Below are 57671 nucleotides of genomic sequence, written 5' to 3'. Positions count from 1 at the left end.
AACTTTAAATGCAAATAGTTTTTTATTAAGTGATCGTGTATTTTACCTGGCAGATGGTAATACCGCCGGAGCAGGAGAAAAGAATGTTTGGACTAAGCGCGGTATTTCTTTAAGTCAGTATGCCGGACAAAACATTCGTGTGGCATTTAAAAATACCTCTCAAAACATGTATCAGTTATGGTTAGATAATATTAAAGTTGAGAATGTAGCAAACGATTATGATGCTGAAATTTCAGAGGGGTTAGGCGTGTACCGTTATAATACAATAAACACAAATGGGAATATTACATGCAGAATCACGAATAAGGGAAAAGTAAGTATCAATTCAGTTTCATTGAATTATCAAATTCAAGGCCTTTCTAATTATCAGCAAGCTTTTGGTTTAGCACAAATCATCCCGATTTACGGCAGCAATGATTTTACATTTAATGTGCCTTACAACATTTCAACTCCGGGGTATTATCCAATGAAAATATGGGTGAATTACATTAATGGAGTTAACGCTGATCAAAACAATACTAATGATACATTATATACCTCATTAAGCATCATGACGACTGCCCCTACAAAAAACGTATTGGCAGAGCAGTTTTTAAGTGCGTTTGATGGATATAGCCCGGATGGACAAGATAAGCTGGCGGCACTTGCATCAAACAGTGTTATTGCGGTTAATATTCATGACGGCGATTCGTTAAAAAACGCATCGGCTGCAGGTGTCATTTCTGCTTACAGAAGGAAAACAACGACAGCAATCATTGATAGAAATTATTTTAAAGATATTTCTTCTGTTCCTGTTGAAAGGGCTGCCTATGCTACAAGAATTAATCAACGTAAAGCAGCCATTGTTCCTGTTTCAGTTGGAATACTTAATAAATCCTATAATTCAGGTACGCGTGAATTAACTTTTAGTGTGCAGGCTAGTTTTAATGCAGAGGTAAAGGGCGACTATAGAATCAATGCTTACATTACTGAAAACAATGTATTCGGATTAGGAAGTGATACCACCTACAATGGCTGGAATCAGTTAAGTTTTATGTACAATGTTCCTTTCTCGCCTTATTATCAAAAAGGATATTATTTGGCTTCTGCCGGCGGATATGTTCTTAAAGCTTACGAATACAAACATCAAAATGTTTTGGATACAGCTTTAGATGGTTCATTTGGCGCAGCAGGAATTATTCCTGTAAATGGCGGTACACAAAATCAAGCGTTCGGCAAAGCCTATACGTATACAGTTCCTTTAGCGGCAGGTGGCGTATTCCGATATAATCCGGATAACATGTACATTGTTGCTTTTGTTACCGAATACGATGTCAATAAAAATAAACGTACAGTTTTAAATTGTTTCCAGGAAAAGATTACAATCGGTAGTGAAATGGTTTCGGTAAAAGAACTCAAATCTCAAGCTAATTTTCAATTGTATCCAAATCCTTCTTCAGGCTTAACACATGTTTTAATTCCGGAAGGAAGTTTTAGAAATGAGGTTAAAATTAAAATCATCGACATTACGGGTAAGGAGGTTTATACAAGTTCAACCAATATGCGATTTGGCTTACTTCAACTTAATCTTTACGGACTAGAAAACGGCTCCTATTTCATTCAGTTAAGTGACGGAGAAAGTAGCCGCACTCAAAAATTAATTCTGGTAAAATAATGCCCCATACCATCAGCAATTATAAACTTAGTAGTTGTAGCGATGATGATTTTACGAGCGTTGTCAAGTTAATTGAGGAAATGCAATTAGACAATAATGACTTAAATGCTTCTCAATTTATTGTGGCTAAAACGGGGGCTGAACTGATAGGTTTCGGTCGCCTAAGAACCTACGAAACGTGTCAGGAATTATGTTCTTTGGGGGTTGTTCAAGATTACCGTTATAAGGGCGTTGGCACTCAAATTTCACAAGCCTTGAAGGAAAAAAGTTCGAAACCGCTTTATGCTGTAACGATTATTCCGGACTATTTTAAGCGTTTGGGTTTCGAACAGGTGCGTCAATACCCAAAGGAAATTGTAGCTAAAGTGAACTACTGCACAGGATCTTTACCGGTGCCGGAGGCCTATGTGGCCATGTGGCTCAAATAAGCTTTTTTTGCATCCATTTTAAAAAAATTGTTACATTTGCAGTCCTCCTAAGAGTACAAAGATGCGGATGTGGCGTAATTGGTAGCCGCACCAGACTTAGGATCTGGCGCCGCGAGGCGTGGGGGTTCGAGTCCCTTCATCCGCACAGATAAATGAAAACCCGACATCGTCGGGTTTTTTGTTTATGAGACGCGTGAAGTTTACTTCAAAGCGTCGAAGAAACAAAAAAGCTGTTGCGTAGCAATAGGGTTTTCATTTGCAATCTTGCATGAAACAGGGACGGCCTCAGGGCAATCCCTTCATCCGCACAGATAAAAGAAAACCCGACATTGTCGGGTTTTTTTATATTAAGGCACTTGAAGTTTACAGAAAACAGAATGAATTAATTCAGATTGGGGTCAAAGGCAATGTCTGAAAATACTTTATAAGACTCTTTAATTTTTCCTAATTCATCACCCCATAAATTTTTAGGATTATTATTTAAAACGGTATAATTATCCGCTTCTCCAATAAACCATGCTTTTTGAATGAGCTCTTCTTTTAATTGTCCGGGAGTCCAACCAGCATAGCCTACAAAAAAACGAACATTATGGGTTTTTACCTTTCCGTGATCGATCATATGAGCTAATTCAAAAAAATTACCGCCCCAATATAAACCATCATTTATTTTTATGCTTTCGCTTAGGTCGTTGCCTAAATTGTGTATGTAATACAATTGATTTTTTGAAACCGGTCCGCCTTCGTAAATAGGAAAATTGCCATTTTTAATATGAGGAAATACATCACGAAGCATCATGTCTGTTTTAAAATTTAAAACAAATCCAAGTGACCCCTCTTCATTATCTTCAGTAAGATAAATAACGGCACGCTTAAAATAGCCGTCTTGCAACATGGGATGCGCTATTAAAAAATCACCCTGCATACTGCTAAATTAATTAAAATAAATTCGGTTCGAAATGATATTATTCACAAAAAGATTACATCAATAAATGTACCTTTGATAAAACTATTTTTATGAGTTTACGTGACGAAATAAAAAAATTGAGAGAGGACTTTGTAAAGGGTCATCTTTTGGAATCGGAGGTGAATCCCGATCCCTTCAAGCAATTTGAATTATGGCTCGGACAAGCTGTTGAGTCGAAAGTTTCGGAAGTACAGGCTATGACTTTGTGTACGATTTCACCGGAAAATAAACCGGCATCGCGCATTGTGTATTTGCGCGAGTTTGAGAATAATCAATTTTGGTTTTACGGAAACTATAATTCCCGTAAGGCAAAAAATATGGAAACGAATCCAAACGTGAGTTTGAGTTTCTTTTGGCCGGATTTAGAAAGGCAAATCCGAATTGAAGGTAAGGTTGTAAAATGCGATTCTTCTTTCAGTGATAATTATTTTAATAACCGTCCGCGCGAATCTAAAATTGGTTCATGGAGCTCTAATCAAAGCTCAGAGCTAAAATCACGAGAAGAGCTGGAGAATTTAGTAGCAGAATACACCAAGAAATTTGAAGGCAAAGAAGTTCCTCGTCCTGATTTTTGGGGCGGTTGGGTTTTGACTGCAGATTATTATGAATTCTGGCAAGGACGAAAAAGCCGTTTGCACGACCGAATTATTTATACCAAAGAAAATAATCTCTGGAAAATTTCTAGATTAGCACCTTAACATAAACGTCGCTCAGTCTGACTTTTAAATATAATTGTCATTTCGAGCGAAGTCGAGAAATAACCGTTGAATAAAAATATTATGACAAAAGAACAAAAAATAAAATCATTCGATCCGAACAGTATCGGCGATACAACTGCCGGCATGTTTGGCTTACCATTTACGATAGAAGAATGCGAAACAGTATTAATTCCTGTACCTTGGGAGGTAACCGTTAGTTACGGAGGAGGAACGGTAAACGGACCAAAAGCTATTCACGAAGCTTCTTATCAAGTAGACTTGTATGATCCGAATATAAAAGATGCGTGGAAGTTAGGCATAGGAATGGATAAGGAAAATAAAACCATTCGTACAAAAAGCACTACGCTTCGCAAGAAAGCAGAGGCTATGATTGATGCAATGGCATCCGGTAAAGATATCAGTAAGAACAAAACGCATCAAAAATCGGCCAAGGAAATTAAGGAAGGTTGTTTATGGTTGAATAAAACCGTAAAAGAACGCGTGACACATTTTCTCAATCAAAAGAAAATTGTGGGTTTAATTGGTGGCGATCATTCAACACCATTAGGCATGATGCAGGCTTTAGCGGATAAGTTTGGAAAATTTGGCGTATTACAATTAGACGCGCATGCCGATTTGAGAATTGCCTATGAGGGTTTTGAATTCTCGCATGCCTCCATCATGTACAATGCATTAAAAATTAAAGAAGTTAATAAATTAATTCAAGTAGGCATTCGCGACTTTTGTCAGGAAGAATTAGATGTAATAAAGAATGAAAAAGGACGTGTAGTTACATTTTTTGATCGTGATATGAAGCACGCCATGTACCGTGGTGATTCTTGGGACAGAGTGTGTAATCGTATTGTAAAGGAATTGCCGGATAAGATTTATTTGAGTTTTGATATTGATGCTTTGGATCCAAAATTATGTCCGAATACAGGAACTCCGGTTGCAGGAGGAATGGAAGCAGAGCAGGTTCTGTTCTTAATTGAGAAAGTGGTTAAATCCGGAAAGCGAATCATTGCGTTCGATATTAACGAAGTTGCGCCTGCACGCGGAAATGATTGGAATGAAAATGTGGCAGCGCGTTTGTTATACCGTATCGCAAATTTGGTGGCTTTAAGTAACGGAAAAAAGGCTTAGTATAATTTTTTCGCTTCTGACAGTATTTGCTTTAAGTCTTTTAAGGGCACATCTTCAGAAGGATTTATATAAAATACTTTAATTTGTTTACGCCCTTCTTTTTTTAAAGAAGGGTGTTTCATTTTATAACCCTTCACAAATCCCAAATAAAATTGTTTGTCTTTGGCGCGAACACTCATGTAACAAAACATTTTGCCTTTATAGAGATAAAATGTAGTCGAAAATTTGTAAACTTCCTCTAAGCCTTGTGCTTTAAGCCAATCACGCAGATAGAGCATGCACCCTTGTAAGGGTTCAGGTTGCTGTAAAAAATAATTTTCGAGTGGGTTAAGCATCTAACACCGATTGAAATACTTTTAAATATTTTTCTTTATTTGCTTCTACCGAATACTTTTCTAATACAGTTTTTCTACCTTCTTCTCCTAGTTTATTTCTTAGAGCTTTATCTTCAATTAATAAGGATAAGCAGTTTAACCATTCTTCTTCCGAATCGGCAAGAAATCCGTTTTTGCCGTGCTCAATAATTTCTTTGTTCACACCAACCGGACTTATTACTGTAGCTACACCACAAGCCATATAAGTTAACCCTTTCAATCCGCATTTACCGTTGGCCCACTTGTCATTAGGCAATGGCATTATACCGATATCCATTTTGTTTAACTCAATCACTTCTGAATCGACTGTCCATTGTTCACCTTTAATGTCAAGTTCGCCGTTGATGTAATTCGGCTCTCCTAATAATTTGAATCTTATTTTATTTCCGTATTTAGTTTTCAGTTTTTTTAGTGTAGGTACAAAAGCTTCAAAATGCTTTACGGTACTGATACTTCCGCTCCAGCCTATAACAATAGTTTCCTCGCCTCTTAATTCAGGCATCGGTTTATGCAGGTTGCAATCAACAGTAGTTGGAATAATAATTGTATTCGAATTAAATTGTAGACTATAGTTCGCTAAATAAGAATTACCGGCAATTACTAAATGCGCATTTTTAATATTAGTTTTGGTTTTGTCCGGATTTTTGAGGAATTCAAACTTTTTATTTTCAGGAGAAGTGTCCATTAACCAAATACTGTCATCGAAATCAAAAATCACTTTTGCTTTACTGCGAAATGCTTTACGTTCGAAAAATGTTGAACCTACAAATAAAGCTTCACGCTGAATAAATATAATATCAAATTGATTGTATCTCATCCAATCTTTAAATCGGATAAAAAAAGATTTAAGTGTAATGAATGCTTTTGAAACTATTTTACCTTTTCCGTAAAAGGTTTCATCATCATTTTCATTAATTACAGGAGAAAAAGTAAATTCAAATCCCTTTGTTTCCAAATAGGAAATGTATTGCTCATAACGGTAACGCTGACTAGGTGAGCGATACCGTCGGTGATCAGATATGACCAAAACTTTAGGCACTAAACAAATATACTATTTAGCACCTTATTTTAATAATTACAATTCCTGAAATTTACAGGTAAAGTGTCTCAAGAATTGAGGCTCTTCAACTATTTTTAATCCGCGGGCATTATGTTTGTTTTGCAACACTTTTTCAAAAACTTCAATTACAAATTCAATATGACTTTGTGTGTATACGCGGCGCGGAATCGCTAAACGCACTAATTCCATTGGTGAAGGAATCAACTTCCCATTCTCATCGTACTTCCCAAACATGACAGAGCCGATCTCCACACAGCGTATTCCACCTAAGCGGTACAATTCACAAACTAATGCTTGTCCCGGATATTGATTTACCGGAATGTTTGGATACAAAGCTTTTGCATCAATGTATACTGCATGTCCGCCAATTGGCCACATAACCGGCACACCCATATTTTTTAAGCGCTCTCCCAAAAAGGCGGTGCTTCTTATTCTGTAATGCAAATAATCCTCATCAAATACTTCTTCCAAACCAATCGCAATGGCCTCCATATCTCGTCCGGATAAACCTCCATAAGTAGCAAAGCCTTCTGTTATGATTAAAAGATTTTTGCAGGCATTTGCCAATTCTTCATTCTTTAGGGATAAAAATCCACCCATATTTACGAGCGCATCTTTTTTTGCACTCATCACGGATCCATCTGTGAGGGCAAACATTTCCTGTGCAATTTCTTTGTAAGTTTTATTTTGATAACCTTCTTCACGGTGTTTTATGAAGTAGGCGTTTTCGGCAACGCGACAACAATCCAGGAAAAAATATACCTTGTGCTTCTTGCAAATTTCCGCCACCGACTTAGCGTTTTCCATGCTTACGGGTTGCCCCCCACCACTGTTATTGGTAACGGTGAGTATCACTCCTCCAATATTCGCCGCGCCTTTTTCACGAATGAGCTGATCTAGTTTTACAACATCCATGTTTCCTTTGAAAGAATGATATACATCGGGACGTTTTCCTTCTTCAATAACAATATCAATAGCTTCTGCACCCGAAAATTCAATATTGGCGCGCGTTGTGTCAAAGTGCGTATTGCTGATAAATGTTTTTCCTTTTCCGCCAAGGTAGCCATACAAGATACGTTCAGCTGCCCGGCCTTGATGAGTTGGTAACACGTGCTCATGTCCGGTTAAATTTTTTATGGCATCACGCATTTTTATCCAGCTGCGGGCACCTGCGTACGATTCATCACCATTCATCATTCCTGCCCATTGATTTGAACTCATGGCTGAGGTTCCTGAATCTGTAAGAAAATCAATCATCACCTTGTCGGAATGAAGTAAGAATGGATTGAAATGCGCTTCTTTTAAATAAAGTTCGCGTTGTTCTTTGGTAGTTACGTCAATTGGTTCTACCATTTTTATTTTGAATGGTTCAAATATAGTTTTAAAGCCTTCCATAGCTTATAGAATTAAGGTGAGTAAAATAAAAAATTAGTTAATGATGCAGATAAACATCAGAAAGGCGGAATAATGATTTTATTCCTGATAGGCATTACGTATTGATGCGTGTAAATTTTCACAACACTACAAAGTTGTGTTTTTTGAGTAATAAATAAAATGATAATGGTCAGTTATTCTTCTGTGTCGAGATGGAAACGATGTAAAAAGCGGTGTAATACCGGTGCAAAAATAACGGCCACACTGGTTAAAAACGCCACGCCGCTATAGATGGCATAAAACGAAGCGAAAATTTTAGCACCATCTGTTCTAGCTGTATCTACCGGCCCCATTCCTGTTAAGATCATACTTGAATTCAATAAAGCATCAATCCAATTCAAATCAAAATAATACATGTAGCCGGCTATTCCAATCAACAGAGAAGCGATTAAAATTACCATGGCGGCGATTATATTTTTAACTACGCGATTTAAATAATGTGCGCGATGCGGTAAATTTTTATATCTGCTTTTATTCATTAATTAATTTGATAACAAATGTATTTAATGTCTTCTCCTCTTGCCGTAAATAATTTTTCGTAGTGTGTTTTTATTTCAGTAAGTTCTTTTCTATCGGCCGGACAATTCTCATAGAGGTTATTAGTGTGAAACAAAATTTTTAGATTATTTTCTTTAATCACCTCCATGGTATATTCGTACAAACTTGTGCTATCGGTTTTCAAATGAACCAGTCCACCTGGTTTTAAAAATTTCCGATAACGTTCAATAAATCTCATATTAGTTAAGCGTTTACGTTCGCGCGTTTTTTGCGGTTGTGGATCCGGAAATGTAATCCAAATTTCACTTACTTCTCCCGGTTCAAAACAATGTTCAATAAAGTCGATGCGTGTGCGAACAAAAGCAACGTTTGAAAGGTTGTTGTCTAATGCCTCTTTGGCTCCTGTCCAAATGCGGTTACCTTTTATGTCAACGCCAATGTAATTTTTGTCCGGATTATTTTTGGCAAGACCAACCGAGTATTCGCCCTTGCCACAGCCCAGCTCTAGAACAATAGGGTTTTGATTTTTGAAATATTCTGAATGCCATTTGCCTTTTAGAGATAAACCTTCCTTAATATTCTCAAAATACAGAGTAAAGCAGTTCTTAAAGCAGTTAAAATCGGCAAATTTTTCTAGTTTACCAGGCATTGGATATATCAATTAAATAATGCAAAGTTAAATTAATGTTGCAATCTATTTAGTAAATTAGGGCTTTATTATGAGCGCTTTTTTCAATAAAACCAAAATTGTAGCTACCATGGGTCCGGCTACGCAAGACATTGCTGTTTTAGAACAAATGTTTTTAGAAGGACTCGACATTTGTCGCATCAACTTTTCGCATGGTGACTATGAAGCCATTAAAAAGACGGTGCAAAATATACGTGAGTTAAATAAGAAACTTTCTCGTCACGTGGGTATTTTGGGTGACTTGCAAGGCCCTAAGCTTCGTATTGGCGTCATGAAAGATAATAAAGCGACGCTTATCCAAGGCAAAGAGATTGTTATTACAACAAAGGAGTGTGAAGGCGATGAGCATAAAATTTACATCACCTATCCGCAGTTTCCACAGGATGTGAAAGTGGGTGAAACCGTATTGATTGATGACGGTAAAATTCATTTAAAGGTAAACGATACAAATGGAAAAGATGAAGTACGCTGCACGATTTTAGTGGGCGGCGACTTGTCATCAAAGAAAGGTGTTAATCTTCCGAATACAAAAATCTCTTTACCTTGTTTAACCATAAAGGATATTCGTGATTTGGAAGTGGCATTGGAGTTGGATTTTGATTGGATTGGTTTATCCTTCGTTCGTTCGGTTACCGACATAGTTGATTTAAAAGACATCATTCGTAATAAGGGCAAGCGCTCTCGTGTTATTGCGAAGATTGAAAAACCGGAAGCTATACGTGAAATTGATAACATCATTGATGTAACGGATGGAATCATGGTAGCGCGTGGAGATTTAGGTGTTGAATTACCAATGGAGCAAGTGCCACTTTTGCAAAAGATGATCGTACAGAAATGTATACAAGCTTCTAAGCCGGTAATTATTGCAACCCAAATGATGGAAAGTATGATTACCAGTTATACACCAACACGTGCAGAGGTTAACGACGTTGCTAATGCGGTAATGGATGGAGCGGATGCTGTTATGTTGAGCGCAGAAACTTCAGTAGGAAAATATCCTGTGAAAGTGATTGAAATTATGCGCCGTGTTATAACTCAAGTAGAGGCTTTAGATAGTATCTATTATCGCGAACATGCGCCGGAAGGAAAAACAATTACTTTTATTACTGATACCATTTGTTTTAACGCTTGTTCCTTAGCGCATCATGCGGGTGTAAAAGCTATTATTAGTATGACGAATAGTGGTTATACAGCTTTTAAATTAGCGAGTCACCGCCCTAAAGCAAACATTTTAATTTTTACAGATAATCTTTCTTTACTTACAACGTTAAGTTTAGTGTGGGGCGTACGCGGATATTACTATGATAAGTATGAAAGTACTGATCAAACTATTTCAGATTTGAAAGATTATATCAAGCGTGAAGGCTTTGTTAAGAGTGATGATTTAGTAGTAAACATTGCCAGTATGCCAATGAAAGAACGTGGCCGTACGAATATGATGAAGCTAAGTTATATTATTTAATGCATGCTGAAAGAAAAAGCAATTACCAGGGATCTAAAAACTTGCCGAGTAAGTTTGATTGGTGAGGATATTATTGAATTTGCCGTTAAGGAGGGTTGTGAGGTAGACTTAACGGATGTTAAGGAAATGGTTTTAACAGCCGGCAAATTAGGTGGGGGGAAGATGTTCAAGAATCTTATTATTGCCGGAGAATATTCATCCATGACATCTGAAGCTACTCAATATATGAAAACGGATGAGGCACATCGTTATACAATAGCGGACGCTATTGTGATTGATTCCTTGGCTCAAAGAATTTTAGGTAATTTTTATTTGGGAATCGTAAATAAAAAGCGACCGTCCAAACTATTTAACTCAAAGGAAAAAGCGCTTCATTGGCTAAAATCAATTTAATTGATTTTAGCTTTAGGACGAAATGCTTCAATTTTTCCGTTTTTGATTTTATCAAAATCTACAGTCAGTGTATCAACATATCTTTTATTGTTGAAGTTTTGATGAATCATCGTTACTTTGTTTTTGTTTGCAGCATAAACGATGGCGGTGTGTTTTGGAAATGACGCAGAGCCATTCGGAAAAATGAATTTCACGTTTGTAAATTGTAAAACATCACCGGGCTTTAATCCTAGTTTTTTGTAATCTAATTTGTCGCCAAAGTTAAACGGAGATTCCCATTGGGCATTGGCATTATTTAATGCGGCGTTGGCTAAGTCCCAGCATTCGCCTCGATCTATTTTTTTACCCATATTCTTTTTGGCAAAATCCATAACTTTATCAGCAGTCGTTTGACTAACACCAAATAGGCTCATGCAAAAGAGAAGTATGGATAAAAGTTTTCGCATTATAAATTTTCAATAAAATAATTACATATTTTTTCCATTAAATGCGCGCGATCTTTCCCTAACACATTATGTTCATGTCCCGGATAAACATAATAATCCAACTGTACACCTTTATCCACTGCTTTTTTCTGATATAAGATACTGTGTTGCCAAACAACCACATTATCTTGAGCGCCGTGAATCATTAATAATTTTCCTTTCAAATTATCGACATAATTTAACAGATTATTTTTCTCATAGCCATCTTTATTTTCTTCTGGAGTATCCATATAACGTTCTCCGTACATAATTTCATAATAACTCCAATCAATTACGGGTCCGCCGGCAGCACCAACTTTAAACACACCTGGTTTTCGTGTCATCAAGCTCGTTGTCATAAAACCGCCATAGCTCCAGCCATGTACACCTAAACGATTTGCATCAACATAAGGCAGAGATTTTAAATAGTCTACGCCTTTTAGTTGGTCTTCCATTTCTTTGGTTCCCAACTGACGGAATATGGCCTGTTCAAAATCTTTTCCACGATAAGAAGTACCTCGTCCGTCTAAGGTAAATACGATATATCCTTTTTGCGCCATGTATTGATACCATACTTCACCTCCCGCCATCCAGGAATTAGTAACCAACTGTGAGTGCGGACCGTTATAAAGATAAACCAGCACCGGATATTTTTTCGTGCTGTCAAAATCAACCGGTTTGAAGATGCGGCAATATAAATCAGTGCCTTCCTTGTTTTTGATCGTAAATAAATTCCATTTACCGGTTTTGTAATCTTTCAATGGATTATCTGCTTTGAATATGTTAACTGCTTTTTTTGATTTTGTATTTACAACATAATACTCACGTGGTGTATAGCAAGAAGTAAAATTATCAATAATGTAATTTCCTTTTTTGTCTATCATCGCGCCATGGAAACCGTCGCCACTGGTTAATCGGTTTAATTTTCCACTGGCAATTTCTACACTATAGAAATCCTGATTGATTGGCCCTTGCTCGTTAGCGTGGAAAAAGAAGCGTGTAAATTTTTCGTCAAATCCGGAAACATCTTTTATTTCCCACTTACCTTTTGTTAATTGTTTAATTAATTTTCCATCGATACTATAAAGATAAGCATGACGGTAACCATCCCTGCGGCTCATCCAGATGAATTGCTTGCCATCTCCAATAAAAAACATGGGGTGTAATGGTTCTGTATATTTTTCATCCTTCTCATTAAAAAGGGATTTTATAAAATCACCACTTGTAACATCGTACTCATTAAGCCACATGTCATTTTGTTCGCGGTTCAATAGCGCTACATAAATATTTTTCTCATTCGGACTCCATGCAATATTGGTATAATATTGATCACGCGGACCGCCATTTTTAATGTACCAGGTTTTGCCGGTAGAAATTTCATAAATACCAACCGTTACATAATGACTTTTGTTGCCCGCCATTGGGTATTTCATGTTTTTATTCTCAGCAGGATATGTTGTCCAGTCAATGATAGGGTAATCCGTAACATCTGTTTGGTCCATACGGTAAAAGGCGAGGTAATTTCCTTTTGGACTCCAATAAGTTCCTTTATGAATTCCAAACTCATCACGGTGTACAGACTTTCCATAAACAATGTTGTAAGAGCCGTCGTTTGTTATCTGAACTTCTTTCCCTTTTACATTAATAAACAGATTATTTTCTTTGGTAAAAGCAAAAGTTTCCTCATTAAATGCGTCATAGGATTCTAAACTTTTATTTTCATTTTTACGAGTTGATTCACTGATAGATTTAGAGGAAGTGTTGTAAATAAACTCCGACTTACCGTTATTAATAAAAAGTTCATTCGCGTTTTTCCATTCAATAAAGCCAAGTCCTTTTAAGGTGTCTTTACCGGCCGCTTTAAAAAGTTTATTTAATTCACCAGCACTCACTAAATCTGAAATTTTAGCGGAAGCATTATCTCCAATTTTGAGTACATTATTATCGATATAACTGAATTTATCGGCACCGGTTACAAATTGTAAATTTTGTAAACGCTTAGGCGCAAGTACAGAGCGGCCTTTTAAAACTGCGTCCTGAATGGTAAGCAACTTGTTTTGCGCAACTGTAAAATTGAAACTGAGGATTGCGAAAAGCAGAGTAAATGCCTTTTTTATCATAATTTTTAAGTTTAAATTAGAGCATTAAAGGTAAGTATAAAATAGTTATCTCATCCTTGCTAATCGGCTATTTATTTTTGCATTTTATAGCGGTTTTAGCCTATGCGTTTCCGGGCAAGGAGGAACATAGGTTGAAGTTTTATGTCTTTCCCTACATCTATCCCTATTTTCATCAAAACTGGAGTATGTTTGTCCCGGTTCCAACGCAAAATTTTAATGTGTATGTTAAGATTAAAGGTGAAGACTGGAAAGATATTATTTACGTTATAAACTCAAAACATCAAGCGAATCGATTTGGGGGAAATGAAGCCACTTTACTGGCTTTGTCTAGCGCACTACGATTTTATTCTTCAGCAATAAAGGAAGAGAAATCAGGAATAATGCCAAATGATAGATCAAATATAAATTTTGAGGTGGTAAAGAAAATTATAAATGGTTATTTAATATCACAAAATAAAAAATGGCCGGAAGGCATGGATATCATTATTCAAATTAAATATGCAAACAGCGAAGTAAATTTTGCACATTATTATAAAGGAGTAATTGAATAAAGTAATCACATATTTATTCGGGGATTACAGAGCAATCAACGAAGCTAAGTGGACGCAACGTCTTTTAGCTCTGTATATATTGTATAAATCTGTGTATTGGCTATTTAACTTCACACTTCTTTTTAGCGAAAACTCTCTGGTGTATTATCGACAAGTGGATTTGTCGCTGTGGCGCAGACCGGCATTCTTACTCTATAATTCTTTGTCGGATAATTTGTCTCTGGCATTTATAATTATTAGTTGCGCGTGTGCGATCTTGATTTTATTCGGAAGTAAATTCAAAAGAATCTTATTTTTCATTCTATGGTTTAGTATAACTAACATCCATAATAAGGTGTTTTCCACGCTCACCGGTGGGGATATTTTGTTTCAGCATTTTTTATTTTTTGCAGCTTTCCTGAGTTCAGAACGTGTTAACGCCGATTGGGATAAAGCCTTGCATAATACGGGTGTACTCGCATTGCGAATCCAGTTGTGCATCGTTTATTTTTATGCGGGCTTTGCCAAAATACTGGATGCAGATTGGATGAGCGGCGATGCAATTAACGATTCATTAATGATTCATGATTACAGTTTGCCTATTTATTATAGTGGTTTAGGTGGTTTAGGTGTATTTCTGAATTATACGGTTCTTGCTTATCAGCTTCTATTCTCAATTTTGGTGTGGAATCAAAAAATCAAAAAGTGGTTTTTATTATTGGGAATCATTCAACACGCTTTTATTGGAATAGCAATGGGTTTACCGACTTTTGGGTTGGTAATGATAATTGCGTACGCGATTTTTTATGTGCCGTTTGATTCAAAAGAACAAAGAGTTTTTACATCTTGATATTATTACTATCTTCGCCTCATGTTTACATCCGACCAATTAAAAGACCTGAATGATCGCCATGGTGCCTTAAGGGGGTATCTTTGACTACGATCGTAAATTACGAGAGATAGAAGAACTCGAAGAAAAAGCTGCGGATCCCAATTTCTGGAATGATCCAAAGAAAGCCGAACAGATTTTAAAGGAAACAAAACTCAAAAAGAACTGGACAAGTTCGTACGATGAATTAACGCGTGCAGTAGACGATACTAATACGCTGTATGAATTCTATAAATCGGGCGACGCTACGGAAGAGGAAACTCAAGCGCAATTTAACGCGGCTTTAAAATTATTAGAGAACATTGAATTTAAGAATATGTTGCGCGGAGAAGAAGACGCATTAAGTTGTGTGCTTCAAATTAACGCCGGTGCCGGTGGAACTGAAAGTTGTGATTGGGCTAGTATGTTGTTACGCATGTACGCAATGTGGGCTGAAAAGCATGGTTACAAAATCACTCAATTGGATTATAATGAAGGTGATGTGGCAGGGATTAAATCTGTTTCCATTCAAATAGACGGTGATTTCGCCTATGGCTATTTGAAAGGGGAGAATGGTGTACATCGTTTGGTGCGTATCAGTCCGTTTGATTCTAATGCAAAACGCCATACTTCATTTGCTTCCGTATATGTTTATCCTGTAGTGGATGATAGCATCGAAATAAATATTCATCCGAATGATATTGAAATGAGCACGGCGAGAAGTGGTGGCGCGGGTGGACAAAACGTAAATAAAGTAGAGACCAAAGTTCAGATATTACATAAGCCTACGGGAATTGTTGTTGTATGTCAGGTTGAGCGTTCTCAATTAGCAAACCGTGAACGCGCTATGCAGATGTTGAAATCACAGTTGTATGAATTGGAAATGCGTAAGCGCAATGAATCGAAAGCCGCTATCGAAGAGGGTAAAATGAAGATTGAATGGGGTTCTCAAATTCGTTCTTATGTTTTACATCCTTACAAAATGGTGAATGATGTGCGAACTGAATTGAAGATTACAGATGCAGAATCAGTGCTGGATGGGGAATTGGATGAGTTGATAAAGGCTTATCTGATGCAATACGGTAGTAAGTAAACGCACTATTCCTTTTTAATAACGTACAAAAAAAATATAGTTACAGTCTGTAACATTTTATTTTGCTGACCCATTATATAGGGCATAACCCCTAAATTTTATTACCATGGCCGGCGCAAAAGAATCCCCACGTCAGAAAATGATTGGCATGATGTATTTAGTGTTAACCTGTTTGTTAGCGCTAAATGTTTCCAAAGACATTTTAAAAGGTTTTGTTACAGTAAACGAAAGTCTGGAAAAAACAAACCAATCCATGCAACTTAGCAACGAACAAATGTTGAGTGCATTTGAAGAAGCAGCAAAACAAAATAAATCAGCAAAAGCTTATTATGAAAAAGCTATTGAAAGTCAAAAGAAAACCGCTGCAGTTATCGCTTACATCGAGGAAATGAAGAAAAAATTAATTGAAGTCACCGAGAAAGTAGATAAGAATATCGCGGATACAATGCGATTGCGCTTTGTTGAGAAAATGGATGATTACGACATTCCAACGTATCAATTGATTGGTTCGGATGAAACAAAGCCAAGTGAGGGTGCATTTTCCGCAAAAGAACTCAGAGGGAAACTAAGCCATTTGCATTCAGAATTATTGGCGTTAATAGAAGGAATGAATAAAAACAAATCTACACTTCTCCCAAAAAAAGATTACGAAGCGCTTAAAACAAAAATCGGAATTATTAAGCCGGTTGACACCAATGAAATGGAGGACGATATTAAAGTAACCTGGGAGATTCAAAATTTTTACCATTTGCCTTTAGCAGCGGTTGTTACAAATCTTAGTAAAATTCAATCCGATATTAAGAATGTAGAAACGGAAATGATTAATCAACTGGCAGCGGCTTCCGGTAAACTAGTCGTGAAGTTTGATAAGTTTGCCGCTAAAGTCGTGGCACCATCAAAGTACATCAGAAGTGGTGAAAATTTTACCGCAGATATTATTTTGTCTGCTTCTTCCAGCGATTTTAAAGATGATAATATGCAAATATTAATGGGCGCAAAGTATGATCCTGTAACAAAAAGTTTGATTGAGCCGGGTACACCATTGCCTTTAGTTGGAGGCATGGGAAAAGTGGATTTAAAAACAAGCGGACAAGGACAACAAAATTTATCCGGAGTAATAAAATTTAAAAATGGAAAGGGTGAAATTGAATATTTTCCATTCGAAGAAAATTATATGGTAGCCGCTCCTGCAGCTGCTGTTTCCGCCGACAATATGAATGTGTTATATGCAGGTTTATCGAATCCTATTACTATCAGTGCAGCCGGTGTGGCGCCCACCAATTTAGTTGCAAAAATGAACGGGAATACAGCGCCATTAATTCCAGCAGGAAATGGCAAGTACACTATTACACCTGTTACAACGGGCACATGTGAAGTTGCAGTTTATTCAAAGGAAGCCGATGGTTCTCTTAAATCACAAGGCGCGCCTTCGAAATTCCGAATCAAATCCTTGCCTGTACCATTTGTAAAAATTAACGGTAAATATGTGTTTGGAACATTCGATATGAAAAAATTAGAAGCGACTTCGCTGGTTGCAATTGCAGCCGATATTCCGGGTTTTGATTTAAATGCCAAATTTAAAGTGAAGTCGTTTGTTGTAAGTGTATTGAATAATGGTACTATTAATGAATTTAAGTGCGCCGGAAATAATCTATCTGAAGATGCTAAAAAAGCCATTGGCAAGTTAAAATCAGGGAGTAAAATATTTATTGAGGATATAATTGCCATGGACCCCACTCAAAAGGAAGTGCCATTGTCAAACGTAACTATCAGGTTAAAAGGCTAGAAGATCTTTTAAAAGTTTATATCACAAATTTCTACCGGGGATGTGCTAAATTTATGTTGTGAAAACAGTTTATGCCATTCCCGGTTTAGCTACAACAGAAGAGTTGTTTCAGTTTACGCATTTAAGTAATGCGCGTTTAAAAGTGTTGAGTTGGCCGGAGATAACAAGTCGGGATACTCTGCAGTCATACGCTAAGAAATTTCTCGATCAAATTGAAACATCACATCCTTTTTATTTATTGGGTGTTTCATTTGGAGGTATGCTTTGTTCCGAAATCTCATTATTTATAAAGCCCGAGAAAACTATTTTAATTTCAAGTTGTAAGTGCAGTAAAGAACTGGCACCGATGCTTAAATTGTTTCGTCAACTTCCTTTATACAGTTTAATGAATGACAAAATGCTGAAGCGTATGACTAAAAATTCGCGATGGATTTTAGGATTCGAGAAGAAATTCATGCCCGAATTTTTAAGTATGGTAAATTCGATGAAGCCCGGATATATCAAGAACAGCATACATTGTATAGTTAATTGGAAACAACATAATTGTCATCGTCCCGATATTATTCACATACATGGTGATGCCGATAAGCTGTTAACCTATAGCAGTGTAAAGGCTGATTACACAATTAAAGGCGGTAATCACGCTATGATAATTAATAAGTCCACTGAAATAAATCATCTTTTAAATCAAATTATTGTATGATTATATATCATAATACACGTTGCTCGAAGAGCAGAGAAGTACTCGACTTGTTGAATAAAAATAAATGCGCGGTTGAGATTCGCGAATATTTAAAGCAGCCTCCGACTAAAAAAGAATTAAAAGAGCTTCTTGCTAAATTGGGATGTAAGCCTTTTGATATTATTCGCAAGAAAGAAGAAATTTTTATTAAGAAGTTTGCGAATAAAAAGTTTACGGATTCAGAATGGATACAGATTTTGACAGAGCATCCGGTATTAATAGAACGCCCGATAGTGATTGATGGATACAAAGCTGTAATTGGTCGCCCTACCGAATTAGTTATAGATTTAATAAAGAGAAAAAAAGCTTAACGGACTTTTAGAGTTTGTCCGATCGCTAACTTTGAATTTTTGTTTAGCTTATTTAGCTTCATTAATTCATCTACACTTACTCCGTATTTTTTGGAGATACTGTATAAACTTTCCCCGCTTTTCACTTTATGTGTTGTTGCGTTTTTCGATGTTGTACTTTTCACCGCAGTTTTAGCAGGAGAGGAATTAACGGCTAATTTTTTATTGTCAGTGGTGTCAGAAGCTGATTCAGATTTAGTCACAGCCAGATTATCTACCTTGCCATCATCTTTTTTCGGCACATAAATAACTAATTTCTTTCCGGGACGAATTCCTTTTTTACCAATGTAATTCCAGGTTTTGATATCTCCAACAGTAACACCATATTTACGCGCAATATCACTTAAGCGTTGCCCTGATTTAACTACATGTGTAAGTTGAACTTCTTTTACAGTTGTTTCTACTTCTGTTTGGTGTTGCGCTTTAATAGCTGCATAAATTTCCTGTTCATTGGTTAGGAAAAACCCAATTTTACTTTTTGGTAAACAAAGCGCGTTTCCGCCTGCAGGAATGATGTCTTTTCGGTACTGCGGATTAAAATATTTTATTTCGTCATAAGGAATATCCAGCGACAAACTGATTTGTGAGAAAGTCATTTGTTCTTTAAGAACAACAGTGTCTACTTCAAAGTAAGTTTTTTTAGGAACTGCAGGATAAATGTTGTGCTCGGCATAATAAGTCATGGCATAATTAGCTGCAATAAAAGCAGGCACGTATCCTTGAGTTTCCCGTGGTAAAAACGGACGGATCTCCCAATAAGTTTTCTTTCCGCCGGAGCGACGAATGGCTTTACTGATAGTGCCAGGACCGGCATTGTAAGCTGCCAAAACCATTTGCCAATCATTAAACAAATCATACAATGCTTTTAAATACTCTGCTGCGGCAACGGTTGCTTTGTATGGATCGCTGCGTTGATCAACATAGGAAGTAACATTTAAGCCGTACATTTTTCCTGTAGGATACATGAATTGCCATAAGCCTTGTGCGCCGGCATGTGAGCGGGCATTTGGGTTTAAGGCTGATTCAATAACAGCCAAATGCTTTAATTCAAGTGGAATATTATAACGGTCAAGTACTTGCTCAAACATTGGATAATAAAGTTGTGAAATGCCGAGCATACGGCTCATGAGTTCACGTTTACGATTAAGGTACAAATCGATAAAACCGCGAACGTGAGAATTGTACACTAAATCAAATGGAGAAGCGGCATCCAATTTTGCGAGACGCGCTTCATAAATGAAATCGTCAAACTTAGGAATGCTGTCGTAAGCGTAATTAAATTTGTTTTTAGGATGTACAGGCTTGGTAAAAGCCATCTCCAGCACTTTTTTGTTTTCTAAACTATCCAACATAGCGGCAATAGGATCGTCGGGCGTTAGTATTTGGGATTTAGTAATTCCAAATAATGCCGTAAAAACGAAGATGGCTATGTGTTTTAAATTCTTCATCAGTTTAGTAAGTTCTCCGCATTTAGTATTACGCTAAAAACAAGAACAAGTTACATAGTTATTAAATAAAAAGCGTTTTTCCAATTAACAAGTATAAAAAAAGAAGGAAGAAAGTCCTCGTTAAAGAATATTAATTTTTAACTTTGAGATGTGAAAAAGCAAAAAGAAGATATTCCTGTGCATTATTTTGAGCGTAATCTGCTTGTTGTAGCGGTATTTATGGCAATTACCGCCACTTTTTCCTATTTCACATATTCTTATTTTATAATTGTACATCCTTTGTCATTTGTTTTGGCGGTGCCGGCGGTAATTTTCGCTTTTCAAACATTATGGTTAATGTTGAATCCGTATGCAGTTATTTATGAAGATAAGTTTGAAATCAAACGTTCTATTTTCAGTAATAAGTTTTGGTATTTTATCGATATTAAAAGCGTAGGAGAGGTAAATAAGAAAGGGTTTAACATCACGTACAATGATGATGAAATAGAGCCGATATCTACTTTCGGAATTCGTTCTTCAAATAAACAGGCTTTTCGCGATACTGTAAATAAATTTGTTTGTAAGAGCTTGGTTGTTGATCGTGCGGATTAAATCAATTCAATCATTTTTTCTTTACGGGAGGTTATTTCTCCAATAGCCACTGCATCAAAATTATTTTTTGATTTCCACGACTCAAATTCTTTTTGATGTTCTTTCCGAATGGTAAACAATAAACCGCCTGATGTTTGAGGATCACAAAACGTAAGAAAATCCATATCTACCATGCCATTGATTTGTATTTCATAGGCGTTGAAGTTACGTGTAGTGTTATCCGGATAGATAAATTGCGAGGTGTAATGTGAAATATTTTTAAAAGTTCTGATTTTGTTTTTTGTGATTAGGGCTGTCAGTTTTTTTGTTCCCATCATTTCACTGAGATGACCAAGTAAACCAAACCCGGTCACATCCGTAAGTGCTGTTACATAGGGAAGTTTTCCTAATTCATAACCAAAATTATTTAATTCGGTCATCGATTCAAGTAGTTCTTTATAGTCCTGCTCCTCTAGTTTTCCACGTTTGAGAGCCGTGCTGTAAATGCCGGTACCTAATTTTTTGCTTAGATAAATTATGTTTCCCTCTTCAATTGTATGATTTTGCTTTAAATTGTTTTTATCAACGAGTCCGTTAACCGCCAATCCGAAAATGGGTTCCAAACTTTCAACGCTGTGTCCGCCTGCCAATGGAATACCTGCTTGCTTACAAATAGCGCGCGCACCATTCAAAACTTCACGTGCAGATTCAGTTCCTAATTTTTCGGTTGGCCAGGCTAAAATGGCCACAGCTAATAATGGTTTTCCTCCCATAGCATAAACATCACTAATGGCATTGGCGGCTGAAACTCGACCGAAATCAAAGGCCGAATCTACAATGGGCATAAAAAAATCAGTGGTGCTTATTAAACATGAATTATTTCCTAAATCATATACTGCTGCATCGTCGTTAGTGTGATTTCCAACCAGCAATTCTTTACATTCAAAATCATCATTGTTTTTCAAAATTTCCTGCAATACAGCAGGTGCAATTTTGCAACCGCACCCGGAAGCTTTACTAAATTGTGTGAGTTTATAGGTTTCCATAATTTTCAAATACCTCTTTTACCTTTAATGCATTTATTGCGGCATCATCTGTGTCGGTTTCTACGAGAATGATCTTTTTTATCTCACGCTTAACATGATTGTATTCATAAGCTTTATCGTAGTAACGCAAAGTAATGGTTGCCACATCGGCTAAATTCCCTTCTTCTAAGTACTGCATGCAATCTTTTACATTGTTAGGACCTAATTGCTGCGAAATATTCCGGATACACTTTGCTAAAAGATTTTTGTCTGCCATACCATAATCTTTCACTAAGCGATTTACCCTTAATTCAAACGGCACCATTACTTTTATGATGGGTGCTTCTTTCATCTGGAGCCAAAATGTATAAGGAATTTTATTATAGCCGATAGACATGGATTCATCTTCTACCAAAATCGGTTTTTCATACGATAAGTTAACTAAAGCGTCATATAAATTATTCTCGAAAAGCTGTTGAGGATTTTGAGGCAACTCGTTAATACTTCCAAAAGCAGAACCTTTGTGATGAGCAATTTTTTCAAGGTCTAAAATCTGAATATTATCTTTCAAATGGTGCAAGATTTCTGTTTTACCTGAACCTGTAGCTCCACCCAATAAAACCAGGTTATAACGATTTTTAAAGTGATTTAGCACATGATTTCGGTAAGCTTTATAGCCACCCTCCATAATCCTGGATTCTAATCCAGCCGTGTTCAACAGCCATCCAAACGAATTACTTCTCATCCCACCTCTAAAGCAATAAATAAATACTTTGTTGTTGCCACTCTTATTTTTTGCCTCTTTAATAAAATCAGTCAGTTTTGGCGATACAATTTGCAGTCCGCGCATAACGGCATCTTCTCTTCCTTTCGCCTTGTATAAAGTGCCAATTTCAGCTCTTTCCAAGTCATCAAAAAGTGGAATATTAATAGCGCCCGGCAGATGTCCTTTCTTAAACTCAATAGGCGCTCTCACATCAATGAGGGTATTGCCTTTTGACCGGCTAAGAAATTCTGTTACTGTGAGCGACTCGGCTTTCATTGGATAAGAAGGTAAATTTACTATTTAAAAATCAGTAAAAATCTAAATATTTAGCTCTCTCAAAAAGGGGTCTCACTCATTTGCTGAATGGCAAATTACTGAGTGCCTGAATGGGCGCGACTTATTAGAGCGTATTTGTTAAAATCTCCCTTATAACAATTTGCTATTCATCTAAAAATACTGGAAATTGTAACAATTTTTAATTAATATTGTAATTACAACTTTTTGAAAAGGGTACTTGTCATATTTATTCTGCTTTTCGCATTTGGGATTACTACGCCTCTTTTAGCGCAGCGTCGTCGTGAGCACAAGAATCAACGTCGTGGCGGAAGCTCCAGAGCACACATTAAAAAGACTAATTCATTTGCATACGGCGGTTCAACAAAGAAGAAGGGCAAAGGCTCTAAGGTTGTTGGTGGCTGGGTATATAAACCAACTCGTCCGGGTAAAAAACAAAACCGCGAGCAGCCACATTTGTTTTCACGTACTCGCACAAATAATCGTAAGTACAAAGATGGTTTACAGGCGCGAATTAACCGAGAGAGAGTTAAACGCCGCGTAAGAGGTAACGCCACTTTCCATAAGAGTAAATACTTTTAATATTTAAATCCCGCAATCAGGCGGGATTTTTTAATTTTGCACAAATCAATTTTATGAACGTATTAATTCTTGGATCAGGAGGGAGAGAGCATGCATTTGCATGGAAAATTGCGCAAAGCAAACAGCTCGAAAATTTATACATCGCGCCCGGTAATGCCGGCACCGCGCACTGTGGTACCAATGTAAACATCAGTGCTACCGATTTCGAAGCCGTTAAAAAACTGGTATGGGAAAAGGGAATTGACATGGTGCTGGTTGGACCCGAAGATCCTTTGGTAAAAGGAATTCATGATTATTTTTTGCAAGACGATGTATTAAAAGACATACCTGTAATAGGGCCAAAAAAAGATGGCGCGCAATTAGAAGGCAGTAAAGATTTCAGCAAGCAATTTATGATGCGTCATGGCGTTCCTACGGCACGTTATCATAGTTTTACAAAAGATACATGTGAAGAGGGTAAAAAGTTTTTGGAAACATTAGAGCCACCATTTGTTTTAAAAGCAAGTGGACTCGCAGCGGGGAAAGGAGTATTAATTATAGATAACATTAAGGAGGCAAAAGCTGAATTAGAAAACATGTTGTTGAATGCAAAATTCGGTGATGCATCGGCAACAGTTGTTATCGAAGAATTTTTGCACGGAATAGAGTTGTCTGTTTTTGTATTAACGGATGGCAAGTCGTATAAAATTTTGCCGGCAGCTAAGGATTATAAACGAATTGGTGAAGGCGATACTGGTTTAAATACGGGGGGGATGGGAGCAGTTAGTCCTGTACCATTTGCCGACGAAGCTTTTATTAAAAAGGTAGAGGAAAAAGTAGTGAAGCCAACCATCAATGGTTTAGTTAAAGATGGTATTGATTACCGTGGATTTATTTTTATCGGATTAATGAATAACAAGGGAGAGCCTAGCGTCATTGAATATAATTGCCGAATGGGTGATCCGGAAACGGAAGTAGTAATTCCACGCATTGAATCTGACTTATTGGATTTGTTAGATGGAGTTGCCACACAAACTTTAGATAAAAAGCGCTTTGCGGTGACATCGCAAACAGCTACCACCGTAGTATTAGTATCCGGAGGATATCCTGAAGACTATGAAAAAGGCAAAGTGGTATCAGGATTGGAAAAAGTGGATGGTTCTCATGTGTTTCATGCCGGTACAAAACAAGATGGTGACAAGGTCGTTACATCCGGTGGTCGTGTATTTGCCGTAACTTCATTTGGAAATTCAATTAAAGAGGCTGTTACAACAAGTTTTTCTAACGCTGAAAAAATCACTTACGATAAAAAATATTACCGTCGCGATATTGGAAAAGATTTGATGGAGTGGAAGGGGTATTAGATAATGTACACCCTTGCGTGATAGTAGTTCAAAAAGTCTTGTTAAAACAAATAAAAAAATCGCATATCAATAATGAATTGATACGATATCTATATTTGGGGAAAAGTTAGAATGTCAAATTATTACGAAGCATTAAAACTATCCCTGAATGCGTCTCAAGATGAGATTGCAATTTCATTCGAAACTTACAAGAATACAATTCGTTCATTTAGTCCGGGCGTAAATTTGTCGGATGAAGAACTAAAAAACAGAAATCCTGAAACCTGGATTGCATATACTATCCTGATGAATGTTGATTTACGAAAGGAGTATAATGAAAAGTTGGAGCGAGACAGAATACATCGAAGCTATGAGGCCAAGCTATTAAATGCAAACGAAGGCCAATACATCAAGAACAAACAGCACACAAAATGGTTCTTTTCTTTGGTAATAATATTCGCCTTAATATTTCTTTATTATTTAAGCGGGGCCGGTACCAAAGATTTAAATGAATTTCCTAAATGGCGTACGAATTATTTGGGTGATTCATTTTATGTGATGTTGCCTTCTGAGCCTGATACTCTAATCAATCCATTGCCCCCTTATTTATTAAATTATATTAAGCGGAATAAAAATTACTACTCAGAGTTAAAAGATGGATTTAATGTAAGCGTATCTGTTTTTGAATTAGGGAATGATTTTAAAATGTCGCCAAAAGACATTGCTTATGTAGGTAGTAAGGAAATGCAGAATTCTCATCTCAGAAATATTAAAAAAGATACGTCTATTGTGAGAATGATGATAAGAGGATATAGATTGCAATTGGAACGAGGACATTATCAAATTGATGATGTATTGCGCGCTTATGAAAATTATACGTTAATTAATGGTTCTTCAGCGATTAAGTTGATCATAAATTATGTTCCCGAAAACAAACTGCATGAAAAATACTGCCATGTTATATCAGTGAGTTTGTTTCATTAATCTACAGAAGGCGAGAACGTCCAAAGATATTTGCCGCTTTCTAAATCAAAGCATACGCTTTTGCGATTGGCGCCATTGATATTAATCACAAGTGTTTTTCCGTTTGTGCTGTAATCACAATTAAGTGTTTGAAACGGACTCTCAATTAATATTTGTAAATCGGGATGGATAAGTTGCCAATTGCTTTTGCCTTCTGAATTAAAGCTTTCTAAAATTACTTTTGCTTTTTTTGACAAATTTTCGGCGTACACCAGTATATAATTGTTCTTGAATCTTGTTAAGCCTTGCGCTTTAAAAAATTTCTTTTCGCTGATTTGTTTTGCAGATTTAACGGGTCCTCTACTATTTTTTCCTTTCGCAATTTCTTCCAAGCCATAACCATAAACATCCATTTCATTACGGCTCGCATCAATGATGTGTTTTATCAGCCATAACTGTTTGTGATTTTCATTTTCACGTAAATAAATTTGATAAACTGTTGATGTATCTGTTCGATAACTCATGTCATCTTCTTTTTGTTTTCTCAGAATATTGCGGGCCGGATAATAAACAAATTCGTCACCATCGTTGGTTGTCAGTTTAAAAGCGTTTTTATAACGAATGAGCTCTGTTTTAGAAATACCGGATGACAACTCGGGAAATTTTTTCTTGATAGTTTCAGCGTCTTCTTTTTTCTCAAAAGTGTAAATATCAAAAGCGCATATTAAATTTTCCTCGGAGGAATTGTAGGCTAAGTCATTTATTAAAACGAACTCATTATCTATTTTTTTGCTAACGTTAAACGATTCTTTCCAGGTCATTTGCGGTAGATAATCTTTTTCGGCACGCACTTTCTTTGAAGATGGATCTATAATGTTGATTTTATACTTTACGCTGTCCAATCGGTTACGGGTTTGTTGCATAACCGTCCAGGCAACCGGTCCTTTACTGCCAACGAAACATTCGTAATGATGAATGTATGGTTTCTGCCATTCCGAAAAAATTTGTTCAACAGGATTAGTGGCGTTATTTTTTGTAAACAAGAATACAGAAACACCAACTCCCATCATAGCCACAAACACTCCTATGAAAACAAAAGCAATGATTTTTCCTGCAACAGGATTTATTGGTTTGGCATTAGTAGTGCCGAACGAAACAGGGGTTGGTTTGTTGGCTGTAGCTGTAACTTCAAAAGTACTCTGACAGTAATTGCACATATAATTACCATGTACGGTTTTATAAGTGCTGTTTGCACCACAAGCCGGACATTGTATTTGTTTTACAGTTGCCAAATTATTTGCCGAATTTGCCTTTTAATGCTGCCAGAGCAGATTTCATATCGTTTGGATCGTAAGACGTTTCTTCTTTTTTAGGAGAAGATTTTTTGGATGAAACCATTCCTTCACCTTTCATGCTTAATGCAATGCGTTTTCGCTTTACATCAACTTCTGTCACATTCACCCACACTTTTTGTCCAACTTTTACGATAGTATTCGGATCATCTACAAAGGTATCGCTCAATTGAGAAATGTGTACTAATCCGTCTTGATGTACACCCACATCCACAAAAGCGCCGAAATTAGTAACGTTAGTAACAATACCAGGTAAGCGCATGCCTTCTCTTAAATCAGAAATCTCATGTACGTTCTCATCAAAACTAAATACTTCAAATGATTTACGTGGGTCACGCCCTGGTTTTTCTAACTCCGCCATAATATCTTTTAGAGTAGGCAAACCAATCGTATCGGTTACGTAATTATTTAAGTTTATTTTTTTGCGGAGTTCTTTATCGTTCATCAATTCATCAATCCCGCAGTTTAAATCCTTCGCCATTTTTTCTACGATGTGATAACTTTCAGGATGCACCGCGCTTTTATCTAAAGGATGCACGCCATCACGAATACGAAGGAAGCCTGAACATTGCTCAAATACTTTTTCCCCCATACGCGGTACTTTCAATAAATCTTTACGCGCACGGAACGGTCCGTTTTCATTTCTATATTCAACAATGTTTTTTGCTAATGTTTCGCCAATACCAGACACATAGGAGAGTAATTGTTTGGAAGCAGTGTTTAATTCAACACCAACACCATTTACACAACTCATTACCACATCATCCAATTTATTCTTTAGCGCACTCTGATCAACATCGTGTTGGTACTGTCCAACTCCAATGGATTTAGGATCAATTTTTACCAATTCAGCTAAAGGATCAGCTAATCGGCGACCAATCGAAACAGCGCCACGTACAGTAAGATCTTTATCAGGAAATTCTTCACGCGCCACTTCACTCGCAGAATAAACAGACGCACCGGCTTCACTCACCACTATAATTGGAATGTTTTTTGGAAGCACATCAATGTTTCGGATAAATTGTTCTGTTTCGCGAGAAGCAGTTCCATTACCAATAGCAATTGCTTCAATATCATGTTTAGCGCAAAACGCCAGAATAACATTTTCTGCTTCTGTAGTTCTGCGTTGAGGTTCGTGAGGATAAATAACGGTTTCTTCCAGTAATTTTCCCTGTGCATTTAAAGCCACCACTTTGCATCCTGTTCTAAATCCGGGGTCAACACCTAAAATTCGTTTTTGTCCGAGTGGAGAAGCTAATAATAACTCACGTAAATTATCCGCAAAAACCTGAATCGCTTTTTCGTCGGCTAATTGTTTAGTGAATAAGCGAATTTCAGCTTCAATGCTTGGTGCCAATAGTCGTTTGTATCCGTCTTCAATTGCCAGTTGAATTTGTTGCGCGCATTCACCTCGGCTTATAACGAATTGTTTTTTTAATAAATCGTGAGCCGCTTCTTCATCAATTGTAATATCCAGAATTAGAAAATCTTCTTTTTCACCACGACGCATAGCCAACATTCGGTGCGAAGGACAATTCGATAGTTTTTCTTCCCATTCAAAGTAGTCTTCAAATTTTTCACCTTCTTCTTCTTTGCCTTTTATCACGCGGCTTTTAATGATGGCTGTTTCTTTAAACAATTTACGTAAACCTTCACGCACAATGGCATCTTCGCTGATGATTTCGGAAATGATATCACGAGCACCTTGTAAAGCTTCTTCAGGATTTTCACCTTCTTTTTCTTTGTTTACATATTCGAGAGCTGCCGCAAAAACATCATTATTCTTTTGTTCAAGAATCAGCTGAGCTAATGGCTCTAATCCTTTTTCGCGTGCAATAGTAGCTTTGGTGCGGCGTTTAGGTTTATATGGCAGATATAAATCTTCCAGCTTAGATAAAGTATCGGCTGCCAGAATTTTTTCTTTTAAATCCTCTGTGAGTTTTCCTTGTCCTTCAATGGATTTTAAAATACTCTCACGGCGCTGTTCCAATTGGCGCAAACGTTCGATTTCAGTTTTGATGGCTAATACCTGTACTTCATCCAAACTACCGGTTACTTCCTTACGGTAACGTGAAATGAATGGAACGGTAGCACCTTCATCCAATAAATCAACAGTTGCCTTAACCTGTTTCGAATCAATTTTTAAATCGTCGGCAATTTTAAAATACAATTTTACTTCACTCATAATTTCAATTTCGTTACAAGCAAATTTAGAATTATAATAGGGGAGAGAAGAAGTATTTTATTAACACTTTTAGTAATTACTGTTACAAAAATTAGAGTCTTGTTCCAATAACCAGAATGTCGTCAACTTGTTCCAGTTCACCTTTCCATTCTTCAATGGTTTTGTAGAGTAATTCGCCCTGTTCCTCCATGCTGAGATGTTGTGTATCCAGCAGCAATTTTTTAAAGGCGCTATACTTGAATTTTTTTCCGTCGGGGCCGCCAAACTGATCCGCAAATCCGTCGGAATAAATATAAAGCGTATCACCGGCAATTAGTTGAATAGAATGATTTGTAAATTTTTTATTCTCGCCTGACTTCAAATTTCCTATTGGAAATTTGTCAGCTTTTATCTCGGTTAATTCGCCATTTCTTATCAGCCATAATGGATTAAATGCTCCGGCATATTCTAGGACATTCGTCTTTCTGTTAAAGGCACATAATGCAATATCCATACCGTCTCTAACCTGATTGTCTTCTAAATATGACTGGCGTAATGTGTCGCTTACATTTTTGTTTAGCTCATTTAAAATTTCGGATGGCTTAGTTATGCCATGTTCGGCAACAATCTGGTCAAGTTTACTGTGCCCTACGATGCTCATAAAAGCACCGGGTACTCCATGGCCTGTGCAATCTACGGCAGCAAATAATACCATATCCTTCTTATCATAAAGCCAATAGAAATCGCCACTTACAATGTCTTTAGGCTTAAACAAAATGAATGTTTTGGGAAGGTAGTTTCTTACAAAAAAATCTGGTGGTAAAATGGCATCTTGTATGCGTTTAGCGTAACGTATACTCGCAGTAATATCTTTATTTTTTTCATCTAACTCAATATTTTTCTGTACTACCTCAGCAGTTCTTTCTTTAACCTTTTCTTCAAGTATCTTATTTTCTTTCTTTAGTTGACGTTCTCGAATTTTAATATAAGCGAAAAGTAACGCTGTAATTGAAACAACAACAATTACATAAAACCACCAGGTCTTCCAGAAGGGAGGAGCAATGATAAAAGTATAATTTAGATTTTGCTGAGTACAATTATTCCCAACACACGCCTGTATTTTGAAACTATAATGTCCTGCAGGTAGATTCGAAAAGGACACGTAGTTTTCTCTGGTTGCCGGACGCCAGTCGGAATCATATCCTTCTAGTTTTATTTTGTAACTAATTTCTTCAGGATGTTTAAGTGTTATTGCTGTAAATTCAAAAAGCAATGAATTTTCTTTATAAGATAACTGCAGATTTTCTTTTAACGAAACCTCTCTTAGATTTACCTTTAGAGAAGTAATATGCAATAACGGTTCAACCTGTGTATGGTTATCGTGTGTAGCTGAATATTTAAACGCGCCATCAACGGTTCCAAACCAAACATTGGATTCTCTATCGATAAAGACTGAATTCGGTCGCGTTTCAATTCCTGTGAAGCCATCGCTTTTTAAGTACGGAGTGATTTTTGAGTTGGTAATATTAAACTTACAAAGTCCTTTATTAGTTCCTATCCATAATTCCTGCGAGCGTGAAGGCTGCAACAAAGTAATATAGTTAGATATTAGTCCGTCTTTTAAAGTTACATTGTTAAAAGCGCCATTTTTATATGCGTAAATACCATTGTTTTCTGTTCCGATCCATATGGTTCCATCCTGACTTTCGTTCACGGATGTAACATTGTTTGAGATGCCTTTTTCTTTATTAAGAATTGTAAATTTATTTCCTTCAATGAGCGTTATTCCTTTCTGCTTAGTGCCAACCCATACTCTTTTTTTCGAGTCTTCAAATAAACATGCAATATCATTTCCGCTTAAACCATCAACAGTTCTTAAGCTTTTTGTTTCGCCTGTGCTGCAATTGTAGGTAGTGAGCCCGTCAATGGTTCCTATCCACAAAACATTGTTGTGGTCTATCATCAAGGCGCTAACAAAAGGGTTTATCAATTCAAACACTTCGGCAAGCGGAGTCGCTTTTTTGCTTCCGGTATTAAATTTTGCCACTTTACCACCCCATAAGGCAACATAGATGTTGCCTGATTTGTCTTTTGTAAGTGCTCTGGTGTTTGTAACGGGTGAAAAGGGAAATTCGGAAATATTATCAATTTTACCTTCACTATTTATAACACTAATTCCTTCGTTAGTTGCCAGCCAAACTTCACCATTGTTATCAGTACAAATGCCATAAACCTGAGAGTTTGACATGCCATTGTTTTTAGAGTAAGAAACAAATTGCGCACCTTTAAAAACCTGTAAGCCTTCTCCTACTGTTCCTAATAGTATATTTCCCTCTCTATCTTCATTTATGGATTTTATTTTGTTAACCGGTAAGCCATTACTTACAGTAAAAAGTAAAACTTTTTGATTGTTGTCAATTTTGCATACACCCGAATTAAAGACCGATGCCCAAATGTTGGATTTACTGTCTTCGTAGATTGTGTAAATAAAGTTAGAGGCAAAGGAGCCGATGAATCCATGGGAACGAATGTCAAACAATAATTCAGGAGCCTTACTGTTTGCAAATGCTTTATAAATACTTCCGGTGGAAGTGCCAATTACAACATCACCGGATTTAAGAAATTGAAAAGCTGTAATTTGTACAGGAGGAATGTCAGAGAATTTTACAAATTCTATTTTTCCATTTTGTTTATCAAGTTTTTTGAGCCCGATATCGGTTAAGAACCATATATCTCCATTTGCGTTTTCCTGAATCGAAAACACAATAGGGCTTAAACCTTCGGAAGCGGAAAAGGATTTTACTTTATTTAGATTTCCCGGGTCGGGAATTTCAAAAGCCCCATTGTTCGTGCCTAACCATAAATGACCTTTGCTATCTTGCGTGACGCAATAAATTTTTTTACCGGTTCCAATTTCTTTTACGTTGTGCGTTTTAAATTGATTGTTATTGTATGAAGTTAACAAACCGTTGTCATGAGTTAACCATAGCGTTTTGTTTTTATCGATCAGAAGTCCGGTAATGTTATTGTCGGCAAGCCCATTTTCTGTTGTATAGTTAGTGAAATTTTTGCCATCAAATTTTGAAAGACCACTTTCAGTAGCAAGCCAATAATAACCATTGGCATCTTGAACTGTTGCGGCTACGTTTGACTGCGCTAAGCCGTGACGAACGCCATAGCTTTCAAAATAATAGGTTTGGGAAGTAATAACACATGGAAAAAGTAACCAAAGAAGTATGGCTATTGTTTTTTTCATGTGCTTATTTCTTGATGAAGAAGAAAGTGCCACCTTCGTCTTCAAGGTCTTTAATTTTACCGAACTTAGGAGCCTGATTCCCTGCTTCCTTAACTGCGGCTGTAACCTTTTTGGCTATCTTATCGATAGATATACAAGCATCAGTGTTGTTGATTAGCGAGGATGAAAATGTTTTAGTAAACTGTGAATTGTCGGAGGCTAATTCATAACCGGCAGAAGTTAATACTTGAGCCGACTTCGATTTCAGTAATTCTGATTTTTCACAACGAATATCGTCATCAGTGCCGCGCATTGCTAATAAAAATGTTGGTCCAGATTCACATGCATCAGTAATAACTAAAGTATGCAACAGCTTGGAAGAATAAGATTGCATTGCTGCTTTTAAATTATTAATGCCGAAGTAACTAAACTCGTCATCAATTTTTCCGTCAACGGGAACCCAGTAGCCTGTCGGACTGACGAACTTTCCATGTCCGGCATACCATATCATAATAGAATTTATATTGGCGTTTTTGACTTGGTCACGCAGTTCAATACTGAAAAACTTTTCCATGTCATATTTAGTCATATCTTTTTTATGAAGAATTTTTGTGATTTTATAACCGGCCAACGCCGACTTCATTAACATAATGTCTTTTGCCGGGCCATCAAGACTAGCAAAGTGTTGGTATTTGCTATTTTCAATAAATATTACCCAAGTGTTTCCCATAGGGCTGGAGGATGATTCGGCACCGCTTCTGTTAAGAGTGAATTCCTGCACAGTTTCATTTCCATTTGCGTCGACAACTGTAACAGTTATTTTGTTTTTGTTGGCTATGCTTATTTGTGAGCTGAAAGTAGGGTTAAGTGAGGTTACAGAATAGGATGCAGCCACTCCGTCAATTTTTATTGACGAAATCAAACTTTCATCTTTTACTTTACCCTGAATGTATAAATCAGGCGAGTTATTCTCCAAAAAGATTTCATTATCAAAAGAGGCAGCGGGTGTTTCAAGTGCTATAACAGGTTTATTAGCTTCGGTTCGTTCAATTTTTAAAACCAGGTTTTGAGTGTTTTCATAAACATCTGTTGCGAGTAAAATGATTTCGTTGGTCTTTAATAGGCCATTGATCTTTACGTTAAATTCGGGATTGAGTGAATCTTTTGGGAATTCGGCAGCGATTGAATTTACACTAATGGATTTGATCTGACTAACATCTTTAATATACCCTTTAATGTTTGCTTCATCTTTATCAGCAATGATTTTTATAACGTTTCCGGAGGGAACAGATGGGCCTGTTACAAAAATCTCAGGTTTGTTATTTTCACGGCTTAAATCAAATATTTTCTTTCGCGCTTCTTTTATGATACCCTCAATTTTAGCATCTCCTGTTCCGAGTTTTGCGGCGGTATTATAATCTGCAATGGCAGATTTATAGTTGCCAGCGGCTTCATAGGCGGCAGCACGGTTTAAATACGAGGCAATGTTATTTTTATCAAGATTGAGAGCCTGTGTATAATCATTGGCAGCGTTTTGATGTTGTCCTAATTTAGAATACACATGAGCCCTGAATTGAAAGTTTAAAATGGTAGGGCTCTTCAAGATGACTTTAGTAATATCATTTAAAGCGTTTTGATAATCGTTTTTAGCAGCATAAAGATAGCTTCTTGCCCAATATATATCCGTATTGTTTGCGTCTTTAGAGATAGCGGTTTCACAGGTAGCAGCAGCATCGTTAAGTTTATTTAGTTTCAGCTGCACCATGGCAAGGCCTACATAAGCAGGTATGTATTTAGAGTCATAATACTTAGAGTTTTTGTATTCTTTTTCAGCTTCAACATAATTTTTAAGGCTGTCGAACATAACAGCGTGATGATAGTAATTAACAGCGGTTTTTTTAAGATCCAAAGCGTATTGCGTTACTGTTAATCCGTATGTATAATCCCGAATGGTATAAAGTGTTTTAATTTCAAGATCAATTACTTCCTGATATTCTTTATCCCGTTCAAGTGCTTTACGGAACATTTGATCCGCATCTTGATATTTTTTTAGATCAAAAAGCAGTCGGCCTGCATTGTAGTATAATTCCTTGTTTTTAGGGTCGAATACCTGTAGCTTTTTATAATCCTCAACAGCTTCGGCGGCCTGATTGTTTTTTTCATAACAAAGTGCCCTTGCGGCATAAGCTTTTTCATAATTAGGGTCAAGTTTTATGGCCTCCCCATAATTGAGAATTGCATCTTTGAGATTATTAGCCTGTTCAAATTTTTCGGCAGCTGCATAATACTTTTTAGCCGATTGTGATTGAACGGAGGATAATGAAATGATTAAAATAAAAAACGAAATTAGCCAACGCCTCATGATAACTTCTTATTAAATATTGATTAATGTAACAAAAATATAAAAATAATTGAATCTAGGAAGAGATTTAGTCTTTTTACAGAAGAATACATGTTTTTTTAACGATGTATGAAACCCTTATGAGCAGCATGCCGTATAATTCAATAAATTAATTACATGACCTACAAGAAAGTCATATTTTTTATTGTGTTATTAGCGGCATTTTTAGGCATAATGTGAGGATAAATGCAATTGTATCTGACATTATTTTTAAATCGCCGCCTTTAAAGAGAGCCCCTGGCTTTAAAGTCGCGTGAACCGCGTGAAAAACAAAAATCCCGCTCAAAAGGCGGGATTTTTCATTGGGGGATATTCTTTTATTTCATTTGTGATAAAGCATAATCTAAACGCTTCATTATTTCTTCTTTGCCTAATAAGGCCAGCATATCAAATAACTGAGGTCCGCCCGCAACGCCACTCACCAAAACGCGCACCAGTTGCATATCAATTTTACCTAAGTCGGCAGATGCTGCTTCAAATACATGATGTAGATTATCGGCAGTCCAGTTGTTCTCTGCGTTTAATTTATCACGTAGTTTAGAGTAAGTTGCTTTTGAATTTTCATTCCATTTTTTCGCCAATACTTTTTCATCAAAGCTGGTAGGTGCGGTAAAAAAGTAAACACCTAAGTCGTAAAACTCATTAATGAAATGTGCTTTTTCTTTAATCAGTCGACAGAATTCTGTAACGAATTTTAAGTCTGCTTTAACGCCTTTGCTCTCTAAGATTGGCATTAATTCAGCAGCCAGTTCATTGTCATTACGCTGACGTAAATATTGTTGATTGAACCATTTCGTTTTTTCCGGATCAAATTTTGCGCCTGACTTGTTTACGCGTTCAAATGTGAAAGCTTTAATGATTTCAGCTTTCGTCATGATTTCGCGGTTATCGCCGGGGTTCCAGCCAAGCAGGGCCAGCATATTAATAAACGCTTCCGGATAAAATCCTGACTCTCTATAGCCAACATAACTTTCGCCTGTACGCTCGTCAAACCAATTTAAAGGAAACATCGGTAATCCTGATTTATCGCGTTTCGATAATTTACCTTGTCCATCCGGACGCAAGATCAATGGTAAATGCGCCAACTTCGGCATATCATTCTCCAAGCCTAAATAGCGATAAATTAGAATGTGTGCAGGAGCACTTGGTAACCATTCTTCACCACGCACCGCATGCGAAATTTGCATTTCAATATCATCCACAATATGTGCTAGATGATAAGTAGGCATTCCATCACTTTTCAATAATACTTTATCATCTACTTGCGATGAATTTACTACTACCCATCCGCGAATGATATCATGAAAACGGATTTCTTCGTTACGTGGCACTTTCAACCTAACTACGTGTGGTGTTCCGGCATCCAAAAGTTTTTTCACTTCATCTTCGCTTAATGTAAGCGAATTGCGCATGGTTTGTCTGCTTACTGAATTATATTGAGGAGCCACCACTTTAGCAGCCTCCAAACGTTTGCGCATTGCATCTAATTCTTCTTCCGTATCAAATGCATAATAGGCATGTCCGCCGGCAATTAATTGGTCGGCGTATTTTTTATATATACCAAGTGCTTTACGTTCGCTTTGACGGTAAGGGTTGTGCGGACCATCACCAAATCCTACGCCTTCATTAGGCTCAATACCGCACCATTTAAGAGCGTTAACAATATATTCTTCAGCACCGTTTACATAGCGGGTTTGATCAGTATCCTCGATACGTAAAATAAAATCGCCGCCATGTTTTTTGGCAAATAAATAATTAAATAATGCTGTACGCACACCGCCCATGTGTAATCCACCGGTTGGGCTTGGGGCAAATCGTACTCTTACACGTTTTTCCATAGGGGGCAAAGATAGTTATTTATCGTAGATTTTTTAAAGTTAAAAGGCTTAAAAAGCTGAAACATTAGCTAAAAAATAGTTAGTTTTAATGTCGGTGAAAAAAGTCTTTGCAATTATATCATTTCTGTTAATCTCCTTTGTGCAAAAAGCACAGATCGACAGCCTTGATATCATTTATAAAATGACTTTACCGGATACTTCTAAATTTCTTCGACTTGCGAATATTGTTTTGTCTGAAGACGCTCCATTTGAGTTAAAACGTGAGTGGAGTGTTAAATTGATGGATTTGGCTACAAAATCAAACAATCCGAGGTTGATGGTGAATGCCTATTTTCTTTCAGGTGCTGTTTATTTTCAATTTTCAAGATATGATGCGGCCATGCCATATTATTATAAGTCTTTAGCCTTGTCAGAGGAAATTGGGCATTTACAAGCTCAATCGAACGTGTATAATAATTTAGGTATTATAGCTTCCAATCAAAACAACAGTAAACGTGCAATTTATTATTTCCGTAAATGCTATGATATAGGCGTAAAACTGAATAGAAAAAGATTGCAGTTCTCAGCCGCAAATAATTTGGCAGTAGATTATATTAACATGGATAATTCAGTTCTTGCTCTGCATTTTTTAGGGATTTCAGAAAATATTGCAAAGGAAATTAACATGAATGATTTTCTACCCTCGTTAATGGGGAATAAAATGGAATGTTATCTAAAGGTGAAGGATTATAAAAAGGCTTACGAACAATTGCAGAAAATGTATGAGTATATCAAACTCGACACTATAAATGATCATAGGCAATCTTCCAATTATTTTACGGCGCATTATTATACAAGCGTGGGTGAATACGCAAAAGGAGCAAAGCTATACGAAGAAAATTTAAAGCTGATTTCACCTGAAGATTTTCAGGAACTTCGCAGAAACTATAATGGATTACATACTTGCTACCAGAATCTAAAGGATTATAAAGGCGCTTATGCTGCTTTACAAAGTTATCAAGCTTACGATGATAGTTTAACTAATTCGGAAAAAATAAGATTAAATAGCGAACAGGAGAATAAGTATGCAAGTATGAAAACTGAAAAGGAATTGGAAATCGCGAAGCTTTCGAATGCAAATAATACTTTAAAGCTTAAGCGAAATAAGATAACTATAATACTGGGATTGGTTATAATTTGTTTAACGATTGTCGGATTAGGTTTTGTTTACAAGTTGTTTAGAGATAAGAAAAACGCCAACACAATCCTTGAGAAGCAAAACACAGAGATCAACCAGCAGAAGAAAGAAATCCTTGACAGTATCAATTATAGCAAACGGATACAAGACGGAATTCTTCCGAGTCATGAAGAATTAGTTGAAAAGGCCGGCGAACATTTTGTTTATTATCAATCAAAGGATATTGTGAGTGGTGATTTTTATTGGGCAACAAAAAGGGAAAACGGAAAATTTATCATGGCTTGCTGTGATTCAACCGGACATGGCGTTCCGGGTGCGTTCATGAGTTTATTGGGTTATTCTTTACTTACAAAATCGGAAGAAGGGGATAATACCAGAACGCCTGCAGATATCTTGAATTACGTTAATGAAGAAATGCCCAAGGTGTTTAAAAACGAAACGCGCGGTGAGCAAATTAAAGATGGCATGGATGTGAGTATTTGTGAAATTGATCGTGCTAATTTGAATTTGAAAGTGAGTGGGGCCAATAATTCTATTTATCATATCACAGATGATGTTTTACATGTGATAAAAGCACAGAAACATGCGGTAAGCGCCATGGTAGATAACGACGGATTTATGTTTGCTAATAAAGAAGTAAAGTTGAAGAAGGGAGATATGATCGTGATGTTTACAGATGGATTTGCCGATCAGTTCGGCGGACCAAAAGGCAAAAAGTTTAAGTATAAACAACTCGAAGATATATTGCTTGCTAATTGGCAAAAGCCTTTAATTGAGCAAAGACAAATTTTATCTGATGCTTTCAATAACTGGAAAGGTCAGCTCGAACAAATTGATGATGTTTGTATCATCGGCATTCGAATTTAAAAATCAACTTTCACATAGAATAAAGGAAGGAATCCTAACTGATAATTTTTTATCAATGGATCGGCATTAAAATTAGCCGGATCGGGAGCATAACTTAGAGCTAATACATTTTTAGTGCCCATTACGTTTACTAAGTCAAATGCAATTTCCCAGCTCGATTTCTTTGCATTGATTTTATATGCAATTCTAAAATCGAGACGATTGTACGGATCGAATTGCCTGGAGTTAATAGCGTTTTCATCCGGCACAACATCCATAATGGCATTACTTGCCGCTAAGTTAACAGGTGAATAGCGTTTACCTCCGCCATAAGTGAATTTAGTAGAAACATTGATGCTGTTTTTCTTACTCTTACCTAATCCGTATTCAACACCGGCTAATAAATTCATCATATAGTTACCGTTGAAATCACTATCGTAAGTTTTTCCGTTGCTCGCTGTGTATTTACTGTCATAAATACTCGCGCTATACATCACGAAATAATGTTTGTGAAATAATTTTTCGAGGGTTAATTCTAAACCGTAATTATAACCCGTTCCTTTATTTTCCATAGTATAAAGCGGGAAGAAACGGGTAAAGGTTGCGCCACGATTAATTAATGAAATACCGGAAGGTTTTGCGTAAACCGGAATATTCCACAAATATTGATAATAAGCTTCTGTTTTTACGCGGAAGTATTTACTCACCTGCAAATCATATCCTAATACTACGTGATGCGATTTACTAAAATCAAGATTTTTATTATCCATCACGCGCTCCGTGTTCGCAGTTATCACACCGTCACGAATTAAACTATCGGGAATGGCATAATAAATATAACCGGGTTGCATTTGACTGTGCATGCCGTATGCTAAACTCAAGGTTTGATTGTCTTTGAATTGATAACGTAAATTAGCGCGCGGTTCAATGGTCCATTTGTTATTCAAAGTAAGATATTGTCCGTGCAATCCGATGTTTGCACTCCATTTTTCGTTGAAGCGATGCGAAAAATTAATATAAGGCTGAATCAGGAAGTAATCATTAATGTTTCCTAATCGTTGCTTCCATGGTTTTGACATGATGTCACCGGGTAGTGTATCGTACAATGAATTGATTTTAGCTCTGTCAAAATATTTCACATTAAATTCATTCACAAAGAATCCGGTTTTAAAACTATTCGCCGCATTTACTTTGCGTTTAACAAACCAACTTAAAGTGGTTTTATTTTCGCGTTGATTATAGTTTAGAATATGTGGTGTAATTGAATCAGGAACATAATTAGCATCACGAAGAATTAAATAATGATCGGAGAAAATTTGCTGAGAGCTAAATGCTAATGTTGTTTTCATCAGCGTGCGTGTATTAAATGAATAAGTATGATTCAACATACATACGCCCATGTTACTTCTGAAATATTGATCACGTGTTTGATCGCCATATAGTTCTTTCGGCTTTTCCCTTACTTTACTTAATTCGATATCAATACTGCTTAAACCTCCAATTCCGCTAAAGCTAAACACGCCGGCATTTTTGGTTGGAAAATTAAATCTGAATCCTCCATCCTGATATTCAGGAATGGCGCTCGTTCCAAAACTAATTGGAATTTTAAATGCCTGAAATAAAGCAAGTGTAGAGTAGCGATACGTAATTAAATAACTCGCCCCACTTTTTTTACTGAGCGGACCTTCAATAGCCGCTTCAGTTCCTAGGATACCAAGCTGAATAGTGCGTTCGTGTTTTTCGTTATTACCATTACGCATTTTTAAATCAAACACACCGCCTAAAGCATTACCGTAATTAGAAGGAAAGGCTCCTGTGAAAAATTCGGAGTTCGCTAAATATTTGTTATTAATGATAGATTGAGGTCCGCCGGCGCTTCCTGCAATAGCAAAGTGATTCGGATTCGGAATATCTACTTCTTCCATACGCCATAATAAACCTGCCGGTGAATTACCACGAACTACAATATCGTTTCTGCTGTCGTTAGTTCCTTGTACACCCGCAAAATTTTGTGCCATACGTGCAGGATCTTGTCGCGAACCCGGATAGCGTTCAATTTCTTCAAGTGTAAAAGCTTTCATGTTTACGGCTTGCATATCGGCAATTACATCTTTACTGTTTTCTGCACTTACTTCCACTTCGGCCATTTCAACTAGTGATTCTTCCAGTTCAACATCCAGTATATATTCTTTTCCACTTGTGATAATTATATCATTAGCCGGAACTGTTTTGTAACCCATTAGAGCAAAAACAAAATCTCGGCGACCAATCGGAACTTTGGTAAGTTTATAAAAACCATTACCATCAGTAATGGCGTTGATTTTTTTGGAGCTATCGTTCAGCATTTTAACGACTACTCCGGGCAGACCAATGCCTGTAGCTTTATCGGTTACCTTACCTTTTACGTTTTGGAAATAATTTTGCGAATGTAAAAAAGTACTGCAGAAAAGCAGGTTTAAAATCACTAAACATTTTTTCATATACAATAATAGTAAAATTTTAAATATTTCATTTTAACGTAGCGTACAAGAAGTACTTGTCCAAATCTGAACACCAGACGGCTCGTAATCACGGCATTTTTTCTCTGCTTTTCTTTTTGTCCCATAAACAGTATATAATTGAGTATGTGTTGTGCTGTTGCTGCCAAATAGACTTTTTTCGGTAATTGTACATGCGCAGGTGTAATTTTTTTTCTCACAGGAAGAAAAAATCAAGACGATAATAAATGCAAATAGCGTTAATGGTGTTGTTTTCATGATGTTTGGTTTTTTATGTAGGTAATTATTTAATCGCACATTCGATGTTGTGCCACATGTCGCCACCCGACAAATCATTGCACTCTTGAATCGCTTTTCGTTTTGTATCCTGAATCGAAAGGGTGGTGGTGTTTACACATTCGCCTCCAAACATGCCAATTGAGCGATGGGTGCAAAAGCAAGCGTGTTTTTTGGTTTTTTCGCAGGACGCTAAAGTGAAAATTAGTAAGGTTAAAAAGAAAATTTTTTTCATGGTTAAGGGTTTAATTCATGATTAATGAAAACTCATTATTGTCGGGCTGGAAATTGAGACTGCCTTTAATTACACCTGTATGTTCGGTTCTTTTATGAACCGGCCATAGCATTTCTTTTTGCGTTGTATCAAATGGCATTTCGTTTACTTTTTCATAGTTACCTGTATTGCTCACTGCAACGGCTACACAGATAAGAGCGATTGTAATAAGGCTTAATTTTTTCATCGTTTTTGTTTTCTAATGTTCTGAGACAAAAGTAGACGACGATGCGCCGCCACTTAAATTGAAAAGCACGGCGACTTTTAAGGGACTTATATTAAACGCGGAGGAGTGGGGTTAAAATAAAAGGGTAGAGCCCCTTATTATTGTTTTTTGCAAAAGAGATGTGTCTTTTACGGAATTTCGCAAAACAAAATGGATTAAAAGCGGAAAAAAGAAGGAAAAATTTAGAAAGTTAATGGTTTGCCCATATAAAAATCGAGCACCTTTAATTTGAAAAGATAATCAAACTTTGCTTGAAGTAAATTGCTCTGCGCATTAGCTAAACGAGATTTTGCAGAGTTAAAATCAAAGGCGCTGATGGCCCCCAAATTAAATTTTTGTTGCGCGTAATTAAATGATTCTTGTGATGCTTCAACCGAGGCTTTAGACGCTACATACTTATTAAGCGCGGCTCTGGCATTCGCAAATGCTTGCGCAATGTTTTTGTAAAGTGTTTGTTCAGCTAAATCCTGACTGTATTTCGCATTTAAAGCATTTATTTTCGCATTCTTAACAGCGGTGTGTGTTTGCAGGCCATTAAATATAGGAACACTTAAAGTCAAACCAATACTTCTATTCACATTGTCTTTATATTGATCAGCAAAAGGTATATCACGAGTAGTAGGGATATAAGTTGGACTCAATACAAAATCACCGCCGGTTGTTACAGCAGTTGTATCGTAGCCGGTTACATTAATTCCTGTAACTTCTTTTGCTAATCCGGAGTAACCGGTACCAATCGACCCGTTTAAACTAATTGTTGGACTAATTCTTCCTTTGGCTGCTGCTAAAGATTTTTCAGCCATTTTTAAATTATACTCTGCACTTTTAATGGAGGGTTGATTTTTTAATGCTGTTTCATATATGTTTTGTACGCTGTTTGTCAACAGATTTTCTCCCTGAACTTCCACATCCGGCTTGCTGATTTTGAAATTATTTAAACTATCCAGATTCATGAATTGCATCAACGTTAACATGGCGAGTTGATAGTTGTTGTCGGCTGTAGTAACATTTACTTCTTCATTCGCTAACTGTGCTTTGATATCAAAGACCATGCTTTTGGCCACAGTACCGGCCTCCGCTAATTTTAAAGTACGTTCGTATTGTTGCTTAGTAATGTCGAATTGGTTTTTAGCAATACCAAGTAATTCATCTGAGTAAATTACATTGATATAAGCAGTTGCAACATTCAGTGATAAATCATATTGCTGTTGTTTTATATTTTCAGCGCCGGCTTTATAAGCGTATTCATTTGCTTTAATATTATTCAATTGCGATAGTCCTGACCATAGTACCAAATTGCTTGAGAGAAATAAGTTTTGAGATAAAACTTGCGTATTTGCAAACGTATTCGTGAATCGGTCGATGGTTCTACCAAAGTTATATGTGTGTGCAGCGCCTCCATTGATAGTGGGAAGCACATTGGCCTTAGATTGTAAGGTGTTATTTTTTTGTATTTGATTATTTAACTCAGCCTGCTTTAAAAGAATGTTATGTTTCAAGGCATAATCAACGCATTGCTGCAAGTTCCATTCATTTTGAGAAAACACAGAATTTGCCAGTAACAAGAAAGCAAAATATAGACTCTTTTTAATCATCAGGACTCAAAATTACCTAAATTTTTGATTCTTAAGGCGGAATTATGGCAATGGATATAGGTTGTTATGAACGGTTAATGAGAGGGATAATTCAATCAACTTTTTAATGTTTACAAGTACTGTAACCCAATAGACCGCTTTGCGTTATGCTTTATTAAATTTGGCTATGCGTTTTTTATATCTTCTTATCTTACTTATTCCGGCAGTTACCTTTTCTCAGCTTAAAAAAGAATATTATGATGCCGAACAAACCCAGGTAAAAAGCGAAACCGATTATTACAAGGGCATGCCGCATGGCCCTTATTTTGAGTACTATAAAAACGGAAAATTTTTACGTAAGGGTTTTTATCATTATGGAAAGGAAGACAGTGTTTGGACTTTTTATTTTGATGATGGAAATATAAAGGCCGTTGAACGTTTTTTCAGAGGCAAGAAATATGGAACCAATAAGTATTATTTCAAAAGTGGAAAGTTGGCGCAAATCACCAAATTCACGAATGATTTAGCTGATAGTGTGTGGACTTCCTACCATGAATCCGGAAAAGTAAAAAGCACCGAGAGTTTTGTAAACGGTAAAAAAGAAGGGGAGTGGATTTATTATCATGAGAACGGACAAGTAGAGAGCAAAGGACAATTTGTAAAGGATAAAAAGGATGGCGAAGTTACCAGCTATTATAAGTCGGGAAAAACATCGGTAGTAGGGCAGTATTGCAATGGAAAGCCTTGCGGAAAGTGGCAGGAGTATTACGAAAACGGAACGAATAAGTTTGAGAAAGAATATAAAGACAGCACCCTCTATTTGTATAGTATGTGGGATGCCAAGGGCAAGCAAGTAGTTACCAATGGAAATGGATTTATTTATGTATATTATGATAACGGTTTTTTAAGAGCAACCGGTCGTTATAAAGGTGGACTTCAAGATAGCATCTGGCGTTTCTTTCATCCTAATGGTGAGCTAGACTATGAGGCGAATTATCGCGAAGGCATACTAAACGGATACTATTCTTCCTATTACGTTAATCACAACATTAAAAGTGAAGGCGCTTTTATTAACGGTAAGAAAAACGGCATGTGGAAGTTTTATACCGAAGATGGTAAACCCGAAATGCATGGCCCTTTAAAAGATGGAATACGGGATGGTGTTTGGACTTACTACTATTCCAATGGTAAAAAAGAATCGGAAGGGACGTTTGTAAATGATAAACAAAATGGTACCTGGGAATATTTTTATCGCACCGGCGAAAAATGGAAACAAGGTAATTATGAGAATGGGATTAAAACAGGGGTTTGGACGACTTGGTTCGAGAATGGGAAAAAATTGCAGGAAGGTCCCTATGTAAATGGTAAAGAAAATGGTCTATGGCAAAGTTGGTGGGATAATGGTAAATTAAAGGATCAAGGCAATTTTACGAACGGATTACTTACGGGGAAATGGGAAGGATGGTTCCCAAATGGCAAGGCTAATTACAGTGGGAATTATAATTCAAAGGGAAAGAAATCAGGCACCTGGGATTATTGGTACGATAAAGGAAATCCGCGCGAACAATGTGCTTATGTAAACGGAATTAAGCACGGTAAATATGTGTTGTACCACGAAAGAGGAAGTTTTATTGATACTCAGGGTAAATACCGTAAAGGTCATCAGGAAGGTACCTGGAAGTATTATTATGAGACGGGCGGATTGCTAAAGGAGCAAAATTTTAGTAAAGGACGATTAACAGGCAAGGCTTATTCTTATTATAGTAATTCTAAACTACAGAGCGTAAGCAGCTATAAAATAGTAAAAGAACGCCGGAAGGGTAAAGTGCAAAGCGTTGCTGACGGAGAATGGATTTTTTACGATAAAAACGGAAAAGAATTAAGCCGTATTAACTATGTAAACGGAGTTAAAAAATAATATGTATATTTACTACGTTATGAACCGTATTGCCTCATTTTCTTTTGTACTTGTTTCTTCCCTGGTGTTATTTTTTTCTGCTTGTAAAAACACCGAAAAAGCAGAGGATAGCGAGGAAGATGTTGCTACAGGGATAACTTCTGTAACCGATAACGAACAAATTAGCGCGCAAAATGTATTTAATTCTATTCCTGCGCGCGCTGATATCATCAATCTTATTAGTCAAGACAAATTAGAGTACAACCCTGATTTTTTAAATAACCCTGATATGGCTGCTAAATATGCGCTTGAAAACTCACGCGCATTAAATTTGGGAATATTCGGAGCGGATTTAAGTGTAACAGGCGCTTTCGATCAAACACAAGAAAGTATGTTGTTTTTAAAATGTGTGAATATTCTTGCTAAGAACCTAGGCGTTAGTACGGCTTTCGATCAGCGAATGATGGACAGAATGGAAGCGCATAAAGAAAACCGTGATTCTACTCTGGAAATTATTGCTTCATCTTTCCGTAAGGCCGATGATTACTTAAAACAAAATGGTCGTCCGGGTACTTCAGCTTTGATTTTATGTGGTGCATGGATTGAAGGTATGTATGTTTCCTGTAGAATCGCCGATCAGATTAAGTCGGAGAACACGATTAAAACAATTTTAAAACAACAAGAGTCGCTTAAACATTTAATTATAATGACAAACGCTTCCGGCTTAAATGAAGAAGCAAAATATGTTATTGATGGATTAAAAAAAATTCAGGATGAGTTGGAAGTTGCCAACGTGAAAAACGAGTTAACCATCGAAAACATAAAGCTTGTCTCCGAAAACATCTCCGAGCTTCGTAAAAAAGTGGTTGAAACGTATTAGGCTTTATAGCTCTTTATAAACTCTACAAAAAACTTAACTTTTTCCTTATCTAAATCAGGGTATAAACCATGACCTAAATTAGCGATGTAATTTTGTTTACCGAATGCATCCAGCATTTTACTTGCTTCCGCCACTATGGTTTTTTCATCAGCATACAATAAACAAGGATCTGCGTTTCCTTGTAAAGTTTTACCGCTTGCAGCTTTTCTTGCTTCAACCGGATTAATGGTCCAATCTAAACCAATCGTGTTGCAATTAATTTGAGAAATACGATTCACGGCGTAATGCGCGTCTTTCGCAAAAACAGTAACAGGCACTAAAGGCTGAATAGCATCACAAATTTTAGAAATGTATTTTAAAGAAAATTCATAGAAATGATCCGGACTTAAAACTCCTGCCCACGAATCAAATAATTGAATCATATCCGCTCCGCTCGCTACTTGTCCTTTTAAATAGTTAATAGTGCTTTGCGTTATTTTATCCAATAACAAATGCGACAACTCCGGTTGCGTATATAAAAATTGTTTAGCCTTGCTGAAAGTTTTGCTTCCGCTACCTTCAATCATGTAGGCAAAGATGGTCCAAGGTGCACCCGCAAAACCAATAAGTGGCACGCGATTATTTAAATTTTGTTTAGTCAATTTTAATGCCTGCATCACATAATCTAAATCTCCTGCATTAGCAATGTGTAAAGCATCGACATCACCTTTCGTTTTAATTGTTTTTTCAAACCACGGACCTTTAGCTTCAATCATTTGATAAGGCAAGCCCATTGCTTCAGGAATGACAAGAATATCAGAAAATATAATGGCTGCATCTACACCTAAAATATCAACCGGCTGGATGGTAACTTCACAGGCGAGCTCAGGATTTTTTACAAACTCCACAAAATTTTTTGCACGGCTGCGTGTTGCACGGTATTCCGGTAAAACGCGACCCGCCTGACGCATTAACCAAACAGGAACTCTTTCGGTTTTTTCGCCACGAGCAGCTTTTAAGATAAGATCGTTTTTTAACATATTCGGGAGCAAATTTACTCATTAATTAGATAAATGGCAGCATAAATTGGATAAGCGGCATTTGCTTTTCATGTTCAGAATGATATCTTTATAATCCTTAAAACACACATGAAAAAGCTTTTACTTTCTTTAGCCTTATTTGCAGGCGTTTCTGCATCGGCTCAAAAAACTCATTATTGCGCCGAAGGCAAAATAAAATCACTCAATCATCAATTAGCAGTACAAAATGCACATAAAGCGAGCGCGCCTACAGCCTGGATTTCGCATGAACGCGCTTATGATGTGAAGTTTGTTCACTTAAACTTAAATTGTGAGCGAAACACAAAATACATTAGTGGAAATGTGAAAAGTGTTCAAACAGTTACGTTAGCAACACTCGATACATTCGCCTGCTTATTACACCAGGCATTTACGATTGATTCAATTTACATCAATAGCGCTAAACGATCATTTGTTCGTAAGGATAGTATTGTGAAAGTGAAAACGGCATCTACTTTAACAAGCGGACAAACATTTACAACCATTGTTTATTATAAGGGAACAGCTCCAACCGGTGGTTCGGCAATCGGAAGCGGTTACAGTACAGGTACATCAGGAAGCTGGGGAAATCAAGCTACATGGAGTTTAAGTGAAAGTTTTGTGGCCTATCATTGGTGGCCATGTAAACAAGAGCTAACTGATAAGATTGATTCAAGTTGGGTTTATGTTACTACAGATTCTACGAACAAAGTTGGTTCTAATGGAATTCTGAAAAATGTAGTAACCGTTGGAAATAAAAAACGATATGAATGGAAATCGCGTTCAATGATTGACTACTATTTGATTTCTGTAGCAGTTGCACGTTATAAGGAATACAACATGTATGCTAAGCCAACTTATCTTGCAGGCGATTCTATATTTATTCAAAATTATATTTACGATGGAGCAATTAATAATCCAACCTGGATTTCAGGACAAAAAGTTCAGCTCGATCGTATAAAGCAAACCATGGAGTTTCTTTGCAACCAGTATGGTATGTATCCTTATTATAAGGAGAAGTATGGACATTGCATGGCCCCTTTTAGCGGAGGAATGGAACATCAAACTATGTCGAGCATGGGATTTTTCGATTTTGAAATTGATGCCCATGAATTAGGACATCAGTGGTGGGGAGATAATGTCACTTGTAAAAGTTGGAGTGATATATGGATCAATGAAGGCTTCGCTTCCTATACCGAGCATTTATGCAATCAATATTTAAATCCATCTGCATTCATGACAAGCCTGAATTCGGCGCATAATAATGTAATGACGCAAAACGGTGGAAGTGTTTATTTTACTAATTCAGATACAATGAATACTAACCGCATTTTCAGCGGACGATTAACTTATGATAAAGGAGGCGCCATTGTACGTACTTTACAGTTTGAAGTAAATAATGATTCTGTTTGGTTCCCAATGTTGCGTGGCTTTCAAAATACCTATAAAAACTCTGTAGCATCCACTGTTGATTTCAAGAACTACGCACAAACATTCACCGGAATGAACTTCACTCAGTTTTTTAATCAGTGGTATTACGGACAAGGTTACCCAACATTTGCTGTAACCTGGAATTCTATGCCGGGAAAAGCATTCGTAAAATCAGTACAAACAACATCTATGCCTTCATCTGTGCCTTTATTTATTACGCCAATGGAATATAAATTTGCGCGCACCGGTTATCCTGATACTACTGTTCGTGTGATGCATTCTAATGCTACAGAGAACTACACCATCTCTATGCTTGGTACAGTTACCAGTGTAACATTGGATCCAAACCAATGGGTGATTAACAAAGTGACCGGTCCTTCAAAAGATATTACTTTAGGTGTGGATGAAAATTTTGTTTGGGCAAATGATATTTTGATTACGCCAAATCCAAGTCATGGTATCTTTGAAATTAGTTCAGAAAAGAATTTAGAGGGAAGTATTGAAGTATATGATGTAAGCGGAAAATTGATTTTAAGTCAAGTTGCACAAAGCCATAATAACATAGACATTACTAAGGAGGCGGCTGGCGTTTATTATTTAAGTATAAAAGATAAATCCGGTAACTTAATTAGATCTTCCAAGTTAATTAAGGAGTAGTATAATCTTCATTTAATAAAAAGGCATCTCATTTGAGATGCCTTTTTTATTGAATCGAAAATTATTTAGGCTAATTTTATTCCTAGTTCTTTTAATTGCTCGTCGCTGATTGTACTCGGACTTTCAATCATCATATCTTTTCCTGCATTATTTTTTGGGAAGGCGATAAAGTCGCGGATAGAATCAACCCCGCCAAATAAAGAGCATAAACGATCAAATCCAAATGCAATTCCGCCGTGCGGAGGTGCACCAAACTCAAATGCATTCATTAAAAATCCAAATTGATTCTGAGCTTCCTCTTTACTAAATCCAAGTACAGAAAACATTTTGGCTTGTAAATCTTTGCTGAAAATACGGATACTTCCGCCACCCACTTCAACACCATTAATTACCATGTCATAAGCATTGGCTCTAACGGCTCCCGGATTGCTGTCGAGTAACGCAATATCTTCAGGTTTTGGTGAAGTAAACGGATGATGTTTAGCCACCCATCGTCCGCGTAATGACTCCAGTAAGTTAGTGTCATTTTCATTCCATTCCAATAATGGAAAATCAATCACCCACAAACAGGAGAATTTATTTCTATCGCGTAAACCTAAGCGGCTTCCCATTTCTAATCGAAGTTCGCTTAATGCTTTGCGTGTTTTTTCTTCGTTTCCGGCTAAGATCAACATTAAATCACCGGGCTGTGCATTAAATGCCGCGGCCCATTTCTTTAAATCCTCTTCTGTGTAAAATTTATCTACACTTGATTTAATTGTTCCGTCGGTATTATAACGCGCATAAACTAAACCGGTAGCGCCAATTTGCGGGCGTTTTACAAACTCAGTTAATTCATCTAATTGTTTACGCGTATAGTCTGCTGCTCCTTTAGCGCAAATACCAACAACCAATTCAGCATCATTAAATACTTTAAAATCTTTTCCCTTTACAACATCATTCAGTTCCGCGAACTTCATTTCAAAGCGTGTATCCGGTTTATCGTTGCCGTAATATTTCATGGCATCAGCATAACTCATGCGTGGCATGGTTGAAATATCAACGCCTTTAACTGTTTTGAAAAGATGCTTTACTAATCCTTCAAAGGTTTGTAAAATATCTTCTTGCTCCACAAAACTCATCTCACAGTCTATCTGTGTAAACTCAGGCTGTCTGTCAGCACGCAAATCTTCATCACGGAAACATTTCACGATTTGGTAATAACGATCGAAACCACTTACCATAAGTAATTGCTTAAAGGTTTGCGGACTTTGCGGTAAAGCATAAAAGGATCCATTATGCACACGACTAGGCACAACGAAATCACGCGCGCCTTCAGGAGTAGATTTAATAAGTACCGGAGTTTCTACTTCCAGGAAATTTTGTTTGTCTAAGTAGTTACGCGTTTCAATAGCCATACGATGGCGTAACTCTAAATTTTTTCTTACGATGTTACGACGCAAATCCAGGTAACGGTATTTCATGCGTAATTCATCACCGCCATCCGTTTCGTCTTCAATGGTGAATGGTGGAGTAATGGCTGCGTTTAATATATTGAGTTCAGTAACTTTAATTTCAATTTCGCCGGTAGGATTATTTTTGTTTTTACTTTCGCGCTCAATAACAATTCCCTTTACTTGTAAAACAAATTCACGACTTACCGAACGCGCTTGCTCGCACAAAGTTTTATTCCAGTCAGGATTAAAAGTTAATTGTGTAACACCATATCGATCGCGAAGGTCAATAAAAGTCATCCCGCCCAGGTCGCGTGTTTTTTGAACCCAGCCACACAAGGTCACTTCTTTATTCACATCGGTAATTCTAAGATCGCCGCAAGTCGCAGTACGTAACATAAAATTTATTTAGTAGTATATAATTCGTTTACTTTATCCCAGTTTATCACATTCCACCAATTACTGATGTAATCGGCACGTTTGTTTTGATATTTTAGATAATAAGCATGTTCCCAAACATCGAGAGCCAAAAGTGGTTTCCCTTTATTGCTAACAACATCCATTAATGGATTGTCCTGATTCGGTGTAGTGGTAATTTTTAATTTACCGTCTTGCTCGATTAACCAGCACCATCCGCTTCCAAAAACTTTCGTTGCTTTTTCAGTAAACTCTTTTTGGAAATTTTCGAATGATTGAAAGTGTGTTGTAATAGCCTCCGCAATTTTTCCTTCAGCAATAATTTTTTTACCTTCTTTATTAGGTTGCATTAAAGTCCAAAAAAGAGAATGATTGTAATGTCCGCCGCCATTGTTTCGAATAGCGGTATCTAGTTTTGAAACTTGCGCAAACAACGAGACCAGGGCGGCATCACCTTTAAAGTCTTTTAAGGCAGCATTTAATTTATCGACGTAAGCTTTATGATGTTTGCTATGGTGAATTTCCATGGTTTGCGCGTCAATAAACGGCTCCAAGGCATTGTAGGCATATGGTAATGCGGGCAATGTGTGGGATGTTTCGTTAATGAACGCTAAATCATCCAGTGTTTTTAATTTTTCTTCTCCAATTAAATTCCCTGCAATACTTGCTAATCCAAGTAAGGCGCTCTTCTTTAAAAAATCACGACGATGATGACTCATTTTAAAACTGAATTAATAATTGATTCTTTTCAACAGCAGTTCCTTTTGATGCGACAACTTTTTTTATAACACCGTCGGCAGGGGATTTAAGAATGTTCTCCATTTTCATAGCCTCGAGTACCAATAAAGAATCACCTTTTTTTACAGCTTGGCCTTCACCAACCAAAATATTTAATACCATTCCTGGCATAGGGGCTTTGATATCATTTACTTTTTTGGAGGCAACATTATCCATTCCAAGGTTATGAAGAAGCTCATCAAATTTATCCTTTACATCAACGTAGAATTTTTGCCCATTCACTTTTAAAACCAATTTTTTTTCGGAGAAATCGGCTTTAACTATATTGAAGTTGTAAGATTTGTTATTGAAAAGTAGATGAAATTCGCCAGGATTCGTTTCAATAATAGAAGCCTCTATTTTTTCATCATTCAGTGTACCGTTAATGATTCCGTTTTTAGCCTTTATATCGGTTTTTAAGGCTTTTTTGCCGTTAATGGATACTTTATACATAGGTGCAAATTTAGGTATTTATAGCAACAAAAAAGCCTCCGAGATCGGAGGCTTTCTTAATATTTGTTTTTGTTTGGATTACTTCTTAACGAATTCACCCATTTTGTTATCAAAGTTTAAGAAATAACCGCCTTTTGGAAGGTTAGATACATCTACGATAGAACCAAAACCTTTTTTAACGATATTACCATATTGATCGTAAATCTCATACATTGTTTCAATAGGTTTTTCGCCGGAAGTGTAGAAATTAATGTTTTTAGAAGCTTTTAATGGCGCAAAGTTGATTTCAGGAACATCTGACATAAAATCAACCGGCTTAGATAAACGAGGCTGACCACTATAATCAGTTTGACGAACACGCACCTGATTTTTACCTGAATGTGGTTGAATTTTGAAAGAATAAGGATTGGTTGTAGGCGTACCGTTTCCGTCAACCTCACCAACTTTTACCCATTTATTCCAACGGAATTGTTCAACAGCAAAAGGTAACTTTCCGGTTTCAGATTTGGTTTCCCATTTAACAGTACCATCTTTATCAACACTCATGCTAATCACCTCAAAAGTACTCTTTGGTTTTAAAACCTCAGGGTTCAATACTTTTGGTTTGCAATCTTCTTTATGTTTAATCTTAATTTCAACTTTCTCACCAATGGTTAATTTGTGAGGTTTGAAGTCGATTTCAAATGCACTCGAGTTAGTCTCATCGGTTGTAATGTTACCATTAACTAATACCTCTGATACGCAGAAACCAACACCACCACTACCGTAAGGATTCTGTACGTAAAGGTTCTTACCTTGATAGTTACCTTCTAAGATAATAACGCCGCCTTGTGAAAAGGCGTTATAGGAGAACGACCCAAGCGCAAAAACGTATAGAAATATTTTTTTCATCGACTAAATCTAAAAATGCCCGCATTAACGGCGTTGCAATATTAAAACGATATTTTAAAATAACAAAATAAATTTCAAAAAAATTACGGATTTGCCTGATTTTGAAAATTGCTTTATCTTTAGGTAGATTTGCAAATAAATTTTTTTTATGAATATCCTATTGAAATACAGCCAAATTATTGCCTTTTCAGCGGTACTTGCGGCTTGTGGCGGACAAAAAGACGATAGTAACGGGCAAAGATCAGAGGGAAGTGGCGGTTTTTTAAGGATTTCCGAGGTAACATTGCCTAAAAGTATATTTCCTCAGGCCACAACTAATTATATTGAAGGTTTAGTCGCAGGTCAAATTCATGAGGGCTTGGTGCGATTAAATCCTAAAACTTTAGAACCAATTCCGGGTTTAGCTGAAAAATGGGATATTTCGGAAGACGGCAAGACTATAACCTTTCATTTAAGAAAAGGGGTATATTTTCAAAATCCTGAAAATGAGGGCGGTAAAGGTGCAGAAGTAACTGCCAATGATGTGAAATTTACTTTTGAATTACTTTGTACGGATCGTCCAAGTAACATGCATTTTGCTACGGTTTGTAAAGATCGAATTTTAGGCGCAAACGAATATTTTGAAGCTACATCAAAAGGACAAAAATCTGAGCTTAAAGGGTTTAAGTTGATAGATAAGTATACTTTCAGTATAACGCTTAATAATGCATCCGGTATATTTCTTCAAATTTTGGCGAATCCGGTTACTTCGATCATAAGCGAAGAGGCTTACAAAGTGAATTATGAAAACTTGAAAGTTGGAGCCGGTCCATTCGTTTACAACACAAAATATTCGAATCCGAAACATATTGTTTTAACGCGAAACGAAAACTATTATGGCAAGGATGAAAAAGGAAATTCATTGCCATATTTAGATAGTGTTATCATCAATATTCTAAACTCTACAGAGGAAGGATTAACAGCGTTTAAAGAGGGTAAATGTGAATACATTGGTACTATTCCTTCAAACAGTGTTCGTATGATTGTAGAGGAAAATATTAAGGATTTTGAAAATCATCCGCCTGCATTTATACTTGAGAGAAGCTCTGAAATGGTGAGTCAGTATTATGTGTTTAATATCAATAAGGCTCCATTTAACAACGTAAAAGTTCGTCAGGCGTTTAACTATGCGATTGATCGCGATAAAATTATCGATAAGGTTTTACAAGGTCAGGCATATGGTCCGGGTACTTACGGTATAACCCCTCCTACATTCAATACTTACAAAGTTTCTCAAATTAAAGGGTATTCTTTCGATCCTGAGAAAGCACGTAAATTATTAATTGAAGCAGGTTATCCTAAAGGAGTTGGTTTCCCTGAGGTTTCATTATTGGTAAATTCAGGAAACTCACGTAACAATACTGTGGCAGCTGAAATACAAAAACAAATAAAAGAAGTGCTTGGTGTAAATATCACTTTCGAATCATTACCAAACGGGGATAAATTTAATTTACAGGTTAAGGGTCAAGGACATATTTTCCGCGATGGATGGATTGCCGATTACCCAAGTCCGGAATCTTTCTTATCTGTTTTCTATGGAGAGCCTGTGCCTACAGATACAGGAAAAGTATCTTATCCAAACACGCAACGTTACGTTAACGCTGAGTTTGATAAATATTACAAAGCAGGTCGTGATGCGCGTAATCGCGATAGTTCTTATGTGAACTTTCTTCGTGCTGAGCAAATTCTCATGGATGAAGCACCTCTTATTGTACTTTGGTACGAAAGTAATTACCGTTTAATTAGTTCACGTTTGAAAAACTTTAATGTGAACCCGATGCGTTACATTGATTTGACACGTGTTATGATTTCGAGTCCAGAAGAGAATAAAGGAGAAAAGAAATAATTTATCTTACTTATCTGAAAGCCCCATAACGGGGCTTTTTGTTTTTATTGCAAACACATTACGAAATATTAGGAGTTTCAACTAGCGCTACCGATGAGCAAATTAAAGCGGCCTTTAGGCGATTGGCTAAGCTTTATCATCCGGATAAAAATCCGAATGGAAAGGAGCAGTTTGAGAAAATCCTCACCGCTTATGAAATCTTAATTGATAGTACGAGTCGTTATAAATACGATCAGCGATTGAAGGGTTTCGCGAGCAGCGATGCGGTTAAGAAAAAGACACAAAGCAGCGGACAAAAAAACTGGAGCTTTAATGAGGAGGAATTAAAACGACGACAATACTACCAAGAATATTACAAAAAAGAATACGAAAAGTACGCGAAGGCTAAAGTCGATGCAAAGTCCGGCAGTACATATAATGAGTACAAGTATATTTTATTTGCGGCACCACTCGCAGTCGCACTTCTACTTTTTATAGTCAATGCTTTTAATTCAAGCGATGAAACAAGTTCTTCCTCTGAAAATGAAAAGGTGCGTTATCAAGAAATAAAAATGAGTGCAGACCCTTACACTTCGTTTTTTAAATTACCTATTTATGATACGGTTGTGAGTCGCGTACTTGAAATAAAGAATACATCCGATTTGGATTTTATCCTCAATATTTACACCACTAAAAACAAATTCGTGAGAAGTTGTGTAATTAAATCAGGTTATGTTGTTCAAATAGAACAATTACCCAATATTTTAACGCATATTAATCTAACGGCCGGCACACAATGGAATGGAGGTAAGGAGTATAAAACATCTGATGTAATTGGCGGTTTTGAAGATTCGAAGGGGTTTTATTCACTTGATTTATCCAAAACCAACGGATGGTCTTTTTCGCTTAGTGACACTCTTTTAAAAACAATTCCTAAACTTACAGAAGCGGAGTTTTTTAAAAGGGATTAATTCACTTTTGATTTTTTAATTTCCATTCCGAAATCCATTATCATGGGTAATGGATCCGTACGCATCGCTTGTTCAAATGTGAAACTGTATTTGCCTGTTAATGGGAAGCGTACACTCTTTTTCAAAGGAATAATGGCATCAAAAATATCGCCGGCACCATTGCCTTGCCACTCACCTTTACCGTTCGCTAAAACACATTCTAACGTGTCAACAGTTATTTTTCCGTCGGGGTAGGTAGTCGTTAAAAACAAAAACAAATTGCTGTAAGGATACGAATCGGCATGACGCACCAATAAGCTGATATCGTGCAACGAACTTCCGTCGGTTACTTCCGTTTCGAAAGTGAGTTTGTTTTTTGCATACCACTCATTGTTTTCAAGATTCTGATACTTGCTGTAAACAACACCATTATTGCATGCCGACAAAAAAGTAATAATTATCGCAACAAAAACTAGTTTAATTATTTTTTGGCTTATTGTCATTGGGAGTGTTGCCTTTTTGCTGGTTACCTTTATTAGGATTTGGTTTATGCTGATGTTTTTGTTGCGGCTTATTTGAATTAGGCTTTGCGTTTTGCTTGTTACCTTGTCCTTGTTGTTGTGTTCCTTTGTTTTGTTGCTGATTATTTGGTTTATTTGAAGCACCTTGTTGTTTATTTCCCTGGGTCTGTTGTGGATTGTTTGGCTTCTTGTTGCCACCTTGTTGTCCGCCTTTATTGTGTTGCGGTTTTTTATTCTTGTTTTTATTTTGATTTTTTCTCGAATCAAAACGCGTTAAGCTATCTTGCCCAACCACATTTTGGAAATCAGGCTCCTTCACCGCAATTTTAGCTGAGCTGTAATCTTTAGCTTCAGCCAAATCTTCCGGTTTCTCTCCTTTAGCATTGAGCTCTAATATTTCTTTAACACGCTTAATACTTAAAGGAATAAAAACATCCGTATCGGTCGTATACGACCACCAAAGCAATCGTCTGAAAATATCTGTTTTTTGTAAAAAGGCATCACCTTTTTGCGTATGTAATTTTTTGTTATCTATCTGAGGAAATTCTTTCAAGGCGTCTTGATAAGCATCCAACTCATAATTTAAACAACACTTCAGTTTTCCGCATTGTCCGGCTAATTTGAGTGGATTTAACGATAACTGCTGGTAACGTGCTGCAGAGGTGCTCACCGTACGGAAATCTGTTAACCACGTACTGCAACATAATTCACGTCCGCATGCGCCAATAGCACCTAATCGGGCAGCCTCTTGTCGCGCACCAATCTGACGCATTTCAATACGTACCTTGAATTCTTCCGCTAATTTTTTAATCAGTTCACGAAAGTCAACGCGCTCATCAGCGGTGTAATAAAATATAGCTTTTGATTTATCACCTTGGTACTC

The 57671-nt window shown here is 36.8% G+C and carries 50 protein-coding genes and 1 tRNA gene (2 of these 51 cut by a window edge); 23 read left to right on the top strand and 28 right to left on the bottom strand.

What is annotated here, in order from left to right; all coding sequences use genetic code 11:
* From J0L69_00775 to J0L69_00765, 3 genes are all read left to right on the top strand, one after another.
* Positions 1-1654: the 3' portion of a T9SS type A sorting domain-containing protein gene (locus tag J0L69_00775; protein ID MBN8691691.1), read on the top strand. It extends 458 nt beyond the left edge of the window; 1654 of the gene's 2112 nt are visible here — the last part of the coding sequence; its start codon lies beyond the left edge, outside the window; it ends in the stop codon at positions 1652-1654.
* Positions 1654-2082 (top strand): GNAT family N-acetyltransferase, encoded by a 429-nt coding sequence (locus J0L69_00770; protein ID MBN8691690.1) that lies wholly within the window; start codon positions 1654-1656, stop codon positions 2080-2082. The genes J0L69_00775 and J0L69_00770 overlap by 1 nt, the downstream gene beginning before the upstream one ends.
* 63 nt (positions 2083-2145) lie before the next feature.
* Positions 2146-2227, top strand: a tRNA-Leu gene (locus J0L69_00765).
* A 237-nt stretch (positions 2228-2464) separates the two neighbouring features.
* Here J0L69_00765 and J0L69_00760 read toward each other — a convergent pair.
* Positions 2465-3004 carry a YqgE/AlgH family protein gene (locus tag J0L69_00760; protein MBN8691689.1) on the bottom strand — a complete coding sequence of 180 codons (540 nt, stop codon included), beginning with the start codon at positions 3002-3004 and terminating at the stop codon, positions 2465-2467.
* A gap of 92 nt (positions 3005-3096) precedes the next feature.
* Between J0L69_00760 and pdxH the strand changes: the two genes are divergently transcribed.
* Complete coding sequence (gene pdxH / locus J0L69_00755; protein ID MBN8691688.1) at positions 3097-3744, top strand: pyridoxamine 5'-phosphate oxidase; 648 nt, start codon at positions 3097-3099, stop codon at positions 3742-3744.
* Between the two features lie 81 nt (positions 3745-3825).
* The gene (locus J0L69_00750) at positions 3826-4887 is read left to right on the top strand and encodes an agmatinase family protein (GenBank protein ID MBN8691687.1); all 1062 of its coding nucleotides are present in this window, start codon (positions 3826-3828) and stop codon (positions 4885-4887) included.
* Here J0L69_00750 and J0L69_00745 read toward each other — a convergent pair.
* From J0L69_00745 to trmB, 5 genes are all read right to left on the bottom strand, one after another.
* The gene (locus J0L69_00745; GenBank protein ID MBN8691686.1) at positions 4884-5222 is read right to left on the bottom strand and encodes a DUF1801 domain-containing protein; all 339 of its coding nucleotides are present in this window, start codon (positions 5220-5222) and stop codon (positions 4884-4886) included. The two genes, J0L69_00750 and J0L69_00745, sit on opposite strands and share 4 nt — an antisense overlap.
* Positions 5215-6300 carry a glycosyltransferase family 4 protein gene (locus J0L69_00740; protein ID MBN8691685.1) on the bottom strand — a complete coding sequence of 362 codons (1086 nt, stop codon included), beginning with the start codon at positions 6298-6300 and terminating at the stop codon, positions 5215-5217. Before J0L69_00740 ends, J0L69_00745 begins: the two co-directional genes overlap by 8 nt.
* 36 nt (positions 6301-6336) lie before the next feature.
* Positions 6337-7716 carry a tryptophanase gene (locus J0L69_00735; protein ID MBN8691684.1) on the bottom strand — a complete coding sequence of 460 codons (1380 nt, stop codon included), beginning with the start codon at positions 7714-7716 and terminating at the stop codon, positions 6337-6339.
* Between the two features lie 173 nt (positions 7717-7889).
* Positions 7890-8234: a hypothetical protein gene (locus J0L69_00730; protein ID MBN8691683.1), complete on the bottom strand. Its 345-nt coding sequence runs from the start codon at positions 8232-8234 to the stop codon at positions 7890-7892.
* The gene (gene trmB, locus J0L69_00725) at positions 8234-8902 is read right to left on the bottom strand and encodes a tRNA (guanosine(46)-N7)-methyltransferase TrmB (protein ID MBN8691682.1); all 669 of its coding nucleotides are present in this window, start codon (positions 8900-8902) and stop codon (positions 8234-8236) included. The genes J0L69_00730 and trmB overlap by 1 nt, the downstream gene beginning before the upstream one ends.
* A gap of 70 nt (positions 8903-8972) precedes the next feature.
* Here trmB and pyk point away from each other — a divergent pair, with 70 nt between their 5' ends.
* Together pyk and J0L69_00715 are read left to right on the top strand one after the other, a co-directional pair.
* Entirely contained in the window at positions 8973-10403 is a 1431-nt protein-coding gene (pyk, locus tag J0L69_00720; protein ID MBN8691681.1) for a pyruvate kinase, read from the top strand.
* A 3-nt stretch (positions 10404-10406) separates the two neighbouring features.
* Positions 10407-10796 carry a hypothetical protein gene (locus tag J0L69_00715; GenBank protein MBN8691680.1) on the top strand — a complete coding sequence of 130 codons (390 nt, stop codon included), beginning with the start codon at positions 10407-10409 and terminating at the stop codon, positions 10794-10796.
* On the opposite strand, the gene J0L69_00710 is transcribed toward J0L69_00715, so the two are convergent.
* Entirely contained in the window at positions 10793-11242 is a 450-nt protein-coding gene (locus tag J0L69_00710) for a hypothetical protein (protein MBN8691679.1), read from the bottom strand. The two genes, J0L69_00715 and J0L69_00710, sit on opposite strands and share 4 nt — an antisense overlap.
* Positions 11242-13380: a DPP IV N-terminal domain-containing protein gene (locus J0L69_00705; protein MBN8691678.1), complete on the bottom strand. Its 2139-nt coding sequence runs from the start codon at positions 13378-13380 to the stop codon at positions 11242-11244. The genes J0L69_00710 and J0L69_00705 overlap by 1 nt, the downstream gene beginning before the upstream one ends.
* A 218-nt stretch (positions 13381-13598) precedes the next feature.
* On the opposite strand from J0L69_00705, the gene J0L69_00700 reads away from it, so the two are divergent.
* The 6 genes from J0L69_00700 (at position 13599) to arsC (ending at position 18710) form a co-directional block, all read left to right on the top strand.
* Entirely contained in the window at positions 13599-13931 is a 333-nt protein-coding gene (locus J0L69_00700; protein ID MBN8691677.1) for a hypothetical protein, read from the top strand.
* Entirely contained in the window at positions 13924-14760 is an 837-nt protein-coding gene (locus J0L69_00695) for an HTTM domain-containing protein (GenBank protein MBN8691676.1), read from the top strand. The genes J0L69_00700 and J0L69_00695 overlap by 8 nt, the downstream gene beginning before the upstream one ends.
* A 21-nt stretch (positions 14761-14781) precedes the next feature.
* Positions 14782-15871, top strand: a protein-coding gene (prfB, locus tag J0L69_00690) for a peptide chain release factor 2 (GenBank protein MBN8691675.1) whose coding sequence is annotated in 2 segments (ribosomal slippage) — positions 14782-14844 and positions 14846-15871 — 1089 coding nt in all. Because the reading frame shifts where the segments join, the coding sequence is not laid out codon by codon here.
* 106 nt (positions 15872-15977) lie between these two features.
* A complete protein-coding gene (gldM, locus tag J0L69_00685; protein ID MBN8691674.1) occupies positions 15978-17657 on the top strand; it encodes a gliding motility protein GldM in 1680 nt (559 codons plus the stop codon).
* 58 nt (positions 17658-17715) lie between these two features.
* The gene (locus J0L69_00680; GenBank protein MBN8691673.1) at positions 17716-18360 is read left to right on the top strand and encodes a hypothetical protein; all 645 of its coding nucleotides are present in this window, start codon (positions 17716-17718) and stop codon (positions 18358-18360) included.
* The gene (gene arsC, locus J0L69_00675) at positions 18357-18710 is read left to right on the top strand and encodes an arsenate reductase (glutaredoxin) (protein ID MBN8691672.1); all 354 of its coding nucleotides are present in this window, start codon (positions 18357-18359) and stop codon (positions 18708-18710) included. Before J0L69_00680 ends, arsC begins: the two co-directional genes overlap by 4 nt.
* Here the strand turns inward: arsC and J0L69_00670 are convergent.
* A complete protein-coding gene (locus J0L69_00670) occupies positions 18707-20197 on the bottom strand; it encodes a LysM peptidoglycan-binding domain-containing protein (GenBank protein MBN8691671.1) in 1491 nt (496 codons plus the stop codon). The genes arsC and J0L69_00670 overlap by 4 nt on opposite strands.
* 150 nt (positions 20198-20347) lie before the next feature.
* Here J0L69_00670 and J0L69_00665 point away from each other — a divergent pair, with 150 nt between their 5' ends.
* Entirely contained in the window at positions 20348-20788 is a 441-nt protein-coding gene (locus tag J0L69_00665; GenBank protein ID MBN8691670.1) for a hypothetical protein, read from the top strand.
* Here the strand turns inward: J0L69_00665 and selD are convergent.
* Both selD and mnmH read right to left on the bottom strand, forming a co-directional pair.
* Positions 20785-21813 (bottom strand): selenide, water dikinase SelD, encoded by a 1029-nt coding sequence (gene selD / locus J0L69_00660; GenBank protein MBN8691669.1) that lies wholly within the window; start codon positions 21811-21813, stop codon positions 20785-20787. The genes J0L69_00665 and selD overlap by 4 nt on opposite strands.
* The gene (gene mnmH, locus J0L69_00655) at positions 21800-22834 is read right to left on the bottom strand and encodes a tRNA 2-selenouridine(34) synthase MnmH (GenBank protein MBN8691668.1); all 1035 of its coding nucleotides are present in this window, start codon (positions 22832-22834) and stop codon (positions 21800-21802) included. The genes selD and mnmH overlap by 14 nt, the downstream gene beginning before the upstream one ends.
* Positions 22835-23059: 225 nt before the next feature.
* Between mnmH and J0L69_00650 the strand changes: the two genes are divergently transcribed.
* The 3 genes from J0L69_00650 to J0L69_00640 all read left to right on the top strand — a co-directional run bounded on the left by J0L69_00650 (position 23060) and on the right by J0L69_00640 (position 25740).
* Positions 23060-23434: a hypothetical protein gene (locus J0L69_00650; protein MBN8691667.1), complete on the top strand. Its 375-nt coding sequence runs from the start codon at positions 23060-23062 to the stop codon at positions 23432-23434.
* Positions 23435-23487: 53 nt separating this feature from the next.
* The gene (gene purD, locus J0L69_00645; protein ID MBN8691666.1) at positions 23488-24777 is read left to right on the top strand and encodes a phosphoribosylamine--glycine ligase; all 1290 of its coding nucleotides are present in this window, start codon (positions 23488-23490) and stop codon (positions 24775-24777) included.
* Positions 24778-24888: 111 nt separating this feature from the next.
* Positions 24889-25740 carry a hypothetical protein gene (locus J0L69_00640; GenBank protein ID MBN8691665.1) on the top strand — a complete coding sequence of 284 codons (852 nt, stop codon included), beginning with the start codon at positions 24889-24891 and terminating at the stop codon, positions 25738-25740.
* Here J0L69_00640 and J0L69_00635 read toward each other — a convergent pair.
* The 5 genes from J0L69_00635 to J0L69_00615 all read right to left on the bottom strand — a co-directional run bounded on the left by J0L69_00635 (position 25737) and on the right by J0L69_00615 (position 36709).
* On the bottom strand, positions 25737-27011 hold the full coding sequence (locus tag J0L69_00635; GenBank protein ID MBN8691664.1) for a hypothetical protein: 1275 nt from the start codon (positions 27009-27011) through the stop codon (positions 25737-25739). The genes J0L69_00640 and J0L69_00635 overlap by 4 nt on opposite strands.
* A 1-nt stretch (position 27012) precedes the next feature.
* Positions 27013-29256, bottom strand: a complete 2244-nt coding sequence (locus J0L69_00630) for an RNA-binding transcriptional accessory protein (protein MBN8691663.1) — start codon at positions 29254-29256, stop codon at positions 27013-27015.
* A gap of 91 nt (positions 29257-29347) precedes the next feature.
* Positions 29348-32491: a SpoIIE family protein phosphatase gene (locus J0L69_00625; protein MBN8691662.1), complete on the bottom strand. Its 3144-nt coding sequence runs from the start codon at positions 32489-32491 to the stop codon at positions 29348-29350.
* A 4-nt stretch (positions 32492-32495) separates the two neighbouring features.
* On the bottom strand, positions 32496-34832 hold the full coding sequence (locus J0L69_00620; GenBank protein MBN8691661.1) for a tetratricopeptide repeat protein: 2337 nt from the start codon (positions 34830-34832) through the stop codon (positions 32496-32498).
* 356 nt (positions 34833-35188) lie between these two features.
* Positions 35189-36709, bottom strand: a complete 1521-nt coding sequence (locus J0L69_00615) for a glutamate--tRNA ligase (GenBank protein MBN8691660.1) — start codon at positions 36707-36709, stop codon at positions 35189-35191.
* Positions 36710-36848: 139 nt separating this feature from the next.
* On the opposite strand from J0L69_00615, the gene J0L69_00610 reads away from it, so the two are divergent.
* The gene (locus J0L69_00610; protein MBN8691659.1) at positions 36849-38753 is read left to right on the top strand and encodes a SpoIIE family protein phosphatase; all 1905 of its coding nucleotides are present in this window, start codon (positions 36849-36851) and stop codon (positions 38751-38753) included.
* Here the strand turns inward: J0L69_00610 and J0L69_00605 are convergent.
* From J0L69_00605 to J0L69_00585, 5 genes are all read right to left on the bottom strand, one after another.
* Positions 38750-41212 carry a TonB-dependent receptor gene (locus J0L69_00605; protein ID MBN8691658.1) on the bottom strand — a complete coding sequence of 821 codons (2463 nt, stop codon included), beginning with the start codon at positions 41210-41212 and terminating at the stop codon, positions 38750-38752. The genes J0L69_00610 and J0L69_00605 overlap by 4 nt on opposite strands.
* 33 nt (positions 41213-41245) lie before the next feature.
* Positions 41246-41488 (bottom strand): hypothetical protein, encoded by a 243-nt coding sequence (locus J0L69_00600; protein MBN8691657.1) that lies wholly within the window; start codon positions 41486-41488, stop codon positions 41246-41248.
* Positions 41489-41513: 25 nt separating this feature from the next.
* Positions 41514-41741, bottom strand: a complete 228-nt coding sequence (locus J0L69_00595; GenBank protein ID MBN8691656.1) for a hypothetical protein — start codon at positions 41739-41741, stop codon at positions 41514-41516.
* Between the two features lie 10 nt (positions 41742-41751).
* Complete coding sequence (locus tag J0L69_00590) at positions 41752-41967, bottom strand: hypothetical protein (GenBank protein MBN8691655.1); 216 nt, start codon at positions 41965-41967, stop codon at positions 41752-41754.
* Positions 41968-42188: 221 nt separating this feature from the next.
* A complete protein-coding gene (locus tag J0L69_00585; protein MBN8691654.1) occupies positions 42189-43601 on the bottom strand; it encodes a TolC family protein in 1413 nt (470 codons plus the stop codon).
* 166 nt (positions 43602-43767) lie between these two features.
* On the opposite strand from J0L69_00585, the gene J0L69_00580 reads away from it, so the two are divergent.
* Both J0L69_00580 and J0L69_00575 read left to right on the top strand, forming a co-directional pair.
* On the top strand, positions 43768-45498 hold the full coding sequence (locus J0L69_00580; GenBank protein ID MBN8691653.1) for a toxin-antitoxin system YwqK family antitoxin: 1731 nt from the start codon (positions 43768-43770) through the stop codon (positions 45496-45498).
* A 19-nt stretch (positions 45499-45517) separates the two neighbouring features.
* Positions 45518-46357: a hypothetical protein gene (locus J0L69_00575; GenBank protein MBN8691652.1), complete on the top strand. Its 840-nt coding sequence runs from the start codon at positions 45518-45520 to the stop codon at positions 46355-46357.
* Here the strand turns inward: J0L69_00575 and hemE are convergent.
* Positions 46354-47376: a uroporphyrinogen decarboxylase gene (hemE, locus tag J0L69_00570; GenBank protein ID MBN8691651.1), complete on the bottom strand. Its 1023-nt coding sequence runs from the start codon at positions 47374-47376 to the stop codon at positions 46354-46356. The two genes, J0L69_00575 and hemE, sit on opposite strands and share 4 nt — an antisense overlap.
* Before the next feature lie 108 nt (positions 47377-47484).
* On the opposite strand from hemE, the gene J0L69_00565 reads away from it, so the two are divergent.
* Complete coding sequence (locus J0L69_00565; GenBank protein ID MBN8691650.1) at positions 47485-49482, top strand: T9SS type A sorting domain-containing protein; 1998 nt, start codon at positions 47485-47487, stop codon at positions 49480-49482.
* 65 nt (positions 49483-49547) lie between these two features.
* On the opposite strand, the gene aspS is transcribed toward J0L69_00565, so the two are convergent.
* The 4 genes from aspS to J0L69_00545 all read right to left on the bottom strand — a co-directional run bounded on the left by aspS (position 49548) and on the right by J0L69_00545 (position 53453).
* Positions 49548-51314 (bottom strand): aspartate--tRNA ligase, encoded by a 1767-nt coding sequence (gene aspS / locus J0L69_00560; protein ID MBN8691649.1) that lies wholly within the window; start codon positions 51312-51314, stop codon positions 49548-49550.
* A gap of 5 nt (positions 51315-51319) precedes the next feature.
* On the bottom strand, positions 51320-52051 hold the full coding sequence (locus J0L69_00555) for a superoxide dismutase (protein ID MBN8691648.1): 732 nt from the start codon (positions 52049-52051) through the stop codon (positions 51320-51322).
* 1 nt (position 52052) lies between these two features.
* Entirely contained in the window at positions 52053-52562 is a 510-nt protein-coding gene (locus tag J0L69_00550) for a biotin/lipoyl-binding protein (protein MBN8691647.1), read from the bottom strand.
* Between the two features lie 78 nt (positions 52563-52640).
* Complete coding sequence (locus tag J0L69_00545; GenBank protein MBN8691646.1) at positions 52641-53453, bottom strand: hypothetical protein; 813 nt, start codon at positions 53451-53453, stop codon at positions 52641-52643.
* Positions 53454-53601: 148 nt separating this feature from the next.
* Between J0L69_00545 and J0L69_00540 the strand changes: the two genes are divergently transcribed.
* Both J0L69_00540 and J0L69_00535 read left to right on the top strand, forming a co-directional pair.
* Positions 53602-55338, top strand: coding sequence for an ABC transporter substrate-binding protein (locus tag J0L69_00540; GenBank protein ID MBN8691645.1), 1737 nt, complete (start codon positions 53602-53604; stop codon positions 55336-55338).
* A gap of 47 nt (positions 55339-55385) precedes the next feature.
* Entirely contained in the window at positions 55386-56288 is a 903-nt protein-coding gene (locus tag J0L69_00535; GenBank protein MBN8691644.1) for a J domain-containing protein, read from the top strand.
* Here J0L69_00535 and J0L69_00530 read toward each other — a convergent pair.
* Together J0L69_00530 and J0L69_00525 are read right to left on the bottom strand one after the other, a co-directional pair.
* Entirely contained in the window at positions 56285-56770 is a 486-nt protein-coding gene (locus J0L69_00530; GenBank protein MBN8691643.1) for a gliding motility lipoprotein GldH, read from the bottom strand. The two genes, J0L69_00535 and J0L69_00530, sit on opposite strands and share 4 nt — an antisense overlap.
* Positions 56745-57671, bottom strand: partial view of a hypothetical protein gene (locus tag J0L69_00525; GenBank protein ID MBN8691642.1) — the 3' portion only. Its footprint extends 498 nt past the window's final position; only the last 927 of its 1425 coding nucleotides appear in the window; the start codon falls outside the window, past its right edge; its stop codon occupies positions 56745-56747. The genes J0L69_00530 and J0L69_00525 overlap by 26 nt, the downstream gene beginning before the upstream one ends.

This window comes from Bacteroidota bacterium (assembly GCA_017303905.1).
Taxonomy (GTDB): Bacteria; Bacteroidota; Bacteroidia; order B-17B0; family Aurantibacillaceae; genus JAHEYG01.
This window is presented reverse-complemented; position numbering and strand designations above follow the sequence as displayed.

Coding starts and splice junctions, on each gene's coding strand:
- J0L69_00770 (MBN8691690.1), top strand. CDS start 1,654: ATGCCCCATACCATCAGCAATTATAAACTTAGTAGTTGTAGCGATGAT.
- J0L69_00760 (MBN8691689.1), bottom strand. CDS start 3,004: ATGCAGGGTGATTTTTTAATAGCGCATCCCATGTTGCAAGACGGCTAT.
- pdxH (MBN8691688.1), top strand. CDS start 3,097: ATGAGTTTACGTGACGAAATAAAAAAATTGAGAGAGGACTTTGTAAAG.
- J0L69_00750 (MBN8691687.1), top strand. CDS start 3,826: ATGACAAAAGAACAAAAAATAAAATCATTCGATCCGAACAGTATCGGC.
- J0L69_00745 (MBN8691686.1), bottom strand. CDS start 5,222: ATGCTTAACCCACTCGAAAATTATTTTTTACAGCAACCTGAACCCTTA.
- J0L69_00735 (MBN8691684.1), bottom strand. CDS start 7,716: ATGGAAGGCTTTAAAACTATATTTGAACCATTCAAAATAAAAATGGTA.
- J0L69_00730 (MBN8691683.1), bottom strand. CDS start 8,234: ATGAATAAAAGCAGATATAAAAATTTACCGCATCGCGCACATTATTTA.
- trmB (MBN8691682.1), bottom strand. CDS start 8,902: ATGCCTGGTAAACTAGAAAAATTTGCCGATTTTAACTGCTTTAAGAAC.
- pyk (MBN8691681.1), top strand. CDS start 8,973: ATGAGCGCTTTTTTCAATAAAACCAAAATTGTAGCTACCATGGGTCCG.
- J0L69_00715 (MBN8691680.1), top strand. CDS start 10,407: ATGCTGAAAGAAAAAGCAATTACCAGGGATCTAAAAACTTGCCGAGTA.
- J0L69_00710 (MBN8691679.1), bottom strand. CDS start 11,242: ATGCGAAAACTTTTATCCATACTTCTCTTTTGCATGAGCCTATTTGGT.
- J0L69_00705 (MBN8691678.1), bottom strand. CDS start 13,380: ATGATAAAAAAGGCATTTACTCTGCTTTTCGCAATCCTCAGTTTCAAT.
- gldM (MBN8691674.1), top strand. CDS start 15,978: ATGGCCGGCGCAAAAGAATCCCCACGTCAGAAAATGATTGGCATGATG.
- arsC (MBN8691672.1), top strand. CDS start 18,357: ATGATTATATATCATAATACACGTTGCTCGAAGAGCAGAGAAGTACTC.
- J0L69_00670 (MBN8691671.1), bottom strand. CDS start 20,197: ATGAAGAATTTAAAACACATAGCCATCTTCGTTTTTACGGCATTATTT.
- selD (MBN8691669.1), bottom strand. CDS start 21,813: ATGGAAACCTATAAACTCACACAATTTAGTAAAGCTTCCGGGTGCGGT.
- mnmH (MBN8691668.1), bottom strand. CDS start 22,834: ATGAAAGCCGAGTCGCTCACAGTAACAGAATTTCTTAGCCGGTCAAAA.
- purD (MBN8691666.1), top strand. CDS start 23,488: ATGAACGTATTAATTCTTGGATCAGGAGGGAGAGAGCATGCATTTGCA.
- J0L69_00640 (MBN8691665.1), top strand. CDS start 24,889: ATGTCAAATTATTACGAAGCATTAAAACTATCCCTGAATGCGTCTCAA.
- J0L69_00630 (MBN8691663.1), bottom strand. CDS start 29,256: ATGAGTGAAGTAAAATTGTATTTTAAAATTGCCGACGATTTAAAAATT.
- J0L69_00625 (MBN8691662.1), bottom strand. CDS start 32,491: ATGAAAAAAACAATAGCCATACTTCTTTGGTTACTTTTTCCATGTGTT.
- J0L69_00620 (MBN8691661.1), bottom strand. CDS start 34,832: ATGAGGCGTTGGCTAATTTCGTTTTTTATTTTAATCATTTCATTATCC.
- J0L69_00615 (MBN8691660.1), bottom strand. CDS start 36,709: ATGGAAAAACGTGTAAGAGTACGATTTGCCCCAAGCCCAACCGGTGGA.
- J0L69_00605 (MBN8691658.1), bottom strand. CDS start 41,212: ATGAAAAAATGTTTAGTGATTTTAAACCTGCTTTTCTGCAGTACTTTT.
- J0L69_00600 (MBN8691657.1), bottom strand. CDS start 41,488: ATGAAAACAACACCATTAACGCTATTTGCATTTATTATCGTCTTGATT.
- J0L69_00595 (MBN8691656.1), bottom strand. CDS start 41,741: ATGAAAAAAATTTTCTTTTTAACCTTACTAATTTTCACTTTAGCGTCC.
- J0L69_00590 (MBN8691655.1), bottom strand. CDS start 41,967: ATGAAAAAATTAAGCCTTATTACAATCGCTCTTATCTGTGTAGCCGTT.
- J0L69_00585 (MBN8691654.1), bottom strand. CDS start 43,601: ATGATTAAAAAGAGTCTATATTTTGCTTTCTTGTTACTGGCAAATTCT.
- J0L69_00580 (MBN8691653.1), top strand. CDS start 43,768: ATGCGTTTTTTATATCTTCTTATCTTACTTATTCCGGCAGTTACCTTT.
- J0L69_00575 (MBN8691652.1), top strand. CDS start 45,518: ATGAACCGTATTGCCTCATTTTCTTTTGTACTTGTTTCTTCCCTGGTG.
- hemE (MBN8691651.1), bottom strand. CDS start 47,376: ATGTTAAAAAACGATCTTATCTTAAAAGCTGCTCGTGGCGAAAAAACC.
- J0L69_00565 (MBN8691650.1), top strand. CDS start 47,485: ATGAAAAAGCTTTTACTTTCTTTAGCCTTATTTGCAGGCGTTTCTGCA.
- aspS (MBN8691649.1), bottom strand. CDS start 51,314: ATGTTACGTACTGCGACTTGCGGCGATCTTAGAATTACCGATGTGAAT.
- J0L69_00555 (MBN8691648.1), bottom strand. CDS start 52,051: ATGAGTCATCATCGTCGTGATTTTTTAAAGAAGAGCGCCTTACTTGGA.
- J0L69_00550 (MBN8691647.1), bottom strand. CDS start 52,562: ATGTATAAAGTATCCATTAACGGCAAAAAAGCCTTAAAAACCGATATA.
- J0L69_00545 (MBN8691646.1), bottom strand. CDS start 53,453: ATGAAAAAAATATTTCTATACGTTTTTGCGCTTGGGTCGTTCTCCTAT.
- J0L69_00540 (MBN8691645.1), top strand. CDS start 53,602: ATGAATATCCTATTGAAATACAGCCAAATTATTGCCTTTTCAGCGGTA.
- J0L69_00530 (MBN8691643.1), bottom strand. CDS start 56,770: ATGACAATAAGCCAAAAAATAATTAAACTAGTTTTTGTTGCGATAATT.